Source organism: Paenibacillus sp. FSL R7-0333 (assembly GCF_038000365.1).
GTDB lineage: Bacteria > Bacillota > Bacilli > Paenibacillales > Paenibacillaceae > Paenibacillus_AQ > Paenibacillus_AQ silagei.
The window spans coordinates 1-51,962 of the sequence record NZ_JBBOBZ010000002.1 but is presented as its reverse complement, the minus strand read 5'-3'; the positions used below and the strand labels follow the sequence as shown (position 1 = coordinate 51,962).

81 protein-coding genes and 2 tRNA genes (1 of these 83 running past the window's edge) are annotated in these 51,962 nt (G+C 48.4%); 9 read left to right on the top strand and 74 right to left on the bottom strand.

Annotated elements, in window-relative coordinates; all coding sequences use genetic code 11:
- The 25 genes from MKY86_RS33960 to MKY86_RS33840 all read right to left on the bottom strand — a co-directional run.
- Positions 1–33: the beginning of a hypothetical protein gene (locus tag MKY86_RS33960; protein ID WP_340827973.1), read on the bottom strand. The gene continues 111 nt to the left of window position 1, outside the view; only the first 33 of its 144 coding nucleotides appear in the window; its start codon is at positions 31–33; its stop codon lies off the left edge, out of view.
- Positions 34–37: 4 nt separating this feature from the next.
- Positions 38–730: a hypothetical protein gene (locus MKY86_RS33955; protein ID WP_076079859.1), complete on the bottom strand. Its 693-nt coding sequence runs from the start codon at positions 728–730 to the stop codon at positions 38–40.
- A complete protein-coding gene (locus MKY86_RS33950; RefSeq protein ID WP_340827972.1) occupies positions 727–891 on the bottom strand; it encodes a hypothetical protein in 165 nt (54 codons plus the stop codon). The genes MKY86_RS33955 and MKY86_RS33950 overlap by 4 nt, the downstream gene beginning before the upstream one ends.
- 13 nt (positions 892–904) lie before the next feature.
- Positions 905–1,552, bottom strand: a complete 648-nt coding sequence (locus MKY86_RS33945) for a hypothetical protein (protein WP_076079858.1) — start codon at positions 1,550–1,552, stop codon at positions 905–907.
- Positions 1,553–1,763: 211 nt separating this feature from the next.
- Positions 1,764–2,012: a hypothetical protein gene (locus MKY86_RS33940; protein ID WP_076079856.1), complete on the bottom strand. Its 249-nt coding sequence runs from the start codon at positions 2,010–2,012 to the stop codon at positions 1,764–1,766.
- A complete protein-coding gene (locus MKY86_RS33935; protein WP_076079855.1) occupies positions 1,984–3,333 on the bottom strand; it encodes a replicative DNA helicase in 1,350 nt (449 codons plus the stop codon). The genes MKY86_RS33940 and MKY86_RS33935 overlap by 29 nt, the downstream gene beginning before the upstream one ends.
- Complete coding sequence (locus MKY86_RS33930) at positions 3,323–3,715, bottom strand: replicative helicase loader/inhibitor (protein WP_076079854.1); 393 nt, start codon at positions 3,713–3,715, stop codon at positions 3,323–3,325. Before MKY86_RS33930 ends, MKY86_RS33935 begins: the two co-directional genes overlap by 11 nt.
- Positions 3,648–4,562, bottom strand: coding sequence for a replication protein (locus MKY86_RS33925; protein ID WP_076079853.1), 915 nt, complete (start codon positions 4,560–4,562; stop codon positions 3,648–3,650). The genes MKY86_RS33930 and MKY86_RS33925 overlap by 68 nt, the downstream gene beginning before the upstream one ends.
- 18 nt (positions 4,563–4,580) lie before the next feature.
- On the bottom strand, positions 4,581–5,339 hold the full coding sequence (locus MKY86_RS33920; protein WP_076079852.1) for a hypothetical protein: 759 nt from the start codon (positions 5,337–5,339) through the stop codon (positions 4,581–4,583).
- A complete protein-coding gene (locus MKY86_RS33915) occupies positions 5,329–5,544 on the bottom strand; it encodes a hypothetical protein (protein WP_076079851.1) in 216 nt (71 codons plus the stop codon). The genes MKY86_RS33920 and MKY86_RS33915 overlap by 11 nt, the downstream gene beginning before the upstream one ends.
- Positions 5,534–5,863, bottom strand: coding sequence for a hypothetical protein (locus MKY86_RS33910; protein ID WP_076079850.1), 330 nt, complete (start codon positions 5,861–5,863; stop codon positions 5,534–5,536). The genes MKY86_RS33915 and MKY86_RS33910 overlap by 11 nt, the downstream gene beginning before the upstream one ends.
- A complete protein-coding gene (locus MKY86_RS33905) occupies positions 5,863–6,690 on the bottom strand; it encodes a PD-(D/E)XK nuclease-like domain-containing protein (RefSeq protein ID WP_340827970.1) in 828 nt (275 codons plus the stop codon). Before MKY86_RS33905 ends, MKY86_RS33910 begins: the two co-directional genes overlap by 1 nt.
- The gene (locus MKY86_RS33900; RefSeq protein WP_076079849.1) at positions 6,659–7,420 is read right to left on the bottom strand and encodes a RecT family recombinase; all 762 of its coding nucleotides are present in this window, start codon (positions 7,418–7,420) and stop codon (positions 6,659–6,661) included. The genes MKY86_RS33905 and MKY86_RS33900 overlap by 32 nt, the downstream gene beginning before the upstream one ends.
- Positions 7,421–7,423: 3 nt before the next feature.
- On the bottom strand, positions 7,424–9,055 hold the full coding sequence (locus MKY86_RS33895) for an AAA family ATPase (RefSeq protein WP_076079848.1): 1,632 nt from the start codon (positions 9,053–9,055) through the stop codon (positions 7,424–7,426).
- A gap of 57 nt (positions 9,056–9,112) precedes the next feature.
- On the bottom strand, positions 9,113–9,301 hold the full coding sequence (locus MKY86_RS33890; protein ID WP_076079847.1) for a hypothetical protein: 189 nt from the start codon (positions 9,299–9,301) through the stop codon (positions 9,113–9,115).
- Between the two features lie 13 nt (positions 9,302–9,314).
- Entirely contained in the window at positions 9,315–9,587 is a 273-nt protein-coding gene (locus tag MKY86_RS33885; protein ID WP_076079846.1) for a hypothetical protein, read from the bottom strand.
- A 21-nt stretch (positions 9,588–9,608) separates the two neighbouring features.
- On the bottom strand, positions 9,609–10,217 hold the full coding sequence (locus MKY86_RS33880; RefSeq protein WP_076079845.1) for a hypothetical protein: 609 nt from the start codon (positions 10,215–10,217) through the stop codon (positions 9,609–9,611).
- Between the two features lie 65 nt (positions 10,218–10,282).
- Positions 10,283–10,474: a hypothetical protein gene (locus MKY86_RS33875; protein WP_076079844.1), complete on the bottom strand. Its 192-nt coding sequence runs from the start codon at positions 10,472–10,474 to the stop codon at positions 10,283–10,285.
- Between the two features lie 243 nt (positions 10,475–10,717).
- Positions 10,718–10,930, bottom strand: coding sequence for a hypothetical protein (locus MKY86_RS33870; RefSeq protein ID WP_076079842.1), 213 nt, complete (start codon positions 10,928–10,930; stop codon positions 10,718–10,720).
- The gene (locus tag MKY86_RS33865) at positions 10,927–11,112 is read right to left on the bottom strand and encodes a hypothetical protein (RefSeq protein ID WP_143803746.1); all 186 of its coding nucleotides are present in this window, start codon (positions 11,110–11,112) and stop codon (positions 10,927–10,929) included. The genes MKY86_RS33870 and MKY86_RS33865 overlap by 4 nt, the downstream gene beginning before the upstream one ends.
- Positions 11,113–11,114: 2 nt before the next feature.
- Positions 11,115–11,369 (bottom strand): DUF7667 family protein, encoded by a 255-nt coding sequence (locus MKY86_RS33860; RefSeq protein WP_076079840.1) that lies wholly within the window; start codon positions 11,367–11,369, stop codon positions 11,115–11,117.
- A 30-nt stretch (positions 11,370–11,399) separates the two neighbouring features.
- The gene (locus MKY86_RS33855; RefSeq protein ID WP_076079839.1) at positions 11,400–11,918 is read right to left on the bottom strand and encodes a sigma-70 family RNA polymerase sigma factor; all 519 of its coding nucleotides are present in this window, start codon (positions 11,916–11,918) and stop codon (positions 11,400–11,402) included.
- Complete coding sequence (locus tag MKY86_RS33850) at positions 11,915–12,352, bottom strand: hypothetical protein (RefSeq protein ID WP_076079838.1); 438 nt, start codon at positions 12,350–12,352, stop codon at positions 11,915–11,917. Before MKY86_RS33850 ends, MKY86_RS33855 begins: the two co-directional genes overlap by 4 nt.
- A 1-nt stretch (position 12,353) precedes the next feature.
- Positions 12,354–13,304, bottom strand: coding sequence for a ParB N-terminal domain-containing protein (locus MKY86_RS33845; RefSeq protein ID WP_340827969.1), 951 nt, complete (start codon positions 13,302–13,304; stop codon positions 12,354–12,356).
- Positions 13,305–13,366: 62 nt separating this feature from the next.
- Entirely contained in the window at positions 13,367–13,615 is a 249-nt protein-coding gene (locus MKY86_RS33840) for a helix-turn-helix transcriptional regulator (protein WP_340827968.1), read from the bottom strand.
- 169 nt (positions 13,616–13,784) lie between these two features.
- Here MKY86_RS33840 and MKY86_RS33835 point away from each other — a divergent pair, with 169 nt between their 5' ends.
- Positions 13,785–14,432 (top strand): S24 family peptidase, encoded by a 648-nt coding sequence (locus MKY86_RS33835; RefSeq protein WP_083685241.1) that lies wholly within the window; start codon positions 13,785–13,787, stop codon positions 14,430–14,432.
- Positions 14,433–14,465: 33 nt separating this feature from the next.
- On the opposite strand, the gene MKY86_RS33830 is transcribed toward MKY86_RS33835, so the two are convergent.
- Positions 14,466–14,741, bottom strand: coding sequence for a LexA family protein (locus MKY86_RS33830; protein WP_076079836.1), 276 nt, complete (start codon positions 14,739–14,741; stop codon positions 14,466–14,468).
- A gap of 57 nt (positions 14,742–14,798) precedes the next feature.
- Here MKY86_RS33830 and MKY86_RS34270 point away from each other — a divergent pair, with 57 nt between their 5' ends.
- Positions 14,799–15,026 carry a helix-turn-helix transcriptional regulator gene (locus MKY86_RS34270; protein WP_076079835.1) on the top strand — a complete coding sequence of 76 codons (228 nt, stop codon included), beginning with the start codon at positions 14,799–14,801 and terminating at the stop codon, positions 15,024–15,026.
- Positions 15,027–15,309: 283 nt separating this feature from the next.
- Here MKY86_RS34270 and MKY86_RS34265 read toward each other — a convergent pair whose 3' ends face one another.
- The 7 genes from MKY86_RS34265 to MKY86_RS33800 form a co-directional block, all read right to left on the bottom strand.
- Positions 15,310–15,687, bottom strand: a complete 378-nt coding sequence (locus MKY86_RS34265; RefSeq protein WP_076079834.1) for a LytTR family transcriptional regulator DNA-binding domain-containing protein — start codon at positions 15,685–15,687, stop codon at positions 15,310–15,312.
- 15 nt (positions 15,688–15,702) lie between these two features.
- Positions 15,703–15,840: an AgrD family cyclic lactone autoinducer peptide gene (locus tag MKY86_RS33825; RefSeq protein ID WP_083685237.1), complete on the bottom strand. Its 138-nt coding sequence runs from the start codon at positions 15,838–15,840 to the stop codon at positions 15,703–15,705.
- A gap of 7 nt (positions 15,841–15,847) precedes the next feature.
- The gene (locus tag MKY86_RS33820; protein WP_076079833.1) at positions 15,848–16,366 is read right to left on the bottom strand and encodes an accessory gene regulator ArgB-like protein; all 519 of its coding nucleotides are present in this window, start codon (positions 16,364–16,366) and stop codon (positions 15,848–15,850) included.
- Complete coding sequence (locus MKY86_RS33815) at positions 16,363–16,989, bottom strand: hypothetical protein (RefSeq protein ID WP_076079832.1); 627 nt, start codon at positions 16,987–16,989, stop codon at positions 16,363–16,365. The genes MKY86_RS33820 and MKY86_RS33815 overlap by 4 nt, the downstream gene beginning before the upstream one ends.
- 144 nt (positions 16,990–17,133) lie before the next feature.
- Positions 17,134–17,331, bottom strand: a complete 198-nt coding sequence (locus tag MKY86_RS33810) for a hypothetical protein (protein WP_076079831.1) — start codon at positions 17,329–17,331, stop codon at positions 17,134–17,136.
- Positions 17,332–17,410: 79 nt separating this feature from the next.
- Entirely contained in the window at positions 17,411–17,689 is a 279-nt protein-coding gene (locus tag MKY86_RS33805; RefSeq protein WP_076079830.1) for a hypothetical protein, read from the bottom strand.
- Positions 17,690–17,728: 39 nt separating this feature from the next.
- Positions 17,729–18,175, bottom strand: coding sequence for a hypothetical protein (locus tag MKY86_RS33800; protein ID WP_076079829.1), 447 nt, complete (start codon positions 18,173–18,175; stop codon positions 17,729–17,731).
- A gap of 365 nt (positions 18,176–18,540) precedes the next feature.
- On the opposite strand from MKY86_RS33800, the gene MKY86_RS33795 reads away from it, so the two are divergent.
- The 4 genes from MKY86_RS33795 to MKY86_RS33780 all read left to right on the top strand — a co-directional run bounded on the left by MKY86_RS33795 (position 18,541) and on the right by MKY86_RS33780 (position 21,249).
- On the top strand, positions 18,541–18,774 hold the full coding sequence (locus MKY86_RS33795; RefSeq protein ID WP_076079828.1) for a helix-turn-helix domain-containing protein: 234 nt from the start codon (positions 18,541–18,543) through the stop codon (positions 18,772–18,774).
- A gap of 542 nt (positions 18,775–19,316) precedes the next feature.
- The gene (locus MKY86_RS33790; RefSeq protein WP_076079826.1) at positions 19,317–19,727 is read left to right on the top strand and encodes a hypothetical protein; all 411 of its coding nucleotides are present in this window, start codon (positions 19,317–19,319) and stop codon (positions 19,725–19,727) included.
- 13 nt (positions 19,728–19,740) lie between these two features.
- Positions 19,741–20,163 (top strand): hypothetical protein, encoded by a 423-nt coding sequence (locus tag MKY86_RS33785; protein WP_076079825.1) that lies wholly within the window; start codon positions 19,741–19,743, stop codon positions 20,161–20,163.
- Positions 20,164–20,640: 477 nt separating this feature from the next.
- Entirely contained in the window at positions 20,641–21,249 is a 609-nt protein-coding gene (locus MKY86_RS33780) for a hypothetical protein (protein WP_143803745.1), read from the top strand.
- Here the strand turns inward: MKY86_RS33780 and MKY86_RS33775 are convergent.
- A complete protein-coding gene (locus MKY86_RS33775; protein WP_076079824.1) occupies positions 21,246–21,479 on the bottom strand; it encodes a hypothetical protein in 234 nt (77 codons plus the stop codon). The genes MKY86_RS33780 and MKY86_RS33775 overlap by 4 nt on opposite strands.
- 167 nt (positions 21,480–21,646) lie before the next feature.
- Here MKY86_RS33775 and MKY86_RS33770 point away from each other — a divergent pair, with 167 nt between their 5' ends.
- Positions 21,647–22,189: a DUF2441 domain-containing protein gene (locus tag MKY86_RS33770; protein ID WP_076079823.1), complete on the top strand. Its 543-nt coding sequence runs from the start codon at positions 21,647–21,649 to the stop codon at positions 22,187–22,189.
- Here MKY86_RS33770 and MKY86_RS33765 read toward each other — a convergent pair.
- The gene (locus MKY86_RS33765) at positions 22,182–22,352 is read right to left on the bottom strand and encodes a hypothetical protein (RefSeq protein ID WP_340827966.1); all 171 of its coding nucleotides are present in this window, start codon (positions 22,350–22,352) and stop codon (positions 22,182–22,184) included. The two genes, MKY86_RS33770 and MKY86_RS33765, sit on opposite strands and share 8 nt — an antisense overlap.
- Before the next feature lie 76 nt (positions 22,353–22,428).
- Between MKY86_RS33765 and MKY86_RS33760 the strand changes: the two genes are divergently transcribed.
- Entirely contained in the window at positions 22,429–22,974 is a 546-nt protein-coding gene (locus MKY86_RS33760; RefSeq protein WP_076079822.1) for a stalk domain-containing protein, read from the top strand.
- Here MKY86_RS33760 and MKY86_RS33755 read toward each other — a convergent pair.
- The 39 genes from MKY86_RS33755 to MKY86_RS33565 all read right to left on the bottom strand — a co-directional run bounded on the left by MKY86_RS33755 (position 22,971) and on the right by MKY86_RS33565 (position 49,855).
- Positions 22,971–25,004, bottom strand: coding sequence for a phage tail spike protein (locus tag MKY86_RS33755; RefSeq protein WP_076079821.1), 2,034 nt, complete (start codon positions 25,002–25,004; stop codon positions 22,971–22,973). The two genes, MKY86_RS33760 and MKY86_RS33755, sit on opposite strands and share 4 nt — an antisense overlap.
- A complete protein-coding gene (locus MKY86_RS33750) occupies positions 24,997–25,608 on the bottom strand; it encodes a macro domain-containing protein (protein WP_076079820.1) in 612 nt (203 codons plus the stop codon). The genes MKY86_RS33755 and MKY86_RS33750 overlap by 8 nt, the downstream gene beginning before the upstream one ends.
- Before the next feature lie 10 nt (positions 25,609–25,618).
- Positions 25,619–26,137, bottom strand: a complete 519-nt coding sequence (locus tag MKY86_RS33745) for a phage distal tail protein (protein ID WP_076079819.1) — start codon at positions 26,135–26,137, stop codon at positions 25,619–25,621.
- 58 nt (positions 26,138–26,195) lie between these two features.
- The gene (locus MKY86_RS33740) at positions 26,196–26,411 is read right to left on the bottom strand and encodes a phage holin (protein WP_076079884.1); all 216 of its coding nucleotides are present in this window, start codon (positions 26,409–26,411) and stop codon (positions 26,196–26,198) included.
- A 2-nt stretch (positions 26,412–26,413) separates the two neighbouring features.
- Complete coding sequence (locus tag MKY86_RS33735; RefSeq protein WP_076079818.1) at positions 26,414–27,262, bottom strand: M15 family metallopeptidase; 849 nt, start codon at positions 27,260–27,262, stop codon at positions 26,414–26,416.
- The gene (locus tag MKY86_RS33730; RefSeq protein WP_143803744.1) at positions 27,249–27,611 is read right to left on the bottom strand and encodes a hypothetical protein; all 363 of its coding nucleotides are present in this window, start codon (positions 27,609–27,611) and stop codon (positions 27,249–27,251) included. Before MKY86_RS33730 ends, MKY86_RS33735 begins: the two co-directional genes overlap by 14 nt.
- A 204-nt stretch (positions 27,612–27,815) precedes the next feature.
- Positions 27,816–28,118 (bottom strand): hypothetical protein, encoded by a 303-nt coding sequence (locus MKY86_RS33725; protein ID WP_076079815.1) that lies wholly within the window; start codon positions 28,116–28,118, stop codon positions 27,816–27,818.
- 94 nt (positions 28,119–28,212) lie between these two features.
- Complete coding sequence (locus MKY86_RS33720; protein ID WP_340827965.1) at positions 28,213–28,317, bottom strand: CD1375 family protein; 105 nt, start codon at positions 28,315–28,317, stop codon at positions 28,213–28,215.
- On the bottom strand, positions 28,317–28,829 hold the full coding sequence (locus MKY86_RS33715; protein ID WP_076079814.1) for an XkdW family protein: 513 nt from the start codon (positions 28,827–28,829) through the stop codon (positions 28,317–28,319). Before MKY86_RS33715 ends, MKY86_RS33720 begins: the two co-directional genes overlap by 1 nt.
- Positions 28,830–28,843: 14 nt before the next feature.
- Positions 28,844–30,082: a hyaluronate lyase N-terminal domain-containing protein gene (locus MKY86_RS33710; RefSeq protein ID WP_076079813.1), complete on the bottom strand. Its 1,239-nt coding sequence runs from the start codon at positions 30,080–30,082 to the stop codon at positions 28,844–28,846.
- A 12-nt stretch (positions 30,083–30,094) separates the two neighbouring features.
- Positions 30,095–31,102: a hyaluronate lyase N-terminal domain-containing protein gene (locus tag MKY86_RS33705; protein ID WP_076079812.1), complete on the bottom strand. Its 1,008-nt coding sequence runs from the start codon at positions 31,100–31,102 to the stop codon at positions 30,095–30,097.
- Positions 31,103–31,116: 14 nt separating this feature from the next.
- Complete coding sequence (locus tag MKY86_RS33700) at positions 31,117–31,518, bottom strand: hypothetical protein (protein WP_143803743.1); 402 nt, start codon at positions 31,516–31,518, stop codon at positions 31,117–31,119.
- 13 nt (positions 31,519–31,531) lie between these two features.
- Complete coding sequence (locus MKY86_RS33695) at positions 31,532–31,927, bottom strand: phage tail fiber protein (RefSeq protein WP_083685233.1); 396 nt, start codon at positions 31,925–31,927, stop codon at positions 31,532–31,534.
- Positions 31,928–31,939: 12 nt separating this feature from the next.
- Positions 31,940–32,533, bottom strand: a complete 594-nt coding sequence (locus MKY86_RS33690; RefSeq protein ID WP_340827962.1) for a phage tail domain-containing protein — start codon at positions 32,531–32,533, stop codon at positions 31,940–31,942.
- The gene (locus MKY86_RS33685) at positions 32,530–36,981 is read right to left on the bottom strand and encodes a phage tail tape measure protein (protein ID WP_076079809.1); all 4,452 of its coding nucleotides are present in this window, start codon (positions 36,979–36,981) and stop codon (positions 32,530–32,532) included. Before MKY86_RS33685 ends, MKY86_RS33690 begins: the two co-directional genes overlap by 4 nt.
- A complete protein-coding gene (locus tag MKY86_RS33680; protein WP_340827961.1) occupies positions 36,978–37,217 on the bottom strand; it encodes a hypothetical protein in 240 nt (79 codons plus the stop codon). The genes MKY86_RS33685 and MKY86_RS33680 overlap by 4 nt, the downstream gene beginning before the upstream one ends.
- Before the next feature lie 59 nt (positions 37,218–37,276).
- On the bottom strand, positions 37,277–37,624 hold the full coding sequence (locus MKY86_RS33675; protein WP_076079807.1) for a hypothetical protein: 348 nt from the start codon (positions 37,622–37,624) through the stop codon (positions 37,277–37,279).
- A 6-nt stretch (positions 37,625–37,630) separates the two neighbouring features.
- The gene (locus MKY86_RS33670; protein ID WP_076079806.1) at positions 37,631–38,425 is read right to left on the bottom strand and encodes a hypothetical protein; all 795 of its coding nucleotides are present in this window, start codon (positions 38,423–38,425) and stop codon (positions 37,631–37,633) included.
- A gap of 5 nt (positions 38,426–38,430) precedes the next feature.
- On the bottom strand, positions 38,431–38,811 hold the full coding sequence (locus MKY86_RS33665) for a DUF3168 domain-containing protein (RefSeq protein WP_076079805.1): 381 nt from the start codon (positions 38,809–38,811) through the stop codon (positions 38,431–38,433).
- On the bottom strand, positions 38,811–39,236 hold the full coding sequence (locus MKY86_RS33660; RefSeq protein WP_076079804.1) for an HK97-gp10 family putative phage morphogenesis protein: 426 nt from the start codon (positions 39,234–39,236) through the stop codon (positions 38,811–38,813). Before MKY86_RS33660 ends, MKY86_RS33665 begins: the two co-directional genes overlap by 1 nt.
- Positions 39,236–39,568, bottom strand: a complete 333-nt coding sequence (locus MKY86_RS33655) for a phage head closure protein (protein ID WP_076079803.1) — start codon at positions 39,566–39,568, stop codon at positions 39,236–39,238. The genes MKY86_RS33660 and MKY86_RS33655 overlap by 1 nt, the downstream gene beginning before the upstream one ends.
- A complete protein-coding gene (locus MKY86_RS33650; RefSeq protein WP_076079802.1) occupies positions 39,565–39,765 on the bottom strand; it encodes a hypothetical protein in 201 nt (66 codons plus the stop codon). Before MKY86_RS33650 ends, MKY86_RS33655 begins: the two co-directional genes overlap by 4 nt.
- 7 nt (positions 39,766–39,772) lie before the next feature.
- Complete coding sequence (locus MKY86_RS33645; protein ID WP_076079801.1) at positions 39,773–40,036, bottom strand: head-tail connector protein; 264 nt, start codon at positions 40,034–40,036, stop codon at positions 39,773–39,775.
- A gap of 18 nt (positions 40,037–40,054) precedes the next feature.
- Positions 40,055–40,279 (bottom strand): hypothetical protein, encoded by a 225-nt coding sequence (locus MKY86_RS33640; RefSeq protein ID WP_076079800.1) that lies wholly within the window; start codon positions 40,277–40,279, stop codon positions 40,055–40,057.
- Between the two features lie 53 nt (positions 40,280–40,332).
- Positions 40,333–41,472, bottom strand: coding sequence for a phage major capsid protein (locus tag MKY86_RS33635; RefSeq protein WP_076079799.1), 1,140 nt, complete (start codon positions 41,470–41,472; stop codon positions 40,333–40,335).
- A complete protein-coding gene (locus MKY86_RS33630; protein ID WP_076079798.1) occupies positions 41,465–42,247 on the bottom strand; it encodes a head maturation protease, ClpP-related in 783 nt (260 codons plus the stop codon). Before MKY86_RS33630 ends, MKY86_RS33635 begins: the two co-directional genes overlap by 8 nt.
- Complete coding sequence (locus tag MKY86_RS33625; RefSeq protein WP_076079797.1) at positions 42,240–43,469, bottom strand: phage portal protein; 1,230 nt, start codon at positions 43,467–43,469, stop codon at positions 42,240–42,242. The genes MKY86_RS33630 and MKY86_RS33625 overlap by 8 nt, the downstream gene beginning before the upstream one ends.
- Before the next feature lie 9 nt (positions 43,470–43,478).
- Positions 43,479–45,185 (bottom strand): terminase large subunit, encoded by a 1,707-nt coding sequence (locus MKY86_RS33620; protein WP_340827960.1) that lies wholly within the window; start codon positions 45,183–45,185, stop codon positions 43,479–43,481.
- Positions 45,163–45,543: a P27 family phage terminase small subunit gene (locus MKY86_RS33615; RefSeq protein WP_076079795.1), complete on the bottom strand. Its 381-nt coding sequence runs from the start codon at positions 45,541–45,543 to the stop codon at positions 45,163–45,165. The genes MKY86_RS33620 and MKY86_RS33615 overlap by 23 nt, the downstream gene beginning before the upstream one ends.
- 241 nt (positions 45,544–45,784) lie before the next feature.
- Positions 45,785–46,150 carry an HNH endonuclease gene (locus tag MKY86_RS33610; protein WP_083685231.1) on the bottom strand — a complete coding sequence of 122 codons (366 nt, stop codon included), beginning with the start codon at positions 46,148–46,150 and terminating at the stop codon, positions 45,785–45,787.
- 108 nt (positions 46,151–46,258) lie between these two features.
- Positions 46,259–46,912, bottom strand: coding sequence for a hypothetical protein (locus MKY86_RS33605; protein ID WP_076079794.1), 654 nt, complete (start codon positions 46,910–46,912; stop codon positions 46,259–46,261).
- Positions 46,893–47,243, bottom strand: a complete 351-nt coding sequence (locus MKY86_RS33600; protein ID WP_076079793.1) for a hypothetical protein — start codon at positions 47,241–47,243, stop codon at positions 46,893–46,895. The genes MKY86_RS33605 and MKY86_RS33600 overlap by 20 nt, the downstream gene beginning before the upstream one ends.
- Positions 47,221–47,586, bottom strand: coding sequence for a hypothetical protein (locus MKY86_RS33595; protein WP_076079792.1), 366 nt, complete (start codon positions 47,584–47,586; stop codon positions 47,221–47,223). The genes MKY86_RS33600 and MKY86_RS33595 overlap by 23 nt, the downstream gene beginning before the upstream one ends.
- Positions 47,587–47,676: 90 nt before the next feature.
- Positions 47,677–48,018: a hypothetical protein gene (locus tag MKY86_RS33590; RefSeq protein ID WP_076079791.1), complete on the bottom strand. Its 342-nt coding sequence runs from the start codon at positions 48,016–48,018 to the stop codon at positions 47,677–47,679.
- Positions 48,019–48,379: 361 nt separating this feature from the next.
- Positions 48,380–48,607 carry a hypothetical protein gene (locus MKY86_RS33585; RefSeq protein WP_076079789.1) on the bottom strand — a complete coding sequence of 76 codons (228 nt, stop codon included), beginning with the start codon at positions 48,605–48,607 and terminating at the stop codon, positions 48,380–48,382.
- Positions 48,608–48,673: 66 nt separating this feature from the next.
- The gene (locus tag MKY86_RS33580) at positions 48,674–48,904 is read right to left on the bottom strand and encodes a hypothetical protein (protein ID WP_076079788.1); all 231 of its coding nucleotides are present in this window, start codon (positions 48,902–48,904) and stop codon (positions 48,674–48,676) included.
- 55 nt (positions 48,905–48,959) lie between these two features.
- The gene (locus MKY86_RS33575; RefSeq protein WP_076079787.1) at positions 48,960–49,157 is read right to left on the bottom strand and encodes a hypothetical protein; all 198 of its coding nucleotides are present in this window, start codon (positions 49,155–49,157) and stop codon (positions 48,960–48,962) included.
- Between the two features lie 26 nt (positions 49,158–49,183).
- Positions 49,184–49,254, bottom strand: a tRNA-Gly gene (locus tag MKY86_RS33570).
- 529 nt (positions 49,255–49,783) lie between these two features.
- Positions 49,784–49,855 (bottom strand) — tRNA-Trp (locus tag MKY86_RS33565).
- A 396-nt stretch (positions 49,856–50,251) separates the two neighbouring features.
- On the opposite strand from MKY86_RS33565, the gene MKY86_RS33560 reads away from it, so the two are divergent.
- The gene (locus MKY86_RS33560; RefSeq protein ID WP_340827958.1) at positions 50,252–51,907 is read left to right on the top strand and encodes a recombinase family protein; all 1,656 of its coding nucleotides are present in this window, start codon (positions 50,252–50,254) and stop codon (positions 51,905–51,907) included.
- Positions 51,908–51,962: the final 55 nt, after the last annotated feature.

The window sequence follows — 51,962 nt, the reverse complement described above, 5'->3', positions numbered from 1 at the left end:
GTTGTCGTCCCTGATGCGAATGACTGTTTTCATAGGATCAGCCCTCCTTCTTCTTGACGGCTTCCTGCTCGGTCAGCCAATTGCAGAATCGTTGGCAATCATCCTTGTCTTTAAAGAACGTGCTCCACTTGCTCAATTTCTCGTATTCCATCCCAGGAACATAAAGTTGATCTAGGTGGGTGCTGGATTCATAACTCGCGTAATCATCATCTGCATCTTTTTTGGGGATGGACTTATACCAGGCGGTCATCTTGTCACTTCCGCGCCGATCAATCCTGAATTCGCAGCAGATCATTTCTTTTGGAACATAAATGGTATTTGATACATCACATCCACACGGCTCATAAGCGTCTTTTCCAGATGGAGTCTTATAATAAATGCGCCGATGTTCATCGCATTTATTGCACTTCGGAACTTTCACATACTCATAACTTGCTCTGTAAAGGGAAACTCCGAATGATTCCAGAAGGGTTGATAATCTTATCCGGCGAGCTTCCGTCTGAGCCTCTTTCATTTTCCACTCAAGCTCCCGCTCCTTCACCCGATAATCCTGCTGGATCTTCTCGAAATCACGTTTGACCTCTTGAAGCTCTCCATTTTCTTTCCTCAGCCGTTCGATCTCCGCTTTTTGTTCATCCTTGATCGCGTTCATCAATGATTCCTTTAGAGCATTAATCTGCTCCTCAAACTCACTCGGCTCCTGGTAAAAGTCATCATCGTACCAGCTCATCGTGGATACACCTTCTTCATTTTGTAATTGACCTTCTCCCGCCGCTGCGGTTGTCTACGCTGGATCTCAGCAAGGGCAGAATGCTTATGCATGATGGGAGCCCCGCTGTCGTTGAAGGCAATCTCATAGAGTTGTGGGAGAGTGGCTTTCTTCCAATTCAATCCGTCCGCCTCCTTAAAATAAGAGCGTCTGTTCTGTATTTTGGGTGTGACTATCCGCCGCCGCAGGCTTCCCTCGGCGTTTTACGGTTTGGTTATTTGCGTTACTTCTTGTGGGGGCCTTCTCTTCCGGGTAGAGAATCGCATTGATAATTCTCTGTTGATAAGATGTGTATATGTCAGTTCTGCCGCTGTTCTTCACAAGATAGATCGCCTGAGCGATCCTTGCGATAATATAGGCATCCGTTACATTGTCACTCTTATGTTCATATCCGAAATGTTCCAGCACTCCAGCAGCTACATGTGCCTTCTTCTGTTTTTTAGGAACGCGCTGATTCCGGTTCACATAACCCTTCGTTCGCTGTGGGTTGACTTCAATACATTCGAGTCCCTTTCGGAAGATCATGGACCGCAGTCCACCGTGTATCATTCCAGTGGTTATGCCCTTTTGTGTGCCCTTTGCTGACTCCTCAATTGCGATGATGTCACCAGGCTTGAGCAATCCGTAGACCTTATTTTCCAAGGACACCAACATGCTTATGCTTATCCCCCCGGGTACAACCTTTCCTTCGCCTCTGACATCCGTTTCCACAAGGACATTGCCCTCTTCATCCAGTGCGACAAAACCGGTTGTCGTGGCGGGGTCAATCCCCACAAATCTCATGCCTTCACTCCTTCCGGCTCCATGGGATCAGATGTAAAATCCTCATGTAACGAGCCCGCTCATGATAGGTCATGGAGCCTTTGCTGTAATATAAAGCCGTTTCTGCTGAAATCTCTTGGCGGTGTCCTTCACACAGCGGCACAAGCGCCCATGTCTGTGATGCTGCTTCTTTACATCGTGGGTACATGCAGTCTCCCATCACTGCCCCTCCTCACTTAAATTCTTGATACTCAACCCCTGCCGCCTTGTATATCTTCTTGAGATATGGATGCAGCAATAGCATCTGACCGCGCCTATACTCATGGATGCGTTGCTCTGTCACGGCGTATATCTTCTTAATTTTCTCAATGTCGTACTTAGGATCTGGCAGCGGATCATCCAGGATAGGGGCATGTTCGGTCAAATAATCAATCGCTGTTTGGTAACCTTCCTCATCTACGATGCGTTTTTTGCTGCTCATGCTCCCTCACCTTCTCAGCGAGTTTGTATTTTTCGTCCTTAGTCAAATTAATGAACCTGCTGATACCTGGAGAGAATCCCATATCAAACGTGCCCGTTCCGATTTTCCGTCCTTTGGCAACAATGACCTCTGCAAACCCCTTCTTGGGGCTTTCAGGATAGTAGTAATCATCCCGGTAAATAAATGCCACGATATCTGCATCCGATTCGATGTCACCGGAGTCCCTCAGGTCTGACATTAAGGGCCTCTTGTCGGGACGCTGCTCGCAGTTCCGGCCGACTGCCGATAAGCAAACTACACTGACCTGCAGTTCCCTCGCCATACGTTTCAGGTACTTTGTGATGTACCCGATCCGCTCTTTTGTACTGTCGAAATTCTTCTCGGTCTGAATGAACTGCAAGAAGTCGATATGAATCACCCATCGTTTGCCCGGATGATTCTTTTTCAAGGTCTTCACTTGACGGCGGATATACTCCACTGTGGCCCCTGGCTTGTCATCAATGTACAGATGACGTCCTGCGATGATCTCCAGTGCGTCTCCGTACCGGTGCCAATCATTGTCGGACATTTGCCCTGAAGCAATCCGGTCCTTCTTGATCCCCCCAATACAGGAGGCCATCTGTTCGACAATCTCCAGCGCTCCCATTTCCAGCGAGAATACTGCGTCAGCCCAGCCGGAGCTTGTTACAGCGTCCATATCATTTACCATATAGAGCGTCTTCCCCATTGAAGGACGTCCGGCCAGTATCTCAAGATCGCCCTCCTGATGCCCTTTGCTTAACTGGGTGAAATCATCACTCGCTGCCTTCGCCCCTGTGATCCCGCCGCTGTTCGCACGCTTAGCAATGACCTGCTCATGGCCCTCCAGCAGCTCCGCCATATGAACAGGACCGCCGATGTTATCGCCCTGCTGGAGCTCTTCTAGTTGCTCCATTTTGGCTTTGAGCTCGGCTAGATCGCCGCCGCCATTCCTTGCAATCTTGCTGCCTAACTCTGCAAGTTCCTCTTGTATCCTATTGGAGCGCACAATCCTTTGATAAAAGACAAAGTTCTCTGTGCTCGGAACGGATTCTCTTATACGCATTAGGTAAGATGGTCCGCCAACCCTTTCAAGCTCATTTCCCCATTTACTTCCTAAAACTTTTGGATCAAACGGATCTGGCACATCAACGATATGATCCTTGGCATATAACAAAACCTTAAATATGGTCCCGTTCATGTCGTCTGCGGTGAAATCTTTCGGTGTAAGGAAGCAATCATCCATCAATCGGTGATCCTTCATCAACGATCCAAGCACAGTCCACTCCGCCTCAATGCGCATCTGGCTTCACCGCCTTGAACTTTTCGAACACGGAATTCAGTTTTTCACGTACATGGTCCGGCATCGGTCCGACATCTTCTGTTTCGTGGTACTCTTGCAGTTCCAACATCCGTTGTTGCTGCTCCTGCTGCTGAATCTGGTAAATAGTGAGTTGCGGTCCACTATCCATGCATGCCTGATATATCTCCCCAGGTGTCGGGGCGAAACTGGCATTCTCCCGGCAGAGCCTGCGGACGGCTTCCTGTGCAGCTTCAAATGAAACGCCTTGAAGGATATCCGTCCAGACGTTCACAACGCCGTCTGCTTCTTCTCTCTCAACCGTGAAACTCCGGTATGCTGCCGACAGGTAATTCAGGAGCCACAATATCTGTGCCCGAGTCATTTGATCTCAGCTCCTCCTTCAGCATTTGGTTGAACAGGCTGCCTGTCTTCTTGGTTTCTGGTATCACCGGCATCAACAGCCCTTCTGGATCAACGACAGGGTAATCTTTGTAGCGCTTCTGGTTTAAAAAGGTCGAAGGATGCGGAATATACTTTTTCTCCGTTTCAAGCAGCTTGCAAGTCTCCGCAAAATTGGCTGTGTTCTGAATAGCTTCATCAGGGTCAAAGTCCTCTGTTTTACACAGCTTATCCCATGCTTTTTTTGCTGCATCCTTCGATACCTTGCGAGGGTATTTTTGATACCACTCATCAAACATCGCTGTTTTTTCTTTAATACTTTTCTTTAAGATCTTTATTTCTTTATATGGGGGAGCAATTGCTCCCCTCCTAGAGGCTACTTGAGGGGAAGTATCGCTCCCCTCAGAGGGGAAGTATTGCTCCCCTCCCCCTTCATCATTAGGAGGGGAAGTATCGCTCCCCTCATCAGCAGTAAAGAGGTCCATTTGCTCTTCCACGAAATCACCGCTTTTCGTTATAGTCCAATCATCGTAATTCTTGTTGAAGGCGAGACGCCGGGCCGTGGTCTTCGTCTCGTTCTTCGTGACAAGCAGCACTTTAGACTTAATCAGGAAGGCAACCTCCTTCTTGACCGTCCTCCCTGATATGCCCGTGACCTGCTGTAAAAAGGTAATGGAAAAGTCATGGTCCTTCCGGTTATACCCATAGGTGAGACGCCATATCTTCAGTACAATTCTTAGCTGCGCCCCGTTGAAGGTGTACTGACATATCTCATCCAATATTTCATTTGCAATCGGCGCAAACCCGTTCTCCTTCTGGGGCTTTGCCATTACTTCACCTGCTTTACTTTAAAAGGGCAGTTTGCCATCCTCATTCTGTAGGAATTCGAAAATCTGATCAGTCAAGCGTTCGGGATCATGCTTACCGTCTGCTGGAGGAATCGTGTTCCACCACTTTTGAATAATGCGGGTGACTTCATTCCGGTGTTCAATAAGTCCATTCTTCTCGGGTGCAGCAGTATATCCATAGAGCATAGCTTTCAAAATCAAATTCGGATCGTTTGAGCCTTTGAAACAAAAATCTCGAATTTTATCCAGGGATTCTATTACAATGCGATCAAAGTCTCTGAATAATTGGTTTGTGACTGGAAGGTAAGAAATGAGCCTAACACCCTTCAACCCTGCTGTTGCACAGACTTGCAATGCTTCTACAATTTCTTTGGGCAGTTCTACCCTCTTCTTGCCGTTGCGCTCCATTTCAAGTTCATTACGCTGACTGACAAGTGACAATCCAGCGACTCTGAGTTCTTCTTCAAGTTGATGAGTGCGGTTATTGCATGCCGCAATCTTTCGTGCAGCTTCAGCCAACTGTTCAATCATCTTTGTGTTTTGTAGCATCACATCAGCTTCAGCAGGCAGTTCTCCGATTTGCATATAGTTTTCATAAGGGATGGCTTCGCCAGCGTGATCTCCACTGATTATCTGCGCCTGTGAAGGAAAAGAGCCTCCGAGTATTATGCTTGCTCTCCCAGGTGGGAGTATGCGGGCCTCATAGTTTCCGGGTTCAATGTCTCCTTGTTTCTTGAACACCTTTATTTCAATAGCCATCCACAACACCTCTGCTTGTTATTTTGTTAGGTCCATACTTACGGGCCATTCTATCTTTGCCGGATGTCAGACCGTCATAACAGCGACCGCATACCCGCTTGCGGCCTATATACTCCTCACGGTCTGGATTGATCTCGCTGCCGCATATCTGGCAGTCGAGCAGCCGGAGGTGGATTTCAACGGAAGGCGCCTTGTCAGCGTCCATACAACCGCTCCCGGTAGTCGATGCCCCACTGCTTCCCTTCAGCTGTATAGTCCACGAAATTATGACAGGTCCCAGTGTTGACGCTGGGTCCGCAAAGCATCGCCACATCGTTCACAGTGGTGCTCACTTCGATGTTCCAGCGCCGGACCAGATGAGCGCATTGCAACTGCCCAGACCTTCCGCACCGCTCACAGTATCCGCCTGACCGCTCCAGAGCAGCCTCATAGACCTCTGTTGTGATTTTGCCCCGCTGCTTGGCGGTTGGGCTGTTTCGCTTGTGCTTGGGCTTCTTCACTGGGTGGAAGCCGAAGGCGCTCATCAGTACAGGCTCAATTCGGAAAAGTGTTTAATGCGTTTAATCTGCTTAGTCACCCGGCAATACTCGCATGAATCGCACCGCACCGGCTCTACCTCTCCGGCCTTGACCTGCTTCACCCGCTCGATGTGGTTCCCCACAACCCGCAGGCTTGCTGCAATGGCGTCAAAATCAAAGTACAGAATTTCATGGTCCGGCGGGTCTTGCTTGGTTACGACCACCATATGAGGCAGCAGCCATTCCTCAGCGTTACGTCCCTTCGCCTTCCGTTCCACTTCGGCGTAAACCGCCATCTGGAGGCCGTAACCGTAATGTTCAATGAAATTCTCATAGGCCTGAGCTTCCTTGTTCCAGTGCTTACCGTCCATGTCCTTCATGGCTTTCAGGTCCGCGAATACAATCCCCGGCTGATAACTATCCAGCATGACCTTCCACTGGATACCGAACAGTTCCGCTGTCAGGATGACCTCTTTCTGTCCGGCCAGTACCTGCATAACCTTGGGATCATTCTCAAGCACTTCAATCATGGTTAGGCAACGCTTGAAATTGGCCTTCAACTCTCCCTTTGTCGCTCCCCGGCTGCTGAACATATCCGGGTTATCCGCCTTAAACTCTTCAAGGGTACCCTCGTTCCATGCGTGGACGAATTTCCCTTCCACCAGTGCATCCTTGTCGGCTTCTTCCCAGTCCCCGGCCAGCTTCGCAGCAGCCGCCGCCTCGCAGCCGCCGAAGGCAGGCACGAAGCTTTTGAACTGGCTGACGCTCATATATTGCCTGCTGGCTTCCAGCGAGAAGTAATTATCCTTGGTCAGTTTCAGCAACTCGGTCATCCTGGGTCACCTCGCTTTCCTCCGGTGGATTGAATGGGCTCTGTTGGCGGGAACGGGCCGGCTGTTTGGTGAATTCAAAGGCTCCGCCCGCATCATAGATCAGCCGCTGCTCTGCATCGAAGTCTGTTTCGATTGTCTTGCACAACCGGCGCAACACCGTCCGTTTATACATTTCACCCTGACTCTTATCCCAGGCATCCCCGAGCGATTTGCCGTAATTCTTGCGGATCTCCTCGATCTCTCCGGCCGGAATAGATTCGTACACCATCCCGCCGTCCTGGAAGAGAGCCACTGCAAAGCTACCGATGATACTACTGGCATTGAACGGTAGAGGAGCAAAGTGGATTACCGGGCGTCCTTCTATGACCTCTTCCCTGAACTCATCGCCTTCCCGAACATTCTTGGCATACACATCCAGCAGCGGGCGGACACTGTATTTCTTGGTGAGCTTCATTTCGCCCTTGTAGTCAGTCTGAAATTTGAGCTCGACGCCACCAGAGATCAGGTGGCACTCTTTAGCCAAGAAGTCCAGCCCCAGCACCGCGCCTTTAAACAGATTGGCTGCAATCTCCTCGGGACTGTATTTATGAAGGTCTTTTTCATCAGCCACATATGCCTTACAGTTCTCCGAGAAACGCTTCTTATTAAAGTCAGAGGGGAGGGCATCGTGCTTAGAATCAAGGATTCTATCCAGGGTCTCTTGTACTTGCAGTTCAATGGCTACGGTCACGGTTTATCCCTCCAGGGTTTCAATTTCAAGGTCTTTGCCCTCTACTGTGGAGAGCAAGAAGTACTGATAATCATCGTGCTGTGCGGCCTCCAGGATCTCCTGCTGCTTGCTGCCGAGATTCTGCCAGCCGTCCATGCAGATTACTTTCAGCTCGCCAGCCTGAGCCTTCGCGAGCTTGAACGCGAATTCGAAGGACTCCCCTTCGCTCAACCCGTCCAACAGGGTGCCATCAATGCGGATGCGGCCTTTGTCATCTACTGTCAAGCCGTCCACAGGCAGCGCGGCAGTCTTAAGCAGTTCCTTCGGCAGCTCGCGGGCCTTCTCAATCTTCGCGGTCAAGTCCGCAGCCCGCGCTTCCTTCGGAGCCAGCTTCTCCCGGATGATGTCATTCATCCGTTCCCACTCCCGGAGGTATTCTTTCATCTCAGCAGCCTTGTGGGCGGCGGCCTGCAACGGCTCAGGATCAATCCACTCAACATCTGCGATAACCTGCTGTGCATGGCCTGACTTCGCTTTCTCAGCTGCTATCTGGTTCGCCTCTTGATCCGCAATCTTCTCTTTGTCCTTGCGTTCATGCTCCGCGAGATTATCTAGTGAGGTTGTTTTCTCCGCAATCTGCTGCCGGTGTTCGCTGATATAGCCTTTGTTCAGCTCGACTTCGTGTTGAATATCTTCTTTGATGTTGAGCTTCTTCTGCTGGAATTGAATCTTCAGACGTTCAATCGCCTGCTCCAACTCATTGTCCAGTTGTTGCGAAGCTTCTGAGATACGGCGGTCTGCATCGTCGATTACCTTCTGATCCTGCTCGACACGTTCCTGCAGCCGATTGATACTGCCTGTCAGCGTGTCACGTTGTCTCCGATAATCAAGCTTACTTTCCTCTGCAGAGTTGGCAGAGCGCCGCTTGATGTCGTCGATACGCAGCGTCAGCCCATCGATCAAAGACCTGGCCTCTTCCAGCTTCTTGTTGGACTCCTGAGCCTCAGACAACCTGCGGTAGAGCTGCTGCAGGTCCACCCCTCGCCATTCCTCTCCGTCATAATTTGGCGGCAGGTCACGCTTGATGCCCTCGATGTTCGCCCGCAGCAGGTTAATCTCGCGGTTAATGCTGGCGCGCTCCTCAAAATAGGCTGATTCGATCTGCTTCAAAATCTGCAAGATGTGAAGCTGGTAATCCGCCTCCGGCAACTCGCCGAACCACGCCTTAATGCCCTCTGTAGTCCAATCAATCTGCAGCATGTTCAAGATGATTTCCGTCTGCTCCTTGGCATCCTTGTGCATAAATTCGATAGGGCGGAAGATCTCCCCATTGATAAACTTCCGAATGAATCCCTCTGTATTGCTCACAGCTTTGCTGTCGTGCTTAACCTTGAGGTAATCAGCCTTTTCAGTCCGTACCTTACGAGTGATCTGCAGACCGTCTGTCAACTCAACAAACAGTTCTGCCTCTTCATGACCGTGGCTGATGACCTCAGTTCGCCGGTTGGTATTGGTTAACGCCTTATCTAAAGCTTCAATGAGACTAGTCTTGCCCGCCCCAGAATCGCCATTAACCTTATTGATCTTGCCCGGGGAAATATTCAACTCTCTGATCCCCAGCCAATGCTTTGCTTCCAGCTTCTTAATATGCAGCATCTTTACGCCTCCTTGATTTCGTGGTATATTGACCGTGAATTTTGGTTTAAGCTTTGCTTAACGCTCCTGGTTGCAGCCAGGGGCGTTATTTGTTGTTGGCGGCTCCTTCTCCCATGGGTCCAGCGTGCGGACAGGGACCGCTATCGTTGTGTCCACTGCTTCCAGCATGCAAAGCAGGCATTTGGGTTGAGCATCTGCATAAACCGCATAGTCGGCAATATTGCCGCAATTGCATTTCTGGAGCATTTCCCTCCACTCCTTATTGATAGCTGTAGAATCTAGGCCGTGCTTCCCGCCGGGTCTTTGCAAGAAGCTTCCGGCCAGTGCGGTTAAGGACGCCGCCGTATTCCTTCTGGATGGCTGTAGCGACAACCGAGGGGCCAAGTTTGCCGGGTTTGTAAGCCACCTTATCGGATGCTTCGTGTTTGAACTGGCGGCGGGATTTGGCTTCAGCGAAGTCCTTAGCCCGCTGGGATTGAACTGCTGCAATGAAAGCATGACGTTTGTTGGTGATACGGAATTTTGTTTTCATGAATGATTCCTCCGATATGGGTTATTGGTTGGTGCTGGTCTGTTCGATTTCAGCAGCCTTTTCCTGCAAACTCTTCAGCATAGAAGGGATATTTAAGCGGCTAATCATGTCGGCAGATAATTGGTCCCGAAGGTTCTTTTCAAGGGAACTGATGACTGTATTCTCTGCCTTCTGTCTGGCTTCACTGATGAGATTAGAAACCTTCTTCTCCAACTCGCGGCCGAGAATGTCCTTTGCCAGGTATTCCATGAGCGTATATTTAGCATCGCGTTCATAGTCCACATGCTGACCGCTCTCCCCAAGCGTCTTTTTCTTCAGGAAGTCATCGAAGCGTTCCCCTGCAAATTCAGCGATAGAGTAATACTTCACTTCCGAACTCCAACCTCCGGTTTTGACTGGAATCCTCAGATTCTCCAAGCGCTCCTTATAGACCGTTACAAGGAACTCATCCGTGATTTTCTCCGCTGCTTCGACCACTTTTTGATCAATTGTGGCCTGGATTTCTTTCTCCACCTTCTGGATCAGGCGATCCTGCAAGCCCCGAACAACTTCATTTTTAATCTCATCCGAAACACTTCCAGATTCAGAATCAAACCAATCCAATTCAAGCTCAACTGTCAGTTTCGACATCACAAATGCTCCTTTTGGGGCTCAAAATCCCGTTTTTGGCAAAAAAATAATAGGCTATGCGAATTTTACACACGCGGAGGCCAGTTCCACTGACCGGGCTGGTCGCCCTGCTCCACGTTCTGAAGGAAGGTTATTTGCCCATCCGCATAAAACACCTGCAGGTCAGTTGCCTGCGCCCCCCTGACACCCACTACCAACGCTGCTGCTGGTCCGTGATAACTATTCAAGTGGACTATTCTTCCGATACTTGGTTGCATTGTCTTGTTCACCTCCCCTCACGCTTTCTCTCAGCTCGCCTATCCTTTGCATGATCCGTATTGCTCGGATAACCCACATTCAGCCTTGGAGCGATAATTTGCCCCTCCAGGTTCTTCTTGGCGGCATCCGGGCTAAACCTTACCGGCTCTGGCTGACCATACTTGCCATACAGTTCCTTGCGCTCCATGTTGTGCGCTGTCCGGCAGTGCAGAACGGTGATTACGTCACCTGTATGGCCGCAATTAGGAAATGGGCACTTGACTGTGCTGCTGATTCTGATGGACATCAGTTTCCTCAGCCCCTTCCATCGGGATTAAAAAATAAATACCTTGGAGCTGGCCTGCCATGTACTGATCCACGAATAGGTGAAACGGAATGCCTTGACGTTTCAACACTTCATAGTGCTCGAAGTATTCGCCCAGGTCCTCCAGTAAATCATCTGGAACCTTATTCACGCGATCACCGCCACCCGCTCCGCAGGCGAGGCCCACAACTCCAGCACAGCGTCTGTATGAGTCCGCCGCTCCCGCAATGCCTGCCGTTCCATATTCGTGTCACCGGCCTGTTTGGCTGCATGCAACACGCCCAGCCAGTAAGCCATCTGCTCACGATGAAAGCGAATTTGGATTGACTTCACATTCATTTCAATTGCTCCTCCCATTCTGTTAATTTATTTGTAAAATGCTGTTCCAGATCCATGTTGCCTGCGCGGTGTGCCGCGAAGGTCGCTTCTTTGATGCCGTCCACCTGCTGGACGATGTTCAGGTTATCCATAAGTAAGGGCATGATCAGTGCAAGTTCTGGTTCTCCGAGTATCAGCTCGCCTTTAATGTTGCTTGCCATATAAGTGATGCGAGCCAGAGCGCGATGAGTAGGATGGATGAATACTGCCATGTGCAGAGCCTCCATTCTCCTTCAAATTATTTAGAAGCCTGATGTATCCTCGTAATTGCTACGAGCCTTATTTAATATCCGTGAGATGTATGAAGCTGTATGCCCCATCTCAATTGCAGCTTCAGCCTGGGAGTAACCTTCGAAGAGAAGCATTAACAGCCGTTTCTGTTTAACGTTCATCCTTGCAAAGGCCGCCTGATCTATCTCCACATAAGATAAATCCGGTTCCCACTTACCAACTAACTCCCATCCGTTCGGCATTGCATCCAAGCTTTGATAGCGGCCGTTATTGCGTTGACATTTGCGGAGGTAGTCTCGCATTTTATTCTGAATACACTCTCGGGCGAATGTAGCGAATTTACATCCCTTGGTGTTGTTAAAAGTACGAGCAGCTTTAATGAGTCCAATCGAACCCTCTTGGAACAATTCCGAATAATCCTCTCCGGTAGTCCGATTCATCCGATTTGCGAAGAAACGAACTAAGCCCAAGTTATTAATTATTAGTTCGTCCGGCGTCAACTGCCGTTCAGTTGCTTCAACTGTGCTCATTGGGATGCTCCTTTCTCCAGGTCATCAAAGTCGAAGAAGCTAAACAGGTCAGTTTCATTCATGATCTTCTCTTTCCGAGCTCTGGCCTTTTGGATGAGCCTTTCGGAACCATCACGATTTTTGACCATATTCACAATTTGCCTATCCAGAATCTTTGGATCATTGCAGCTATCGATAACCCCGTACACCATCCGGCGCGGCTCGTTGTCTGCCGATTCGTCATATGCGGCAATCAGGCGAACGCCGTCACCATCCTTGAAGCTTCCAATCAGCTGACGCGCTTTGGCTCTTATTGCACCCCTGCGGATCTTCGCTTCATCCAGCACAATTTTTTCTTCCAGGAAAGCAACGACCTCATCAATGGTGAATGTCCGGCTCATGAATCCAAGAATGAACTCCGTTCGATCATCCCGATCAAGATTATGTTTATCCACCTCATTTCCCCACCCTTCGAGGGCCCTTCAGCGCCTCTTTCATTTTGTCCTTCAACCGCTGGAATTCGTCGATCCCGCCTTGAACCTGGCTCATACTCAGCTCAATCTCGCTGCGGTCCCGCCTTGTCTCCATCCAGTTCACCATTCGTTCATCCGTTACCATTCCGCGAATTCTAACTGCAGAATCGATCAGATTGTTGATGAGCTTCGCATCCCTGAATTGTTCGTCAATTAATTGCTGCTTGAGTGCTGATCTCTTTTCTTCAGCCGCAATATTATCCAGCGTCTTCTGAGCAACTTCTGGAGGAGCACTCCTCAGCTTTTCAGCTCCCTGAATGACCACATCTGCCGGAAGCTTTGATTCACCGAGAATCGGGAACTCCTCTACCGCCTTCTGGTACAACTCCGCTTTGTCTGGCTCCTTAGCGGTTCGGATGGCCTCTTTCTTCGGCAGGGATTCAAGTGCCGGGAACTGTTCGACTGCGGCCACGTGACGTTTTGCCTCGTTAATGGTTTGTTGAGGTACACCGATCCTTTCAGCCACTTTAGCTTCCGAGTCCGGTTTTTCAGGTCTTCCACCCTCGCCGGGGTTTTTACTGCCGGGCGGTGAAAACTCTTCCCTCAGTACTTCCTTGGCAGCTTCAGCCAATTCCGCGAGGTTCTTAGAAGCTTCAAACTCCGTCAGTGCCTTGCGCTTCGTGTTCTCTTCCAGCTCAATCAGCCGTTTCTCTTTCTCAGTCAGATCAGCCATGGTGCGGGTCTCAACCTCTACACGACCCAGCAGCTTATGAGCTTCTAACCGGCGGTGACCTGCGATCAAGTTGCCTGATTCATCGATGATGATTGGATGCAGCAGACCGCGTGCCTGGATGCTTTCGGCCAGCCCTGCGATGTCGCCCATGTCTTCCCGGATGCGGCTGCCGATGTTAATTGTGTGTATTGGTGTAAGCAAGAACATTCACCTTCCTTTCGTAAAGTGATAATGCTATGTGTGTGCTGGGATATCGTAATGGATTAAGAAAGCTTATTTTCTAGCGGAATGTCTATCTCGTTTCGTGTCTCTGGGAGACACCCCGCCTCATGAAAATTTTCAATTGGAACCTTAAAGAGTTGGCTTAGCTTCATTACCTCATCTACATAAAACCGAACATGACCGTTTTCTTTTCTGGAATATGCCGTAACTGAAAGCCCTAGATCCTTAGCAACCTCTTTTGCTTGCATACCTGAGTTCACTCTTGCGGCCTTAACACTAATCTTCAACATTCGCTCACCCCCTTGTTCATGGTGTCGTGTCTCCCGGAGACACCCATAGATTAGCACCAGTTTTAGACATCGTCAACCCCTTAAAAGACACGAACATAACTTATTGTTGTATTAAGTGTCTTTTTGAGGTTATACTATATTCAAACATTAGATGAAGGAGATTTTTAAAATGACTGGTCCTGAAGATAAAAAAATTATTTATAGTGTAGTGGGAAAAAATATTAAAAAGTACCGTGACATTAGAAATTATAGTCTTCAGGTATTGGCGGAAAAAGTGGGGATAACAAAGAAAACTGTCCAGCGTTACGAAAACGGCGAACATAAATTTGATATGGACAGACTTAGAGATCTTGCAAAAGCTCTTGATGTCACAGTTCCTCAATTAACGGAAGGTGCATACTCTTTTTCAGAAACTGAATCCTCAAATTCAGAATACATAAGCTTGCCTGTTGTCGGAAAAATTTCATGCGGAAATGGAAGATTAGCGTATGAGTTAATCGAAGGATATGAGACGACTCCACGTTCGTGGATTAATGGCGGGGAATATTTTTACTTAAGAGCTAAGGGCGACAGTATGATTGGGTCTCGCATATATGATGGGGATCTGTTACTCATTCGTACTCAAGAAGAGGTAGAAGACGGAGAAATAGCTGCTGTTCTGATTGATGACGAGGCTGTATTAAAAAAAGTGTACAAGCAAAATAATACTCTAATACTGCAATCAGCCAATCCCGACTATCCCCCAATCATCTTAACAGGCAAAGAAAATAACATACGAATTATTGGTAAACTCAAAAAAGTTGTGATTTCATTTTGATATATTTAAGCCCGCCATTAAGGCGGGCTTTATTTATACGCTTCTGTATGTCATCAATACCTTACCAATTACCTCGACCTCTTTTCGGATTTCACCTTTAAAATCAGAGTTAGAGGCAACTAGACGATAACTATCCCCTATTGGTTCTATCCTCCTAAATTCAAGGGTTGAAATGTCTGTTTGGTTTATAATTGCACAGATGTCATCTGGTAAATAAGACTGTGTTTCTTCGATAATCACTTCATCTCCTATGTATATCCGATCTCCAGACATGCTGTTGTCAGTCACTCTGTAAGAAAATTTGCCCATTTCTGACCTCCATGATGATATAATTTGATATAGAATTTTTAAAGAAAGGAGAATAGCATGGCGTTCCTGCTCGGGGACTGCCAACTGCTTGACCGTCTTAAGGAAAAGAACATTACACAGGCTGACTTTGCAAGGCACATGGGCTGCTCGCGTTCCTATGTCAACCAATTGATAAAGGGTAAGCCGAAAATGTCCCTTGAGTTTGCAATTAATGCAGCTCATTTCCTCAATTGTAGCGTGAATGATTTTTACACATTACAATGGTCAAGCAATCGGAATGAGTAGATTCTCTACTCTCCCCCCGATCAGATGTTAACCTATAACTTAACAACCTAAGTAAATTAAAGTATGGTAATAGTCTTCATTACCACTTCAACATGAAAATTGTCAACCCCATTTCATCGGGTGAATTCCCCTCCCTGTACTTCTATTAAATAGCAAAAATTCTGCATTGGCAATTTCAATTCCCCGATTGAATAATTCCAAGACCCTTCCTTATTTCGACATCATTCTACAATCGATATGTGCTATAATGCCAACTCATAAAAAAACCACCCGTAATGGGCGGTCATAGGAGTACATAAGGTGTATTTGTTTGTGATAGCAATTCCATGACCTCGCGTTTCCCAGTACTTGACATTGTACATTTCTTCGAGCGGTCATGTTTGTCGAAGAAGGCGATCTTATATCTTTCGTCAACTTCGACAATTTTAGATATGTTAATGCTGTTACTGCGGTCAGCGATATGAAAATGATAGCCGCTACGATTTAATACATGTGTCCAGTAATTCAAAGTGCCCGGCGTATAGTAAGTTCTCGATGGGGTTTCCAGTAGTATCATAGAGGATCTACTCTCCACCCCTAAGTAATACACTTCATCAACTAAGACATTAATAATACCGCTATTCCCTTTCTCATCCAGAGTTGCGCTTATCGTCTTAATCACTTGAATCACTCCAGACTATTTCAACAATTCCTCAGGAACTTCCGGTTGATTTACGTAAACAATACTTGCTGTCACTAGGACTAACAAAGCAGCCATTGCAGATAGTCCAGAAGCTAGCTTATATACGGCTTTACGCTGTAAGGATTTCATCATTGAGTTTTCACCCCCTTCTCGAAATAATCAAGCTTACGGATTGTGCCAGAAAGCTGGCCGCAATCACCGGGGACCCGATTGCAAAATTTGCGGCCACAAGCAATACTGCAATGAACTTCAGCTTGGGCCAATGATTTCGGGGAATCCGGGTCTGCCGTTCAATTCCAGTCGGTGCCAGCCATAATACAATCAGCAAGCTGGCTCCGTTAAAAAGCAGAACCACAGTGCTGTTCACATCAATGAAGGACAGGATTGTAAATAGAGCCGTTGTGAACAAGACGCAAGCTGTTCCAGATTTCATGTGTGCGCCGCCTGATACCTGTCGCAATAGCGCAAAGGAGACAAGTATCTGCACCACTTCATTTGTCCTTCCTGTCAATAAGGATATAGCAAGGGTGAGGGCAACAATGAATAGCACGTTAAGAATTACAGCAATAGCGAATTTAAGTACAGCAAAAGAAGCAGGGTGTTCAGGAACTTGATGTTTTATTCCAGTAGCCATTCTAGAAGCCAAAGATTCGATCATTCACCCTGTTCCTTCCGTATTGCATAGTATAGTAAAAATGCCATGACACAAATGAAAAACACGATATTAACAAACATGTCATTGTAGTAAAACACAATCGAAACGGAGATAAGAAAGAATATAATCATAGCGATCATAATAATATCTTCGAAACGAAACCTGAGCTTTTCAAAATTGAACTTGAACCCCATTCCGATTTTGTACAAGAACAATGATGCTATTATGGTCATTCCACCACTTGAGAATTGCAGTAGATAGCCGTTGAATTTACTATCTGCTATTGCTGCGATGGAACCGAACAGCATATTTGCAAGCCCGGTTTGAAGCAACGCATATATCACATATCCAAGGACTGTAACTATAATGGACCAAATCAACGGTATTTTTACAATCACTTTGAAAAGGGCAACGAAGATGAAGATAGTAATAATGGGCACCAGGTAAGCGAGGGAAAACTCGTTGCGCATTACGTAACTCTGCAGGTTGATTAATAAGCCAGTGATCAATGCCTCCCATATGTAATCTTGAAACTTGTACCTAAACAGCGTCATTATTAAGCAATACACCGCAAATGTCTCCACGGTCGAAAACAGCATATACCCTACTGGCTCCCACGACAACATACAACACCACCTGACATAATTTTCATTGACAAACCCATTATATAACCGGGCTTGTATGCCGTACACATCTTATTTATGCGGGTTCCCGCGACCATCCTGCGCCGTAGCGCAAAATGGTTTCGGTCAGTTCCCTTCCGACCATCATCAGGCGGGCGAGTCACTCTTCTCTATTCCTCCTGGTTCACAGATCACCGGCAGCCGCTCTCCAATATCCAGCAGCGCCCCGATACTTTGCGGACCTCCCTCAAATGTTCCTACTGCCAGCACACTGCCCGTCTTGCCTGTGTGTTCTCCCTCTGTAATCCGCACCGACAGGCCCGGCCGTAATTCCTCCAGCTTCATCAGCGCCGCCCCCGCGCCTTGATCAGTGCCGCCACAGACAGCACCAGCGCCACCCCGATAACCGTCCAGGTGATTATATTCAGCATGTCGTATCCTCCTTTTTTGCTTCTAATTCCCGCAATTTAAAGTACAATACTTCAGCGGAGTATGAGTATCCTTGAAGCAACAACGCATCAATTGCCAATTTCAGTTCGTCAATCTTCTTCATCGCATTCTCCTTTAAAGGGGCCGTAATCCCTAATTCTTCTTCCTCTTCGCGCGGCCCCTGGAACCTGCATGATTCCCTGTATGCCTCTTCCGCCTCAATATCACTCTCAACATCTGCTAGGTAACCCCAAGGTCCTGTATATTCGCTCATATGATCCCTCCTCAATAGTAGTGGGGCCGTAGCCCCGTGTTATTCTTCTTGCGACCAATCAGACGAGACACTGTCGATGTGCTCCCAATACTCTGATCCCCATGGCCGACGCTGAATGTGAAATTGGTCATCAATGTTGATTTCAGCATCTATCCGAACTTCGTGCTTTACTGGTGAATCTCCGATTGGAAACAGAGCAGAAAAGTAGTGGTATGCTTGGGTCGATTCTATATGTGTGACTTTCTCATAATCCAGCCCGTTCTCCAAAACGGCCAGAGCTCCCGCCACGCTCATTTTCTCAGTTATATCTTTTTTGCGAACCTCAACTCGATGCGTCCAATACTCATTCACTTTACCAGTCACATCCGCGATAAAAACACATTTGGTTGACTCCCTCTCGAAAATTCCGTCAATCCACTCTCCTTCTAGACCTTCCCACCCACCAACTTTACGGAATTGAACTTTATCCCCGCTTTTAAATTCCATCACTTATCCCTCCCGCGTATGCCCGCCGGCTTATTTATGAAGTGGCAACTGATTTGCCATTTATGTTAAGATTGGGTGGAGAGCAGGGGCCCTAACCCCTACTCTCCGGGAACCTATTTACGTTTGCCGCGGTGGCTGCGTTTTTTGGTTCCTTTCTTTTTGTCCTTTAGCAGCAGATAAGCTGTGTAACACTGGATGGCTGCTGTAAGGAGCTGTACCCAATCTTTCATGTATCATGTTCACCTCCTCTCTACATTTCCATTATACAACGTTAAACGTTATATGTCAACGTTTAGCGTTAAATATAATCGTTTAGAGTTGTTTTTTAACGCTAAGTGTTTTATATTAATGTAGAGGTGATGCAAATGCTCAGACTTAAGCTGAAAGAAATTATGTTTAAAAAGGACATTAATGCTCGGCAATTAAGTACAGCTACCGGCATACGTTGGAACAGCATTGACGATTTAATGGAGAACAAGACTAAACGCTGGCCCGTAGAAAACTTAGAAAAAATTATGGAAGTACTTGAGATTGAAAGAATTGAGGATTTAATTGAATATGAAAAAGAACCTCAGCAACAAGAAACCCCGCCAGTATAATCACTGACGGGGTCTTCTATTCTCATTTAATGCATTACCTAATTCCGTTGTATACTTTGTTAACCGTAGGCTGATCTCCGTGCGCATCACATCCCGGGTAAGTCCGAACCGCTGCTGATAGCCCCTGAAGTAAATCATGTTGTATGTAACAAAGTCTTCGTGTGAGTCCTCCACAATCTTAATATTCCGTTGCTTAAGCTGCTGTCGCAACTGGTAGGAGTCTTGGATGATCCGCTTTTGTATGTACCGGCCTGCGGTCATATAGGTTCTATTGAGGACGTTGCTGGACAACTCCACTTCCTTTAAGCTCTTGGCTACCATCGTATCGAGGTACGGGAGTAGGATAAGGTCCCGTACTATTTTCAACTCCTCGGGTGTTAGCATATTTCCGTTCATCAGTTACCACCTCATAAGAACGTTTGTTTGTATTATATGCCGATAATTAGTTTTTAATCAATGGAAAATTAATCTCTTAATTCACTTTACATATTATTATTAACATGTTATTATAAACATATAGAAATCGATCAGGAGGAATTGAAATGAACATTGTAGAAATGTACGATAAAGTCAAAGCTCTCCACTCCGAACTGAGTGAGAAATATTACTTCGTGGGCCTGCGTTTTGAGAATAAAGAGTATCAAGTTGGTGAAGAATGCGAGTGGTCAAAATCCAATGTTGACCGCGAAGACGAAAGAGAGTTCCCGGACTTCGGGACCGAAGAGTATGAAGAAATGGAAAGCATGGGCGGTACATCTGCATGGGATATGGCCGCAACTGCGATCTACAAGATCGGCTCAAGAGAAAACCTTGAAGACGATTGCAAAAATCACTTTGAAACTGAACATTGCTACATTATCGCTGGAAATCGCAAAGCTTCAGACATCGAAACGCCTTGGGATGACAACGAAATCGTTATCCAAGATGCGGTTGTAGTCGCTCAGATATTTTAAGGGGGGATGAACATTGAACGAACAGCAGATTAAAGAATGGATTGAACAGAACTTGGTCATGCGGGACGAGGCTCAGATCATTACGGGGCAATCTGCGACTGGCTTCGGCCAGTCCATTCAAAATGGAGGCGTTAAGGCCTTCGTGGAGTTCGGGGAATTGAGAAAGACCCGCCTCTATCTCCGGTCAGATCTGGAAGAGTATGCGAGGAATAAACGAATGCGTCCATCTTTCAAGGAGAAGCCAATGTTTGAAACCGCCGAAGGATTGCAATCGGCCGTCAAAGAAGGCGTCCATATTTCCGAAGAAAAAGGCATAATATATGCCGACTGGCTTGAAGATAATGGCGATGAATTTCGGCTTATGCAATCTGCCGATATTGCGAATGTAATAGAGTATTTGAAAGATCACGGATTTATAGTTTCGCCAGAGGAGTGATGCAGGTTGCTACAAGATCGCATCTGTCAAACTCCTTCTTGCGGGAAGAATTTCCGTGGTGGTCCACGTGCTTACTTCTGCCCGACATGCCGAATTGTTCGGCGGTGTCAACAAATGGCCGATTTCCAAAGTCGAAAGAGACAGGGGGAAGTTCGGGCGTTAGGCAGTAAAGACACATGTGACCGCTGCAAAAAAGGTTTCGTAGTGAAGTCTGGCCTTCAGCGCTTTTGTGAAGAGTGTCAGCCTGTTCATACAACGGAATACGACAAAAAAACATCTCTCGCCTTTTACAATATAAACAAAGACCGGATTAATTCGGTTCGGAAGATACGCCGAAGAAAGACAAGCAATTTGTGCGCATGGTGCAAAAACTTGTTTGACCCGGTGAACGGAACCACAACTTGTTCGGAAGAATGCCGCCGTCAAAATCGGAATCGATATATGCGTAACTGGTCTAAAAATAAGGGGGCGAAGTCGTTGGCTGTCGGAGACGCAGGCAGTTGCAAACGTTGTGGTAGTATATTTATTGCTAATTCGCCAAACCAACTCTACTGTTCAGACTGCACTGAAGAAGTGGTCAAAGGCTACTTCCATCCACAGAGGCGAATGAAAAACACACCCAGGGAGCTCCGCCGTACAATTCAACGGTGGCAAGAAGCTAACAACATCGTCTCGCCTCGATCTGCACCTCCACCACAAGGATATAATGTCACAGATGAAGATATACAACAAATCGGGATATTCTCAAGTCCCATAACAGCTAAAAAAAGGCTGATTTCCATAGCAAAGCGAGAACACTTTGTTGAGATTACACAAGGAGAGTTCGACTCGATATGCGCTTATTCTTTGTGCTTAAATCCTATAAATTCTGAAAACGGCCGCAGATACTGCTGCGATACATGCAAAACAAATGCTTATCGCGAACGGATAGTGGCCAAAGCAAAAGTGGAACTTTGTCCTCAGTGCCGCCAACCGTGGACTGAGCCCAAAGCCAACAAAAAAGGCAAAAAGCCTAATCACTGCGCAGAGTGTCAGGCTTACTTTAAAACAAGATATGAACAGAAAAAAAGCCCGCTGACCAGTTAAGGTTGACGGGCTTTTTCTATGTGTGCTCTGAATTCAAATCGCTCCCGGACAAACCGGGCACCAGCAATCTTAATAGATTCAGGTGTGTATCCTTCCACTATGCCTCCATAATCCATAAGGTGGCCTATAGGGTCCGGTTCTTCCCTGTACCAGACAGAGACTTTAGACTGCGCCAAAGCAGCCATAAGAAAGTCAGTGTCGCTTTCCAGCACTTTGTATGATGCACTCAAAAAACTTCCTCCTATACAACAAAATACCCCACCAATGCTGGCAGGGTACGGTGCTTCCGTTCGCTTACAGATGACATTATCACGCTTGGGACATTCTGTAAATGTATTTACAGGATAATTATATATGCTTGGCGAACTGTTACTGAAATACATAAGGAGGGCTCTGCGTGAAGGCATATCGTTTAGATAGACGTAACGAAATGAGTATCGGACAAACTATTGATTTATTACCTATAAAAATTGATGCCCCTGAAATATATACCTCTTTGATGCAACGAAACTATCCAGGAGGATTAACAAGCCATGGCATTACTCATTATATAAGTTCGATATCCGGAGACTCTGGAAGCTTTGTAAATGCGATTGTTGAAAGTATATGCGAACACACACGGCAGTTAAACTATCCTAGTATGACATCAAGATTTCAAGCGATATTCGCTGCCGAAACAATTGAAGATGCGAAGAAATGGCGTCTGACACTTAATAAAGAAATCGAACATCCATTATATGAGATTGAATTTGAAGCTTCTAATGCAGTAATACTTGATTCAACATGGTTAACCATTGGCGATACATTTACATTATTCCAAGGTGCCGTTAATGCCGAAAAATATTGGCAAGGAGTAGTTTCTGAAACGCCTGCCCTTGAATTAGTAATTAAGCCCCCTGCCAAGGTAGTTCGAAAAATGCCGGATGACTGGTTTAAATAGCCTTATTCATATCAACAACAATACTCCCGTCTTCTTGATAAATGATGTTGTTGGATATAGGAGATAATCCGAAGTTATGAGCACCATTAGTGGCCGACTTCTTCTCTGCTTCCCGTTTATCCAGTTCTTCACGAACAATTCGTCGAATTAATTCCTCTTCCATTTGCATTCCCTCCCTAAAACTATTGGCAGATTATGCCGTATAATATGGTACTATGAAATTAAAGGAGTTGACTCTTTTGAAGAAAGCAATCATAGGCCTTGTGGCCGGCATGTTGATCGGATCGGCGGGAATGGCCGCAGCTGCGACCACCCAAACCGTCCAGGCCGTTCTCGCAAAATTTACGATATCTGTCGATGGCCAGAAGCAAACGCTGAAGGCTGACCCCCTCGTCTATAAAGGAACAACATATCTCCCCGTCCGTGAAGTTGCGGCAATCACAGGCTATGAGTTGGAATTCGATAACACGAAAAAATCCATTGATCTTAAGTCAAAAGGAGGAACTGAATTGAGTACATCACAAGTCGAACCTACCCTTAATCAAAGTGAATGGATCTCTGCTAAAAAGTTGGTTGAGGACTACACCGTGGATGTGTCTGCAACTTCCGGGAAAATTAGAGATGTGATTTTTGAGTTGGGAAACAAAAAACTAGTATTCTCAATGGCAGGACAAATGGCAGATGCCGAGTATACAAGTGAAGACGGGCTGCACGTAGCAATGGTCAAAGATGGAACCATTTATCTCTCAAAAGAATCTGCCGCTTATTTGGGAGTTAATTTTTAGAAATTCCCTCCACCTCGGCTCATAATGAAAATTTGACTTGTTATAGTGGCAATAATTCTTCCAAGAGTATTAGGGGCAATTGCGACAGTGTGCCATTGCCCCCTGTTCACTCTCCCACTATCATCCTTGCTGAGATATGGAATTATATCAATATCCTCCCCGCTGACTCCGCTGTTCGGGACTAAATTCCCATCCACAGTTATCACCAATGTATTTGGTGTTGGCCCCGAGTAGATCCCATATTCAATCCCATGTGTATGTGCAGGAATCTGATGTGTGTGTTCCATGCTGTGAGTGTGCTCCATATTATGCGTATGTTCCATACTATGGGTATGATCCATGTTATGCACATGGGACTGAATTTCATGAGTATGATTCATGTCGTGTACATGATCGGGCAAATCTATCAGATGAGAATGCATTGCAGGATTATGAGTATGACCAGCATGAGAAACCCAGGTCACAAATCCTCCGCCTGGCGTAGCTAATTGGGTTCCATTTGCTACGCCGTGATTGTGTGCTCCTTCATATGTTGAGGGGTCGGGGGCGAAACCTGGATCTAATTTATACGCCCCCGTTCTCGTATTAACCACACCCCCACCTGATGCTGTAGTCAACCTACTACTAGGTCCCGATGTTGTTTGACCTCCCGCTGCGGTGGTCTGTTCGCTGCTTGGCCCTGCTGTATCACGAGTACTGGGCCCTGCTGTATCTCTACTGCTTGGCCCTGCGGTCTGGGTACTGCTTGGGCCTGATGAAACAGATGGTGCGGACTCAATGGCTTTACTGTAAGCCCGGAATGCCTCCACCTGAAATGACAGCATCACCTTATTGATCCGCGCCGTCTCCTCCGGCACATAGAATTTGAGCACAGCCGGGTGTGTAGGATCAGCATTGTCGGCAAAGTCTCGGGTATCAAGATTGGTTGCACCTTGCGCATAAGAGTCATTAATGTGCTGCCGGTTCTGAAGGTCTGCAATACTACCCGCAATATCCTCCGTGCGGTTGGCGATCTCTATCTGCACATCCCCCGGCGCGCCGAGCATATCCCCCTTGCCCACGTTGACCACCCGGGCTATGAAGTCCTCCCCCATCTCGTCATCCTGCACTCGTATGCGGGCACCGGTCTGGAATTTATATATCTGCTGCCCGGTCAGGCGGTGGATTTCCGAAGCCCCGACACTGTAGGATACCCGAGGCACTTTAAGCTCGTTGAGCAGAGTCTGGCAGCGTGCCAGCAGCGTCTCTGGGTATTCAAAGCGCCGGTCCACAAAGATAGAGGACAGGATGCCGTGCTGTCCCTGAGCTGCAACGTCCTCGATATACGGCAGACCGCCGTTCAGTTCCGCGAACGTCAGCTGATTGACCCCCTCCCCGAAGCCCAAGCCGTACAGCCGAGTGCATAGGTTTGTCGGGTCCACCACCTTCTCGATCTCGGTCATATTCACTCCATACCGGATATAGGCGGTCACCTCTTCAGCGGGCGGGACAAGATTCAATGTCCATGGATAGGATGTGGTGTCCCAGGTCCACTGATATTCTGAATCAAAGGGCTTCGGCACAGAGAACAGAGCCCCGAGCAGCGTGTCATTCTCCCAGTTGTATTCAAACTGCCGGGTAAACCCAACGGTGCCCAGTTTCCAGCGCGGCACAATCTGTTTGGATAGGATGTACTGGATTACTTGCGCTGTGTACACGCCCAGATTGCCGACTGTGTGGGCCTGGAACAGCACATCGTTCAGCAGGGTTGCCAGGACATGCTCACATTCATACTTAATGGTCGGCCCGCTTTGGCTCCGGTTCATGGTGTTGGGCACGATGCGAAAAAGCTCCACCCGCTCATTATCATCGTACAACTCGACAAAGTAGAACGGCCGGCACTCCGCATTCTTGGGATCATCCCCGGGCAGGCTGAAGGCTGCGGTCCAGAGTGAATTAAGAGGCATACTGTATTCGATGTTGAACGCATTCTCCAGCAGCGCCACACGCCGCATTTGAGCATCGTATATCGTGACTGGTGCTTTAGGCATTATATCCACCTCTGAGCTTTCCTTCGATCTCCCTGACGACATCCCAGTTCATTCGGCGTGGAGAATCAAATACCATATCATAGGCCGCTCTCATTTGATCAGCTGCCACATTAAAAGGGACGCCTCCCGTTGCCGTTCCAAGTCCCGGGCATACGACCTTATTAATAAACTGTCGGTGTTCTCCCCCGCCGTTATCATTATGATTAAGAATGGCTTGAAGCGCGGCTTTCATCGCTAAGAAGACATTGATTGTTCCCGCAATCTTCATGGGATACCTCATTGTCGGTGTATGCGCGACAAATGGATGTTCGGCGTTTTCCGTCTCAATGATCAATGATGTTCCAACGGCCTGCATTCTGGCATGATACACGAAAAGACTCGCCTGAACAGATCTCTGCAGGCTGGGCCCGAAAAACTCCGCCACTCTGAGATCAAAACTGCCGTCCATAATGCCGTAACTATTCGCAGGGGTGATAATACAATCCCATTTCTCAATCTCCTGGAACGGGCCACATATGACCTTTACGTCCTCCTGCCCTGCAAAGGCACGTTCAAATTCACGACATAGATCGGGGTTAATATCCGCTAATATCAGCTCGTACATAATTGACCTCCTAGATGAATTTATCCCGGTACGTAATTCGGATTAGCACTTCCCGGCCCGTTGCCGGGTCTGTGTAAACGATGTTGTTGCTGCCAAGATTCAGGTCAAAAAAATCGCCCTGCATCATGTGCAGAGCGTTCTGGCCGTTTTTGGTGAAGGTGAGATTTTTGCTGTCAATAACGATGCGGTCCCCCGGAGCAAACGATCCAGTGAACACAATCTCATCCAGGTGGTACCGGCTGCCGTTTGCCTTCAGGGTCCCAACTCCATGCATGACGGCCCGCTGCAACCTCTCCCGCACAAAAGCCGCTGTCAGCCCGCCCTCGCCGTGCATGGCCGCGCTGAACCTAACTTCCCGTACAAATGAAGCCTTCAGGTTGCCTTCGCCGTGCAGAGCCACTGAGCCCGTTGCAATGAGGTTAGCCCCTGCCTTTAACGTCCCTTCGCCCCGCAGGACAGCACTCCCAAATACAAATACCGAGAATTCCCGGTTGAAGGCGATCCGGTTAAATGATCCTCTATTAAACATGGACAGGTCTCCTATCCTTCAAAATAAAATAAGCCCCACCAGATGGCAGGGCGGATGGTTACTCTTTGTCGGTATAGCCTTTGCCTGATTCCGGGTTGCTCACAATCCCCAGAACCACTAGCACGCCCAGGACCGCATTGACGGCCGCTGTAACCTCGTCATACTTCTCGGGGGCTAACTGTAGGCCGAAGATCGCCCCGACCGCCTGAACGCCCAGCAGCACGGCTGCGGTCAAGGATACCCACATGCCATAGTTCCGCCATTTGCTCTTCATGATCATTTTGCTCCCTTCTGAATTCCGGCCAGTCCCAGACGGTGCAAGATGGTAATCAGCCGTGCCTCGGTGTATGTGGCCTTGTCCGGTGTATCAATGACCGGCTTGCCATTAAGCACTGATGGCGTATTAGCGAACGCCTTCAGCGCATCCTTGGCCCACGCTGGCGGGTTGGTATTGGTCAACTCCAGCAATAAGGCGCTCAGCTCCTTGATCTCACTTGCCTGCTGAAGTGCCTGGTCCTTCAGCACATCCTTGCTATTGGTCAATGCCTTAACCGCGGCCTCCAATGCTTCAATCCGTTTCTTATCCTCTGCTGACAATTCGTCCGCCTCCCCTTGTAATTTATCAATAACGGCATATGCCGCCTTAATTTGTGCTGCTGTCGGCTCTTTACCTGCGCGGAGCTGCGCCGTACTGAGTCCAAAGACCATCTGCAAATGTGGGTAATCCTTAAATGACGTCCAGTCTCCGCCCCACTCAAACCCCAACGCCTTAGCCTCCTGCGCCACTTCCAGCCAATCAGCAATCCCATCCTTATCTCCGTCTCGCTTCATATCCCAAGACACGCTCGATCCGTCCGGCAGCAGCAACGCGAAGTCAATAGCCAGCCCAAAATTGTGATTACTATAGCCACCCCGGGCGTTGGTGACGATGTTCCCCGGCTTGGTCCGGCCCTGTGCGTATAGGGCGTCTTGCTCCTTGATTGTCCGCAGCCCTTGAGTGATGAGGATGGGCACGCCCCGGGCATAGCAGCGCTCTATGAGCGCCACCGTGCCGGCCACAAGGACCGGGTGCAGGCCGGACATTCGGGGCATAGACTTGAGCTTTACCTGATCAAGCGTCAGCATCTCTGCCCGCCTCCTCTCTCTTAACCGCCGGGAATGAGAGGAACAGATCCTGTCGTTTGGTGTACATAAGCACGGTCAGAATCACCAGGCCCAATGTCGTGCCGGTCTGTGCTACGGCCCAGGCTGTAGACTTAAGCGCTGCATAGACGGCATCCCCTCCCGTGACGTTGGAAAACCGAATCCAAAAGGCCACAGCCATCTTAACGGTGTATGCCCCCAGGAACGCGAACGCCGCCAGCATAAACAAGCTGACCACCCGCGCCCGGAACCTTGTGCGGAAGTACAAAAAAAGCGCGGCTATAAGCAGCAGCGCACAGATGAATGAAATACCATATGCAATTAACAGCAAGATATCAGTGCCCCCCATGATTAACACCCCGATCATAAATTAAATATTCCGCGAAACCATTATTCCGGATCTCCTCTTGAATGTCCTTGGAGGTGTCCTTGTATCGCTTTATTGAGAATGAGACCCTGCGGGACGCCCGCGCCAGTTCTTGTTCTCTCTCTGTGTGGCGGGGCGATAATCGTTTGATCCATCGACTAAACACGGTTATCCTCCCCTGTCCTCATCACTACCGGCATTACTGGCGGCGTGATCAATTTTCAATCGCTGCAGCACTTGGAGTGTAGGTGCCATGAAGTCGGACCGCTCTTTATCCAGGATCGCCTGCAGCCGGTCCCTGTCCTCCTCAGCGCGGTCTAGCAGCTCCCGAGGCACCCATTTCCCGCGCCGGATATCTCGTACAAAGCCAAAGACGATAAACACCAGTACCAGCGCCACAATATAGGCCAGGCCGTATTTGTCTGCGAGCGGCAGCAGCTTCTCCAAGTTTGATAGGTTATTACTGTCCATTCCCCCGCTCCCCTCTATCTCTAATGTAAAAAAGCAGCCCCCGGATACAAGTCCAGAGGCAAAATAAAAACGCCTCAATGGGCGCCATCATTATCTATTTAGCTTCGAGCAGAGCAGCAACATCATCACGGATCACTGTCGGCACCTGCTCCAATGTCTTGAGTCCTTTACGGATTAGACTGGCATAAATGGCTGGCATCAGTTTACACCTCCCTTCAGGGCGGCAACATCGGACTGTAATGCCAACGTCAACTCGTACAGATCGGCAAGGGCAACCTGTGCGCTTGTAGCGTCTCCCTGCGCTGTCAGTAGTTGCTCATAGGTGTCTGCTAGGGCAAGTTGCAAAGTCTCTACCTCCGTCAGCTCCGGCGGCTTGTTGGCCTCTGCCTCCTGGTACGCCTCCCACGCTGCCTGAAGCTCAGCCTCTGTCGGCTGCGGTGCGTCCAGCTTCCAGACCGCGATATGCGGCCCGCGCTCTATCAGGTCGTAATCCTCGCCCTCGATCAGCAGGTTATAGTCGATCCCGTAGCGGTAGTGTACGCCCTCTACTGGTTCCTCGCCGTCTTCCGGCGGCTTGATATCGTACCGTACTCTTCCTTTCTCTTCGGCCCCGGGGCGTATCACAGGCTCAGGGCCAAGGTCTCTGACTTCAAAATCAATTAGCGGGTTAGCTCCGGGGAATAGGAAACTAATCGCGGCAGGTATATTCATCCTTTCCACTCCTTCTATGATATTCTAAATAGATTTAAGCCAGTTGCATCTGCCGCCGGGTTTATAGTCACAGAGGCGGTTGATGATACTTCAATGCTAATATCGTTACCTGCGTCCGCGAGTATTGGAAATGATGCTTGACAGTAATGATGCCCATTGCTCGCAATCATATCGGAGGTTAGGGTATAGTAAACGCTGCCCTGCTTAACTCGCATAACTATAACATTTCCGGCAGCGCCATCATTCACGTAAAGTCTGGCCGTGAGCAAATATACCCCCGTTTGTTTGACTGTGATGATAGATTGACTAATATCAAATTCGTTCAAAAAATCGTAATTCTCCCCGCTGAAAAGGATGCGTGTCCATGTATTAGGGGAAATGGTTTGCTGCGAAGTTTTAACCCCGAATACCCCTGTTCTAGTGCGGGTATTGTTATCTCCCCATGGGTTAATAACACCAAAATTATTGTTGTCAGTGACGATGCCGCCAGCGAATACACTAATTTGAGTAGTAGCGCCTACGTTAGAATCGTACATGCTTATTTTTCCGCCATACGCTGCTCTATACCCTACTGCATTTCCTGATCCAGAGCAGTTGTGTACCAGCATTAACCCATTAACATGAGTATAAAATGCGTATTCTTGTTTGGAATTAACAATAGCGCTTGCCACGTAAACAGAGCCGTTTTCTGCGTAAAAACCCGGGAAGGTTGAACTTGCCTCAGTCATACAGTGATGAAACAATACTTCAACACATCCTGTAGTATAAAAATTATTCTTCGTGGTTGTAGTGCTTTTAAAGCCTATCACTTCCACTCGGCAACTATTGCGCATTACTGCAACCTGGTCAGTTATAATGTGTGTACTACCCGCAGCAGAGGCGCCTTTAATCGTAATCACGCCGACTCCCGAAAACCCCGACACGTTTATCATTTCGTTATACGTACCCGCTGCCACGTTGACTACAGCAGCATGATCCACAACTGTCGGTATCATACTAATTGCCTTGCCTATCGTCTTAAACGCCCCTGCCGCCGTATTCGCAAGACCGGTATTCGCGTCATTCCCGTCTGTGCGGACGTAAAAAGTGATGTCCGCTGCTGTGGCCGAAACCAAAGGCGTATTGGCTCCTGTCCCGTTACCTATAAATAGTTCTTTGGTATCCGTGGTGTACCCCGGCTCGCCAGCATCCAATGGGCCATGGGCTGCAAGCAGCGCCTTGGTACCGCGCTGGAATTGTATCTTATTTGCCATGTCGCTCCCCCTTTAAAATGTCCCGCCGTCAATGACGGCCGTCTGTGCTGTAATCGCCTGCGCCACTCGCAATGGAGACATGTCTGTCGAACTATCTGTACCAGCCTCTGCCTGCGCCTGAGTCGCCTGACTACGGTTAACAGTTGCGTTTTGTGCAACGCCATTAAGTTTCAACACCATCGCCGCAGTCATAAAACCAGATGTGCTAGTTGTCGCATCGGGATGAGCGCCGCTACCACTTGCACCGACATGTGTCGCAGGAGCTTGGGCAACGTTCGTCACGTTTCCCAGTCCCACATCAGAGGAGGCCAAAGTAACGGCTCCAGTCTTCCCAGCCACACTGCTCACGGAGGAGGCAGGTGCTGCAAGCTCCAGCCAGTTTGCCAGTGTGGATGCTGGTTCGGCGCGCAAGATGAAGTTTTTAGCTACATCTGACCGGACAGCTATGTCCCCGATCTGCACATCCAGCGCCAGCATGGCGGCCTGAGACGCAACGGCATACGCTTGCGTAATCGCAATGGGAGGCATGATGCTGCCGTCCAGCTTGCCGTTGCTATCCAGGACAGGAACATTGCCTGCTGCGGTACCGGTGTTTTTACTGGCGGCCGTCCCGGCATCTGTAATCTTGGTCAGCGTGAGGTTAGGGATATCAGCCGCTGTCTGCTGCGCGGCGCTGAGTACCCGCCCCTTGGCATCAATAGTCAGTTTGGTGTATGTCCCCGCCGCAACACCGGTATTAGCCAGCACTACGGTGATAGGGGCATTGGCGGAGCCGTCAAAGGAGACAGAGCCGGTAGCATCCCCTGTGAGTGAGATTGTACGGGCTGTAGCCAGCTTGGCTGCTGTGTCTGCTGCTGCCGCAGCCGGGTTAAGCAATACGACATTACCTTCGCCGTCCCCGCTATAGAGCTTGCCAGTGTCCAGCGCGATTGCAAGCTCTCCCGCATCCAGGACGAGCTGCGGTACCTTGGATGATAGTCCCCGCTTAATCTGTATCTTTTTAATATCTGAATTTGCCATAAATGATTCCCCCCTTAGTATGTGCCGCCGTCAATGCCTGGCCCAGATGACACACTGTCAAAGGTGCCGCCATCAATCGACATGTATCCTAAATAATCTATCAGATCAAGAATATTTGCTCTGAATGTATTGTGATCGTATGCAGTAAAATACCGGGCCACCTTAGCGCCGGTCACCCACGCCTTGGCTGTCGTGCCGTCAAAGCCCCGGGTACATCCGGTGAGGGTGTTCCCTGTCTTCCCGGTAAAGAGAATAGTTTCACTACTCTCGTCTGTTCCGATTGTGCAGACGTTTGGGGCCGCTGGAAGCTTGGAGGCATCGGTCACCGCAACCGTAACTGCTGCGGCTGTCAGTGCTCCTGATAACTCTGTACCGGGCGAATTTGTTATGGCCGGGTACATTGGTTGTTGTGCCAAATGGTCCGCCCCCTTAACTTAGGTCAACCGAAATCTGACCAATCAGGAATTTGAAAATGTCATTGGCAAGAATACTTCGAGCATCACTCAGTGCTCCAAAGTACAGCAGATTCCCGCCGGTCGCCGCATCACGGAGCCCGACATGGGTTATCTGTCCCCACGAAGCTGTAGCTGTTGGGAAAGTGATGTCTGCGCTGTTTTTGCTGGTCACTATCCCACTTACCGCTGCCGGAGCAGCAAACGTCACTGTCTGCCGAACATAAGCACCTCCAGTAACCTCTTGCCCGGTATCCGCTGCTGTCGGGTTGCTGGTGTACAGAGCTGCATAAATGGTTGTGGGGCGTGTAAAGTTCGTATTTCTAAAAACTTGGTTAAGCAATGCCGTTGTCAAATAATTTGAAACGTTCAATTGAATCGCCTCCTATTCGAGTAAATATTGATTTGTGATGCGGAACTGGGTTAGTGAGGTCAATCCTGTATTGGTCAACACAATCACAGCCTCGGACCTGATATTTCCGTCTACTTGAATTTGCAATGTGGTCGGTGAAGAAGTAATTACCTGCTCCGTGATATGCTCTTGAACCGAATAGGCAAACGGATCAAAAGCCACCAGTTCCAACTCAAACATACCGATACTGTTATAGATCAGCCGCTCCAGCGATGCAGATCCGGCGTATCGGACCAGGTAGAATTTATCCGGTTCAAAAGCACGCCGCAGCTCCAGCGTCCGGGGACGGCCATATGAATCAGTCAGGTGTCTCGCCAGCGTCCTGACCCGCTGCTGTAAGCCCGCCGCGCTGGGCATATCGTAATTAGTTCCATCCGAGACAAAGGCACAGGAATAAGAAAAAGCGCGTTCCGTGAGGTCCGCGCCGAAATCATATTGCCCGTGTTTCCCAGGGAGAGAGACGCCAATATCCCGGGTGCTGGGGAGCAGAGGCTCCTTACTCTCTTCCAGCACCCGGAAGCCCAAATCAATATCCCGGATACCTCCGAGGGTTATACTGCTTGTCATGATAATCCCATCCCCCTTGTAGCTTTTGTCAGCGAGCTCCACTGCCTGCGGGAAACATTGGCTTCAATCTGCTTTCCATCCAGGAAGATATTCTGATTGAGGACTAATTCACCATCGCCGATAAGCCCCGCTGCCGCCCCGGATGTCCCTCTGCTATCGCTGGACAGTGGCTGCACTCTGCTATCAATAGAGCTTAACCCTGGAGTACTGAGCTCCACCGCTGCGGCATCCGCCATGTCCTGAGCCGCGCCCTCTACGGCTGTCAGCTGCCGCTCCATCCCAAGGGCAAGCCCCTTACCGATAAACTCCCCAATAGCGATCATCACCCGGCTTGGAGACTTAATCTTGAGGGTATCCTTGATGCCGTCCGTTGCCGCCTGCGCTGTCGCTGCAGCCGCAGCTTTAACGGCCGCGTTGCCCGCTTGCATGCCCTGGATCACGCCGTTGACGATGTTCAGTCCGTATGACTTTGCCTGAGCCTCCGCCCACTTCTTCTGAGCTGCCGTTCCATTTGCCAGAAGGCTGTTCAGATAGGCGATTTCGTTGTCCATATTGGTTTTTGATACGGCTGCTGTGGCCGTCTTACCAACCATGGATAGGATTTCGCTAACTGCCGCTTGGATACTGGTCTTGGTGCTATTTAGCCCCTTAAGGAGAGATTCACCGAAGGTCTGCCCCGCGTCTTGCCACTGCGGGTTGTACTGGGTCAGTAAGTCAATCAGTTCCTTGTTGTTACTATCCAGCGCCAGCCGCCGTACCTCGGCCTGTAAGGCCTCTTCGGTGTTGAGGGAGGTGTAATGTGCCTTGGTAGATTCCATCTGCGCCGTGAGGCTGTCAGCTGTCGCCTGGGCGCTTTTTTGCTCAATATCCTTCTTGCGCTCGTAGTCCAGCCTCAATTGCTCGGCCTTTTGTTCTGACTGGCTCTTGATCTGGGTCATTTCTGCTTTGAGCGCATCGATCCGAGTTTGGCGCTCAGCAAGCAGATACTTGCGCTGCCGCTCCGCGAGCATTTCGTCCAGTTCCTGCTGGATCTTGGCCCGAGACTCAGCGGTGTCGGCATCGGTCAGTTCCTTCTGCTTATCCGCCAGCTTCTTCTGATAGGCGGCTTCCTCCGCTGCGACATCCTCCGCTTTAGTCAACCCTTCAATGCCGTCAATCTGATCTTGCAGCCCGAGCAGTTTAGCCTGGGTCTCCGCATCCAACGTTTTAAGTGAAGCTTGGTATTCTGCATCGTATCCCGCAATGATGGCATCAGAAGCCGCCTTGTGCTGGTCTATGCGCTTTTGCAGGGCTTCTGTCGCCGCCTTCTCTTCGGCGGCGTAGCGAGCCTTCAGCGCTGTCGTGACGGCAGTGTTGAGCTTATCCAGCGATTTAATTTGAGCATCCAGTGCCTTTTCCGCCGCATCTGCTGCTTCCTTCGCGAGATCTGCCCGAATCTTATTGACCTGTTTGTCGATGGCAATACGTTCGGTAGTGCCCACCTTGTAACGGGCCTGCAACTTCTCGTAGGCCGCGAGTTCTTGCTGAAGCGAAATTTCGTTCGCCTGCTTCTTAGCCTCGATATAAGTCTTCGATGCATTGAATTGCTCTTTCGCCTTTGCTGCGGCTTCCTTTGCCGCATCGTCATTAGCCTTTTTTATAGCGAGGTTAACCTTTTGGATTTGCTCGGCAGTTTGGGCATATGACTGTTTCACCTTTTCAAGTGCGGCCACGTAGGCCTGATCGTCAAATTCGCCCATCTTAAATTTGTATTGCGCAGTGCTGAGTGCATCATTAAATGCCTTGTTCGCTGCGCTTGCCGCCTTTTTGGCTGCCGCAACTGCGGCCTTCTGTGCTTTTTCGGCAGCTTTCTGTGCTTTTTCAGCAGCTTTTGCAGCTGATTTTTCTGCATCTTTGACAGATTCCCCGGTTAAATTATCAATGGCCGCTTTTGCCTTTGCCTTGGAATTATTGATACCAACAGCAAGGCCCTCGGAGATATTTTCACCGTAACCGGTTGTTAGCTTGGATGGGGAATGGATGCCGAAGAAATTCTTGATTGTTTTGCCGATGCTTTCGGCAACGTCCTTGGCCTTTTCAACGGCTGAAGATGCCATGCTGCCGATACCATTGACAAGACCCTGTATGATTTGCTTCCCGATGTTCGCCAGGTTAATGCCTTTGAAGAAGGCCATCACCTTGCTCCAAATTCCCTCAATTACGCCCTGGATGGTGCTGAAGATATTTTTAATGCTAGAAAGCATGCTTTGGAAATTAGTTTTTACACTGGTCCAAATACCTTTGGCGACACCGACTACCGCTTGAGATAAAGATTCCCAAATGGATGCTCCAAAAGTGCGAAGGCGCGTGAATATCCCAATGCCATCTGTAAATAAATTTTTGAAGAAATTGAGCACGCCTCTTACCATGTTTGATATGAGAGTTACCCCGCCAGTCTGTAGTCCTTTAAAAGCTCCGATTATCCCTGAACCTAAATTACCCATCAGGCTGACACCGGATTTCAGCAAGTTGACAAAGAGCGTTTTTAATCCACCGAGGAAATTAAGCGTCATTATCCCCATTATGAAATCAATAGCTCCGCCGAGTAATTGCTTAATACCCTCCCACATTTTCCCCCAGTCTCCGGTAAAGAGCCCAGTGAATATTTTGATCAAGCCCATAATGATGTCAAGGGCTCCGCTGATCACGTTTTTAATGGCTGTCCAGGCCGTATCAATGATGAACTTGATCGCTGGCATAAGGAATTCTATTACCTTCTTGATGCCGTTAAAAACATTCGTTACTGCTTTCAGAATCTGGGCGCCGTTCTCATCCCAGAATTTTTTTATCTTATTGATCTGGCCCATGACGAATTCGGCGACAGTTCCCCATACAGCGAGAGCAACCGCCTTAATGGATTCCCAAGCGCTATTGAGTGATGCCCGCACCGAATCATTTGTTTTATACAAATAGACGAGCCCGGCCGCCAATCCAGCCACGGCAGCCACAATCAGACCGACTGGACCCGTTAGCGCGGCAAACACCGGCATTAGAGCTGATATTGCGCTGACGACTTGTCCCGCAACCACAAGCACCGGACCCAATGCGGCGGCGATTGCTGCACCCACGATGATCATTTTTTGTTTGGCCGGCTCCATTGCCCCGAAGCTATCTGCAAATGATTTGACCTTTTCAATCAACGGTTGCAATGCATCAACCGCCTGCAGCACAACTGGCATTATGGCATCACCGATGGTAATCCCGATGTCCGTCAGTTTATTCCTGAGAATCTGCATTTGACTGGCGAATGTCTTATACCGCTCTTCCGCTTCATGGGTTAGTGCGCTGTTCTCATTCCACGCATCATTTGACAGTTTTGTTGCATCGGTAACCAGATCTCCCGCGTTCCCCAAGCGGAGCAAAGAGTCACGCAATCTGATTTCCGTTATCCCCATTTCCTCCAGCATGTTGATCGCCGATGATCCGGCTGAATCCGCGTTGCCGAGCCCCTGGATAAAAGCCGTAAGAGCCCCCACGGCATCAGTCTGGAATGATTTTTGAAATTGCTCCGAGGTCATCCCTGCGATTTTGGCGAAGTTTTGCAGATCGACCCCACCGTCAACGATGTTGCCCATTTGGGTCTGAGTCATGCCCAGGGCATCCGCCAGCGCCTTGAAGTCCTTCCCGTTGTTGTCTGCAAGTAACTGCAGCTCCCGCAGTGACATGCCCGTTGCTTGAGTTAACTTATCCATCTTGTCAACACTCGTTGCTGCAACCTGCATGCGGACCATAACCCGGGAGATCGCCGAGCCCCCCATTTCCGCCTCAACACCTACCGATGAGAGAGCAGCTGCGAGGCCGAGTATATCTGCTTCTGACATGCCGACCTGATGCCCAGCACCAGCGAGCCGCAATGCCATGTCTGTGATCTCAGACTCCGTTGTCGCAAAATTGTTACCCAGTGCAACGATGGAGGACCCGAGCTTGTCAAATTCATCCTGCGGCATCTGGGTGATGTTTGCCATCCGCGCCAGTGAGCTTGCCGCTTCATCCGCCGTCATGTTGGTTGCGACCCCAAGGTTCACCATGGTCTTCGTGAATCCCAGGATAGCATCCGTATGAATACCCAGCTGCCCGGCAGCCTCCGCCACTCTCGCAATATCTGAGGCGGACTGAGGCATTTCCTTCGCCATGTCCCGGATACCCTGCCGCAGCTCCCCGAACTGAGCTTCTGTCGCATCAACGGTCTTCCTCACGCCCGCAAAGGCAGATTCAAAGTCTGAGGCGACCTTCAACGATACACCGCCAATCGCAGCAAGGGGAACCGTCACGAGTTGAGTGAGAGATTTCCCGACATTCGCCATGCCTTTGCCAAACTTATCAACCGACTTCTGGGCCTGCTGCATGGCATTGTCCAGGCCGGTGTTGTTTCCCAAGATATTAATGACAAGGTTGCCGAGTAAGCTCATGACTCCCCTCCTTCCGGTCGCTTGATGCGGTCACCATGCTGCTTGTAGAACGCTGCCCGGTCCGGGGCCTGATTGCCGTCCCCGTGGACTCGCCGCTTCTCCTTCTTAGGCGGTTCTTGAGCACCAAAAAGGCCGACCGCTATGCGGCCGACCAAGATGTTCGATATATTCTCTTCATGTTCCATTCCGTAGTCGTAGTACATCATGATCTGCGGAAATGACATGTGATTCAGCATGTATTCAGGTGTCGCCCAGGAGTACATTGCGCCCATTCGCGCAAAAATACGCCCCAACTCTATTGGCTGGGGCTTACCTCGTTTTTTTCGGTGTCGCCGCCTGCTCTATCCTTTACTGGCTCCAGTACAAATTCGATGAGCTTCAGTAATTGATTGAGATCGGTGTTATCAACAATCCAGTCCGCCGTAACCTCTGGGAAAGATGGCCGCAAGATGCTCGCAACCTGATCCAACAGCAACGGGAATGTATCCTGGCTGCCGGATTGCAGTTTATCTGAGTTCTTAGCGATATCCAGCGTTACGCGGGAAGGAATACGCGATACATCAATTCGTTTTTCTGCCAGGATGACAACCCGCTCTTCTGGAATGATCTGATCAAGGTCAAGGATTACTTGTTTTCTGGACATTTCTTGTTAAACCCCCTGTTCATCATAAATCTCGAATAGTTGCTCTCCGACAGCGCGGCTGGAATCCATGGTGCCGTTCATCCGGATAGGTGTCATCGCAGGGTCTTCCGCATCCGCTTCCGGGAACGTGATGTTTAGTCCGCTTTCAGGCGTTGCCTTGTATATGGTGATGCGGAACTCCTTACCGGCATCGTCATAGTTCGTAATCCGGGCAACACGCGGCTGAAACGTACCCAGACCGCCGGAAAGAAATCTTTGTGCAGACAACGGTGTATAAGTGTAGTTGACCATCACCGTGTCGCCAGAGGTGATTCCTCCGCTCGGGATACGTACGATTACAGTAAAGCCAGCACTGTCTACAGACAGATTGTAATCAGTACCTTCAACCAGTGTTGTTGCGCCTTTTTTGACAGTTACGGCCGTTACTACCGTTCCTGCTCCGTTCTTATTCAGCAGCCGCTTCTGAACCTGGTTGGATAGCGTCACAGCCTCATTTGAGACCGTCTTCGGTGTGCCTGCAATAAGCTCGAATTTGTCAATACCGCCCCGGATTGTCGCCAATGTCGCGAGGTTGATTTCCATTAGGTCGCCCTCGATGCCAGCTGCGTGATTATTGATCCCTGTCTTGATAACCCCAGCATTATCACTGGTCACAGTCATTTCGTCCCATGTTTCTTCAAAGACAATGCTATTCATTGCCCCCAGGTCGATCAGGCTGTTCACATCTTCCCCGACCTCAAATTTCGCTGAACCAAAACGGATAGAGCTCGCTTTCTGGACAGTAGTCATATTACGTCCCATATGGGTTATTCCTCCCTATAAATGATTTTAAAATCTGTTGCTATGTGATAGAGCTTTGTGTCACTCTCGTACATGTCTCTGCTGCCCTCCCAGACGCCTTGCAGCACCCGGACGCCACCCATGTTTCCCTTGTAGCGCTGAAGGGCATCACGCACCGCTTGGGCGACCTGCTTCGACTCTCCGTAGCGCGTGGAGAACACGGAGAACTGAAATCGAGGATAGGCAACCGGGATATTATGATGAGCCACCCCCGAAACCTCCAGATAGGCAAGGGCGGGATATACGGGCTTCTCCGGCAGCCAGCCCGGATAAATTCGATTGCCCACGATACTCTGAATCTCCGGTATGGACAACAGGTATTCCCGCAGCTTAACTTCAATTCCCATTACACACCTACTCTCTCAACCACGGCCTTCACACCTTCCATCAGCAGCTTGCGGACCTTCGACCGGCTCTTATCCATGGAAGGACGCATAAAGGGACGTGGCGGTTGATGCGATGAACCATATTCGTAGAAGGTAACGTAAAAAGGGGCGGTCGCAACGTTCTCGCCGCGCCTTGCCCCTACTGTTACATTTGCATAGAAGTTACCTTTTTTTGATGTCCCGATGTTGATTTCAAGAGAAAAACGGGTCTTTCCCGTTTCGCCGATCGGCACCCGGGAGTCGGCTTCCCGGAAAACAATTTCTGCTGCTTGGGATATCAGGTCCCGAATTTCTTTGGTAATTTCAGCATTGGCCCGCTTGATCTGACGAATAATCTCTTCAGCTCCATCCACCCGGATGTTTGTCCGGGTATTCCGCCTGGCCATTATTGACGCTCCTTACACATCAGCTGCAGTTCTCGCCTGCTGAATTCTGGATGGATAATATACAAAATCTCGAACTCTATTCCCTTATAAGACACGATCATAGAGCGATCTATCCCTTCCCGATACCTGATGCGAATACGTGTTGTGACATCAGCAGTGATTTGGGCTGCTGCAGCTCTGTCTTGACCTCGAAGTGGTTCGATGGCTGCCCAGAGCTTCACTACCTCAACCCAATCTTCTGTGGGTTGCCCCCATTGATCCACATCATCTGGACCCGGTGGCCGGAAGACTACAGCGCGTTTATCAAGCCGATTGATGAGAGGTGTCGTCATGAATCTTCATTCGCTTTGGCGGTTGGTACAGAATCTTTTTCAGATCGTTTGGCTGTTTTCTTCTCTTCCGCCTTATCAAGGAATCCACGATTCTGCAGCTCTTTGGCCCGCGCCGCATTTGCTTCATATTTAGAACCGATCTCATAAATTTCACCGGATTCTTTATCCCTGAATTTCTTCAATACGGGATATTCCATTTTTAAATCACCCCGTTTTCAGTTGTAAGATCAAGCTTTCCAGCGATACATTAAACTTCTCAATTTTCTCCGCCGAATCTCTGTGTTCGGAGTAAATTGAGCAATAAAGAAGCACGGCAAGTTTGTACCTCGCCGTGCCATTCTCTCCATCTGAAACTCCGCCTTTGCTTAAGTACTCTTTTGCAGACTCCACTAAAAGCTCAAGAAGCCAGTCTTCCGTGTCATCGTCTCTGAGGTAGGATCTCAGCTCAGTTAGCGGTAAATTGAGCATGCGCAGCTCCTCTCCGCCTTAAATCGTCGGCACCCAGTCCAGCACAGCGTTGTACACTGTACCAGCAGTTGTTTCCACTTCAAAAGTGTACTCTCCAGCATCGTTTTCATCGCTAAACCACAGTGTTTCTTGATCATCCGGAGTCAGGTTCACACCATTTTTCTTGATGTACACCACTGCTCCGGCCGCGAGGGAAATCCGCTCTCCTTCTCCATCCAACAGCTCGAACTCGGTATGGTTCACACCGTTATGTTCACCCTCTTGCCCCGTTGGACTTAACGTTGCCGGGGAAGGAGCTAGGACTTTTTTGCGATACGGAATGCAGACTTTAGCTTGATTTGATGATCCATCCATGCCGTCAGTACAAAATCCCAAATGCCTGTGCGGACGTTTTTATCACGGTCATAAATGATATCTGGATCGTAGTTGAAGTGAGAGTACCGGAAATCCCCGACCACAGGATTGACAGCAAGGTCACAGAATTCAACCTTTTTGCCCAGAATCTGCTCGGGCTGGGCTTGATACAGCGTTGCATTGCCGTTAGCCAAGGTTTCAACGATATCAGAGTAGTCTGCATATCGCATCACAATGGTTGCATTCTCGCGGAAGTCTTCTGGCAAATCTGCGATAGCAGCTTTGATTGCTGCATACATCGTTGCTCCGGTAACCTCTTTGATTACCGATACAGAACCGTTTTTAGCGTAGAATGACATGTGCTCTTCACCCGGCTTAGGCGTTACTGCAAAAGATACCTTCTTTTCTTTTGCAGCCAAACCTGAACGGAGAGCAGCATCAACCGTCTCAACCAGATTGGTATCAGTAGCAGCGAGAATGGTCTCAGAAACTGGCGCAAAGACCTTGAATTTATGACGGCCGAAGCTTACGACGTCTCCGGTTACTTCCAATTCCTTAGCCATTTCTGTATCAGCGATAAAGTCATCATCATCCAGATGGAACTCCACCTTAGGGATTTCAAGGTTTGTCACACTGGTGAAGGTAGAAACTTCACGCAGAGGGTTCTTCACAAAAGGTTCGTGCAGCAATTCGGTTGTCATCGTTGTAGGCAGAATTTTTTCTCCGCCCGTGGAGTTTCCATCGCCCAGAGCTGCCTTCACTTCTGGGCCAGCATCATGACCCTTAATTGTGGCTCTAATCAGAGCAGCTTTAGCCGATACAACTTGGTTTTTAGGGTCTGCATTGAACACAGGCTCCTTCTTTTGGAGAGATGCCTTCTGTTCAGCTTCCATCGCGTCATGTTCCTTTTGCAGGATATCGAACCGCATTTGCAGGCCGCCTGCTTTAGTTTCGAGCGCACGGATATCATCCAAAGACGCATTCGGCTCAGAAGCCTTTGCTAGAATTTCTTGCTTTGAAGCCGCCAATGCTGCACCGATAGTGATCAAATCATTTTTTACATCAAACAGTGTTTTAGCCATTAATGATACCTCCCAGGTATGAATGCAGATTTTGAATTTCAAGGCTTACATGTCTTGCGACTTCCAATCGATATTCTTCGCTCATGCCGTTTTCGGGCGCTGCCGGGTCTGTTTTGCAGGCTATAGCAGCAGGTACATTGCGATATTCGGCAAAAAGAGCTTCACTGATCGACGCTGCCATCTGGTTGGCCTCTTCGACTACATCGCATAAACCGTATCCGAGGGCTTCATCTGCCGAGAGCCAAGTTTCTGCATCCAGTAGATTTTTCAGTGTCTCATCGTCCAGCTTTTCTCCAGCTTTTTGCAAATAGCTCTGGATGGCCGATTGACCAATACGATCCAAGTCATCAGCAGCTTTGCGCAATTCAGTGGCATTGCCGATTGCGAATGTCCATGGGTTATGGATCATCATCATGGAGTTCTTAGGCATCCGGATCTCATCCGCAGCCATCGCAATAACCGATGCAATGGAGGCTGCCAGCGCGTCAATATGTGCGATAATCCTTGCCTTATGCCTCACAAGCATGTTGTGAATGGCAATTCCCTCGAATACAGAACCGCCCGGGCTGTTGATGTAGAGATGGATTGTCTCAACCTCATCGCCCAGCTTATCCAGCTCATTTTTGAATGACTTGGAAGAAACCTCGCCATACTCTTCCCATGCGTACCTGGTGATTTCACCGTAAATAAAAATATCCGCTGAACTTGGATCGTTCGCGGACATCTTCATTTCCCAAAATTTATTGGGCGCTGTTTTAGTTTTAGCTTTACTCATTTTTTGTGCTCACCCCCTTCCGGTGCTCAACTGGTGTATCAATGGGGTAAAGGTCCCCGCTGATGTGGAGTTTGTCACCGCCATCTTCTGGCGGTAACTCCTCCCAGGCTCTGACTTCATTCGGTTTGAACACTCCTGAACGGATCATCTTGAAGTAGAAATCCCCCCGGGTTGACATATCCCCACGCAAAAGAGCGCCAAGAGTGAACTTGAAGTACAATCCCTGCAGACGCTGCTGTGGTGTGAGCAGCTTCCGGTTAAATTCCTGTTCATACTGCCGAATAATCGGCAACAGCGTATAGGTCACAAACTCAAGACTCATTTGTTCCATGCTGTTGAAGCTTGCACCGTCCGTTTCGCCCACCATTGTTACCGGCATATTAAATACTGTGGCGACCCGCGACCGTGTAATCTTTTCGACCTCAAATACCTTGGAGTCAATGAAATTACGAGTAATCTCCTTAACCTCCACCCCTGGTTCCTGAATGATAACTCCGCCGTTTTCTTGGTAGAATTTTGCGAAATTCGCCCAAATCTCATCTTTTTTATCTTTCCCGACATGGGCCGCCAGCTTCAGGATGAATGATGCCTTTATTGAAGAGTCCAATTGATCAAGCGTAAACTTTCTTACGGCAGCATCGAAGTCAATTGTTCCTCGAAGGACATCAATAGGGCTGATTCCCTTATAGCCATTCTGGGAAGTCTGAACGTGATTGATATGCACCATATCCATGTTATGAACATAATAGGTTCCTTTGTCTCCTCGGACCATGTACCATAACTCATCAGTGTCTAATTCAATAACAGGTTCAACCTTTGTCGGATCAAGCACAATGAGCGATTCGATTTCGTAGAATCGGTTATACCGTTTCATCGCATACCCATTGCCGTATACGTTCCGATGGGTCTCCAATAGCCTCATAAATCCGAATGAGGTCATGTTCCGGTTCGGAGCATTAGCTATCAGGTCATTCAATTCAGAATAAATAGGGTTGTACTCCTTGTATAACTTGATAGGGAGTACCGCCATTGAATTGGAAAGTCGGGAAACTGCCGCGAAAATCGTTTCGTTACTCGCCAGTTCTCCTCCCGGCCTGCCTCTGAATATGGATAGTCCGCTGCGGAACCACTTTTCAAACCCTCTCATAGATTCGGACTTCATGGATGGAGTTTTATTCCGGACCACATCCCAAGCTATCTTAGATCTTTGCCAAAAGTTCATTTTTTATCATCACCCCCTCATCAGATCGCTGATGGATACGAATGAAACATCTCCGCTCACTTGTTGCACCGCCATGCGCTTCATAACCTCCACATGGGCATTCAAAAAGGCCGCAAAACCGTCAATTTTCCGGTAGCGACCTTGTTTTGTTGGTATTTTATTGCGATTCCTATCCTCAACCAGCTTCACGTTGTTGATGTACCAGCGCAGCAGCCTGTTGTTGTTGTAAATGACCTTGCCATCAATAAAGAGCTCCTTCAGATCATCCATAGCCGGTCCCAGCGTCAGATGGCCCTGCCGGACAACCTCACACTCGAACCCATAAGCTTTCAGCGACTCCACTAGGCCGTAAGCTTTCGCGGGGTCATACATGATCTTCTCGATGCCATATTTTTCTGCTTGCTCCACGAACCAGTCAAAAATATATTCTTTGCGGACATATTCACCCGGTACTATCGTAAGCAGACCTGCCTCGGCGTACTCGTTATAGGGGATTTTTTCGTTGTCTAATGCCACTTTCGCGGCTGGAATCCATGAATGGCTCAGAGTGAATACATCTCCAGTATCTTGCACCGGGAACTCTAGGCATGCGCTGGTGAAGTCCTCGCTGTCCGAGAGGTCAAATGATCCAATGCAACCCTTCCCCACGAATTGTTCGGCATCGAGGTTCTTGTTGTTACGCTTCAGTACCTCGAATGAGATGAATGGCTCTTCATCAGCCTTGACAAAGATGTTCAGTCGTTTGGTGATAAAGTCATTCCGTTCTGCCGGAATATGCTTACGGTCTTCCCATTCCTTGAGCATGTCCTCCATTTTTATGGTCACGCCCAAATTCGGGTTAGCCTTAATCCAGTTTGCCGGATTTTCGATATCATCCCCGTGATCCAGCTCAGCCATGAAGTAAAAGGCATGCTCAGCAGTAATGACACCCTCAAGCACATCAGCTGCTTTGTCGTAGTAATCCATCAACGGACCATCCAACTGATAGCCAGCTGTTGTGATGTACAAAATCATTGGCTGTGAACGGGCACCGGTAGAGTTCTTAATGACGTTGATCAGCTTGTATGTTTTATACTCGTGGATCTCATCAAAAGCACCCATGCTGCAGTTCTTACCGTCCAGTTTCTTACTGTCGGTTGCCAATGGCAGTATCTTCGACATCGTGCGCCGGAACCGAATCTCATGCAGGGTTTCATCAAAGTGCTTCCGGAGTAACGGGGAAGCTTTGATCATCGCCTTACATTCATCGAACATGTCCCTGGCCTGCTCCTTGGAGTTTGCCAACTGATACACCCTTGCGCCCTTTTCCCCATCCTTGGATGCTCCATAGAGTGACAGGCCAGAGACCAGTGCCGTTTTCCCATTCTTTCTGCCCATAAAAATAAGCCCCTCGCGGAAGCGACGGAGGCCCGTATTCTTATGCACCCACCCGTAGAGAGAGCCAACAATGAAATGCTGCCAGGGCTGCAATTCAAGGCGGTCAAAGTCCCCCATTGATGGCTTGCAGAATTTTTCAATGTATCCGACTGGCCGATAACCCTTCTCTTCATCGAAGATGAATGGGAAGCCCGGCGTGCCTTGCCGTTTCAAATCATTCAAATGCCGCTGACAAGCTTGGAACACTTTTTTGGAGGTGATGATGAGGTGCGCAACAACCGCTTCGGCGTATTGGGTGGTTTTCAGATTCGACGGTTTAGTATTGAGTAAATTCGTCACCCTTATCGCCACCTTCACCTTCCGGATCAACTACACCGGAAACCTTCCTGTCCGAGGCGGGGGTCAGCTTCAACTCGGCCTGCAGCTTCCGCTGAGCTTCGATGATTTTCAATACCGCATCCACCGACTTGTTCTGTCGGTACATCTCCTGTGTCCCGTTTTTAAACAATTCAACTGCTCCCCGCGTCTTGATGTCCTTGATATGCTGCTGTTTAAGCTGTTCCAGCAGCGCCATGTTGTCAGCGAGCATAATTGTTCGGTCCGACAGGTTCTCGTCGATCTCCAGTTCTCTGATAATGATTTCAAATAATTTCTTGGCGGCTTGCAGTGTAATCTCCGGTTTTGGCTTGTGCTCCATAGCACCCCCCCCTCATATATGAAATGTCATACGCCGAAAACGAAACTGGCAGCCCGGTCCCCTTCGCCTCCTGTCACTAACTAAAGGTGAGGGGGGGTATAAAGTAAAGCGGCGTTCTTTTGTACACCTATTTCCCTCAAAATCTCTTAAATTTGTGACATTCGACTATCTCCCTGCCGCGCTCTGCAGGGACGTCTATATAAAGCCTCATTGGGCGTAAGCTGAATGACTTTCTCTCCCCTTAGAAGACTGTCTCATTCCCCTTGGAGGTGATTACTCTCGCCCTACGGGCTAAGGGCACTACTCTATGTTGTTGCCCCTCAATACCGTGCTCTTTGTTATGGCAGCTATTGCAGAGGCTTAAGAGATTGTCCAGGACAAGGGCAAGGTCTGGGTAATCACTGATAGGCTTGATATGATGCACCATGTCTGCCAGTGTCAGGCGCTGGCGCTTGAAGCAGTGCTGGCATAGATGGTTGTCCCTGATGAGCGCCTGCTCTCTGGCCTTCTCCCATGCGGTAGACTTATAGAATGACCGTGAGGTCTTGTCTCTCTTATAGCGGTCATAGTAACGGTCCTGGTCCCGCCTGCTGCTTGTCATGTTCATCAACCCTCACCTTAAAGCGATTATAGGCACTGCTATACCAATGATTACGCCCATCCATGCGGCGCGGGAATGTAGTAATGAAGCATCTCTTTAATAGCTCTCGCCCTCCTATCGTTCCTTAAGGCCAAGGTCACCCTGGACACTATCAAGCACAGTTTGTACTCTTCCGCCCAACTCCAAGAGTGGGTTGTTCCCACCAAATGCATGAGTCAATGTAATGAGTCTGTCCAAGTACGCCAGCTTATCCTCTATACCGCCTTTTCCTTCAAGTTCGCACAGCCCATGAGTCAACAGTTCAACGTCCTTCAACGCCGCCTGTATCTCTGATGTATCAACCTCGATCTTGATCTTGATGTTGCCTACATCACTAGCCTCTTTGCTCTGAGGCTCACTCTTTTCTTGGTCAAACGCTTGGACATCCGGTCCAGTATCTTCATGGTCGTACTCCACCGGTGCAATAGCCCCATCAATGATGGCAGCTCGTTCATCCTCGGAGAGCGTACCGATGTCATCTACCTCCAGCACACGCTCAATATAGTGCTCTCCCATGCTTAATGTGGTTTGTACTCTAATCATTGACATCACCGTTCCTTTTGTAATATCGCTTTTATCGAGCGTGGTCAGATCTACCCATCCAAGCGGATCGAGTTTGCCCCCGCACTTACACGTAATACCGTCTTTCTTTCCCGTGTCGTAATGGATCAGCCTGCACTCAATGCACCTATACTTAATCACTCGCGGTTCATTGGTTTTGTCCGACACTCTCTGCGCCTCCCTCAACTGCTGCTCTCACCCGGTCCATGCCCGCCTTGATTTCGGCCTGCGTCTTCTTGATCTTCTTCAGCGTGGCAGCATAATTAGCCCGTGGGTTCTGGAGCTGGCTCTGTGTCCGCCGGATCTTATCCTGCAGCTGCCTAACCTCTGGGTCTGTGTAATAGGCGACATATTCATGCTGGCAGTGCGGGCATGAGAAGAACACCTTCTCAATGGCTCCCGGTAGTCGGGCTGTCTGGAAACCCTTGACCTCGAACTGTTTGCCGCAGCCCTCATTGCATATGGCTGGTGTGGCCTTACTGGCCTGTGCTGTGCTCATGTTGACCCACCTTTCTGATTACCGGATTACTCCTTAACCACTCCCTGTACATCTCTTCAAATTCGCGTTCATTAGCTTTGACCGTCTCAAGTATTTCTGTAGGCACACCAAGGGCGGAATAAATGTCACGCTTCAACCATCTGCACTCAAGCGATATGTCATCATCACTTTGCTGGATTGGCGGCACCTGAATAAAGTAGCCTCCTTGTTCCTGGCTCCACGCCGGAACTACATACCCCGGTCTCGGATGATCGTGATACTCGTCAATAATCGCAGGCGCCCTAGCCTCTACTCTGTGCAGCCCATGCACAAGAGCGTCTATCTGATCATCATGCTTGCCCACGAACACAACCTCCTTTATGTTTCTCCCATGTACCTTACTTCGCCGTCACCTCATGGGCCTTGGGGTTTAGATTATGGGATTGTCACGTAACTACGATATAACCCCCGTAATTTCGGAGACTACTCTGTCAGGAAATGTCGTTATTGCGGCAATTCCATTAGTCTCAGGATCACCGTTGAAGGCGAAAACCGCCCTATTGCGGTCATATGGATGCCTTGTTATGTCCACCCTATACGGCCCCTGGTCGCCTCCAGGGTATTTCCCAGCATCTATGCCTGTTGTACTGATGATCGTTTCGGGCGACCTGTATGGCTGTCCTGTGAGCGGCGTAATAGGCTCAATGACTTTGAAGGGCTGGAGTGTCTGTAGCTTTGCGTAAGCTGCCAGTTCCTCCGGGGTGCCTTCCAGTGTTCCGTCTTTATAGATCTTCATATGTTCTCTCCCTTCTGGGCATAGAAAAAGCCACCCGGGTTAATGGATGGCTTTATGTACTGCACTATTCTATTTATTCAACTGTGGACCTTAACAAATAATTCAGCCAGTTTCAAGAGAATCACCTTGTCCGAATGTGGCCGCACTGTTGGTTGTGACTGGCCTTGTAACACCCCGTCCGTCCACACTTCAAAAACACTGCATTGAAGTAATGACTCCAGTTCAAGCGTAGATATTCGGTAAAGAAATGATTGTGCACCTACGGCCACTATATCATTCTGAGAGACATCACCATCTGAACCAAGGTCATATGAGCGAAGCACAAATACTTTGGCACTATTGCTCACTATCATGCTCCCTTCTATTGCATCTGGCTAAGGTCTTCTAGTCCAAGCTCTTTCCAGACTTCACTAATCTCGGCATTCGCCTCAGATTCCGTATCGACCTCTTTAGTAACAATGCCGCCTTTTTCTTTGTTGTGTTCAGTGATCGAAGCCATATACTTCCCAGTGGGCAACTTGGTGATATGGGCCGAATACCCCTTGCCCTCCTTATGACCTTGTCGTACTAAAATGCCAGGAAGCTGCATTCATACTCCTCCTTAGATTTGGTTATTAACCTATTCGGCATATGGAAGATAACCCCTGCTTATTGATCAATGATTAATTGGTCTAAAGTGTTTAAACATCGCACCACAGTAAGGACAGTGCTTTATATAACCAATACTTTGTATGCCTATAATCTCGCCCGTCTTCAAATCATGTGTTGCTTGAATCATTTCAAATTCTCCTATACTCTCGTCAAATTCTATTCCAAGCTTCAGATCGATTTGAAATTCTTTGTGACGAGCAATGACGTCCTTCATCTGTTGGCAGTTATGGAACATAATCATCCTCCCTCACAACCATAATTCGGCGCACGGGAGATAAATCCTGCAAAGCTCAACGAGGATACAAACAGCCGTACACCAGCCCGCGCTCCGCAGCATCCGGGTTCTCGCTGGCCGTTGCTTCTGCCGGCCCTTTGCAGTATGGGCAAGCAAGCACCTGCTCCTTTACTTTCTCCGTATTAACCAGGAACTGCTCGCTGCACACTTCGGCTAAACATTCATACTTCACCAGCAATGGCTGCTCTTCCAAAGGGTTCGCCTCCTATGAATTTAATAAGCGGACAGCGAGACTCGAACTCGCATCAGCAGCTTGGAAGGCTGCGGCCCAACCTTTAGACCATGCCCGCAGATTCGATCCTGCTGCGTTCTCTGGGCCTGTGCTTAACGCCGCACATTTTGATACATCGGCCGGAGCTATCGCAGGATCATCGATGTGGGCAAGGATTTGCACCTTGCATAGTGATTTTCACGGTATCCCGTTTATGCCCGGTATTGCTGGAGTCTCAGCACTGCATCACCAGCAGTCATTGACTACACCGCTTCATTGCGTCTACCTATTCCGCCACCACATCAATTATTAATGTTTCATTCCGAATCAAGCATTAATAATTGGAATAGAATACCCTCGTCCATTGAAGGAATCACCTCAACCTGAACGCCAATAAAATCTCCTATTGAATCCCCTGCATGCAACCTATACCGGCAATTAATTTCCGCCAGTAACAAATCTCTTGTCTCGGCTCTCATTCTGATCAATTCGGGGTTGAAACCATATTCATCCTTGTAAAGGTGGATTTCTCCCCTGATCGTGTCAATCAAGTCGACTGGTCTTTTCAAAAATGGATTGTCGAATATATGGATCATCCTTTCTTAAAACACCGAGGGGAGGAATCGAACCTACCAGTCGCGGGTTTGGAGTCCGCAGGTTTACCATTAACCGACCTCGATAGATTGCCCCTGCCAGACGGCACGAACGCGCGTCGTACTGCCTGGACTCATAGGGCGAGTGGTTTACCCCTCATTTTCAGAGACGCGCTGAACGCGCCCCAGGAGGCTGTGAAACGATGTGTAGATTGACTACACAGGAACGTAAAAAGAACAGCCTGCCCGCCATTTATACCCTTGCGACTCATGGCCGTCAAACGGGTATTGGTTTGTGTCGGGTGCTGTTCTCTTTGTTTTCCATGCTATAAGATTATCACGTAAAATAGGAAATGGTTTCTTTTTGTCTTCTGAAATATTTCTTATTTTATTCTGAAATTTGTCGAACGAATTGTTTTGCATTATCTTTTTGCATTGGTATATAATCATCGCATAAACCAAAGAAGCAGGATGGTGAGATATTTGCTCAAGCGCGATTACTTAATTGAATTGGGAATAGAGTCTATATTGAATTATTTGCGTAAATCAAGACAGGATGAAGAAATGGAGAAGAGAACTGGTGAGGATACACTAACCGCACAAAAAGACCTTATGGATAGGGTTCTGGCTCCTTTAGAAATCCCGTACGATCAACGTTTTGAAATCGGCTCAGGTGATAAAATTGATTCACGCCCAGTTTTTCAAGGTGTTGTACGAGATTTGAGAGAAAAGAAGTATCAGGCAATTGCAGTAAAAGAAATTAGTCGGATGGGGCGCGGTAGTTACACTGATATGGGTATAATATATGACCTTATTCAAGACCATCGCATATTCATAATTACACCTTACAAAATATATGATCCACGTAATCCATCCGATCTGAAGCAAATTAGATTTGAATTGTTCATGTCACGTGAAGAGTTTGAGACTACCAAAGAACGTTTGAACGGCGGGAAGGTTAGCAAGGCTATGAGTGGATACTGGGTAGCTGGCCGCGCCCCCTTTGGATACACTTATAATAAGAAAACTCGTAAGCTTGAAATCAATGAAGAAGAAGCTGCTGTTGTTCGCATTGTCTTCGACTATTTTGTTAATGGAGTTCCCACAAAAGATGGAAAACGTAGAGAGGTCAGTTTTAGAGCCTTGTCAACCCACCTTCAAAAGCATACGATGTTAAAAACCCCTAATGCTAAGGGTGACTGGCATCCGAATGTTGTACGCCAATTACTTACCTATGAACGGTTTATTGGTATTTTACGATATCAAACTACCAAAAGAGTAAACGGCAAGCAAGTCGCTCGTCCTAAAGAGGAGCATGTTATTGTACACGATGCAATCCCTCCAATTATAGACAAATATATTTGGGACAAGGCTCAGGATAAAATTACAGAGTCTTCACACAAACCAAGAACAAAAATGGAATTTTCCGCATGCGAGTTGGCTGGCCTATGTGTCTGCATCAAATGCGGCAGAAGAATGGTTCGTCAATACAGTGTCCAAAACTATAAGACTACAAGCGGTGAAATTTCCCAGTATCACAAAGAGTTCTTGTGGTGTACCGCAACTGGATGTACATTTGTGAAATACAGAGCTATAGAGGAGGACCTTCTGTACTCTCTACGATTCTTACAGGGTTTAGATGAAGATTTGTTGAAAGATCAATTGAACGCTTCTGTTATTGCTGAAGAAAAGTCTTCTGAAACGGGGTTCAGTTCATCTGAGATGAGAGATCAAATTGAGCATAAAAGGAAGGTTTTGAAGGACCGGGAAAACTTCATTTGTGAGAAGTATGAATCTGGATTGTACACAGATGAGTTATTTGAATCGCGTATGAAGGAATTGCGTACAGAAAGAGAACGTCTCGATCTGATGGAAAAAGACATCTCTGACGATCCTACCGAACAACGGGAGAAGATCGATATCGAAGTTGTAAGGGCTAACCTTCATTCTATCCTGGAGTTGTATGAAAGAGCCGAGGATAAGACTGACCGCAACACTGTATTGAGAAGTGTCATTGATCATGTTGATGTAGAAGTATTGGAGAAAGGTCGGGGGAGAATTCCTGCTAAACATAGAATCCGTATTTACTACAAATACAACTTGCTAATGCCTTCATCTTTTGGTTTAATGAGTGTATAGCCTATTCATTGATTATTAACTGATACACCTAAATATATTATCAGTCTGTTCGTCA

What these genes read in the sequence shown, in the direction of transcription:
- MKY86_RS33955 (WP_076079859.1), bottom strand. Translation starts at nt 730, where the DNA reads ATGAGCTGGTACGATGATGACTTTTACCAGGAGCCGAGTGAGTTTGAG.
- MKY86_RS33945 (WP_076079858.1), bottom strand. Translation starts at nt 1,552, where the DNA reads ATGAGATTTGTGGGGATTGACCCCGCCACGACAACCGGTTTTGTCGCA.
- MKY86_RS33940 (WP_076079856.1), bottom strand. Translation starts at nt 2,012, where the DNA reads ATGAGCAGCAAAAAACGCATCGTAGATGAGGAAGGTTACCAAACAGCG.
- MKY86_RS33935 (WP_076079855.1), bottom strand. Translation starts at nt 3,333, where the DNA reads ATGCGCATTGAGGCGGAGTGGACTGTGCTTGGATCGTTGATGAAGGAT.
- MKY86_RS33930 (WP_076079854.1), bottom strand. Translation starts at nt 3,715, where the DNA reads ATGACTCGGGCACAGATATTGTGGCTCCTGAATTACCTGTCGGCAGCA.
- MKY86_RS33925 (WP_076079853.1), bottom strand. Translation starts at nt 4,562, where the DNA reads ATGGCAAAGCCCCAGAAGGAGAACGGGTTTGCGCCGATTGCAAATGAA.
- MKY86_RS33920 (WP_076079852.1), bottom strand. Translation starts at nt 5,339, where the DNA reads ATGGCTATTGAAATAAAGGTGTTCAAGAAACAAGGAGACATTGAACCC.
- MKY86_RS33915 (WP_076079851.1), bottom strand. Translation starts at nt 5,544, where the DNA reads ATGGACGCTGACAAGGCGCCTTCCGTTGAAATCCACCTCCGGCTGCTC.
- MKY86_RS33910 (WP_076079850.1), bottom strand. Translation starts at nt 5,863, where the DNA reads ATGAGCGCCTTCGGCTTCCACCCAGTGAAGAAGCCCAAGCACAAGCGA.
- MKY86_RS33905 (WP_340827970.1), bottom strand. Translation starts at nt 6,690, where the DNA reads ATGACCGAGTTGCTGAAACTGACCAAGGATAATTACTTCTCGCTGGAA.
- MKY86_RS33895 (WP_076079848.1), bottom strand. Translation starts at nt 9,055, where the DNA reads ATGCTGCATATTAAGAAGCTGGAAGCAAAGCATTGGCTGGGGATCAGA.
- MKY86_RS33890 (WP_076079847.1), bottom strand. Translation starts at nt 9,301, where the DNA reads ATGCTCCAGAAATGCAATTGCGGCAATATTGCCGACTATGCGGTTTAT.
- MKY86_RS33885 (WP_076079846.1), bottom strand. Translation starts at nt 9,587, where the DNA reads ATGAAAACAAAATTCCGTATCACCAACAAACGTCATGCTTTCATTGCA.
- MKY86_RS33880 (WP_076079845.1), bottom strand. Translation starts at nt 10,217, where the DNA reads ATGTCGAAACTGACAGTTGAGCTTGAATTGGATTGGTTTGATTCTGAA.
- MKY86_RS33875 (WP_076079844.1), bottom strand. Translation starts at nt 10,474, where the DNA reads ATGCAACCAAGTATCGGAAGAATAGTCCACTTGAATAGTTATCACGGA.
- MKY86_RS33860 (WP_076079840.1), bottom strand. Translation starts at nt 11,369, where the DNA reads ATGGCAGTATTCATCCATCCTACTCATCGCGCTCTGGCTCGCATCACT.
- MKY86_RS33855 (WP_076079839.1), bottom strand. Translation starts at nt 11,918, where the DNA reads ATGAGCACAGTTGAAGCAACTGAACGGCAGTTGACGCCGGACGAACTA.
- MKY86_RS33840 (WP_340827968.1), bottom strand. Translation starts at nt 13,615, where the DNA reads ATGTTGAAGATTAGTGTTAAGGCCGCAAGAGTGAACTCAGGTATGCAA.
- MKY86_RS33835 (WP_083685241.1), top strand. Translation starts at nt 13,785, where the DNA reads ATGACTGGTCCTGAAGATAAAAAAATTATTTATAGTGTAGTGGGAAAA.
- MKY86_RS33830 (WP_076079836.1), bottom strand. Translation starts at nt 14,741, where the DNA reads ATGGGCAAATTTTCTTACAGAGTGACTGACAACAGCATGTCTGGAGAT.
- MKY86_RS34270 (WP_076079835.1), top strand. Translation starts at nt 14,799, where the DNA reads ATGGCGTTCCTGCTCGGGGACTGCCAACTGCTTGACCGTCTTAAGGAA.
- MKY86_RS33825 (WP_083685237.1), bottom strand. Translation starts at nt 15,840, where the DNA reads ATGATGAAATCCTTACAGCGTAAAGCCGTATATAAGCTAGCTTCTGGA.
- MKY86_RS33820 (WP_076079833.1), bottom strand. Translation starts at nt 16,366, where the DNA reads ATGATCGAATCTTTGGCTTCTAGAATGGCTACTGGAATAAAACATCAA.
- MKY86_RS33815 (WP_076079832.1), bottom strand. Translation starts at nt 16,989, where the DNA reads ATGTTGTCGTGGGAGCCAGTAGGGTATATGCTGTTTTCGACCGTGGAG.
- MKY86_RS33810 (WP_076079831.1), bottom strand. Translation starts at nt 17,331, where the DNA reads ATGAAGCTGGAGGAATTACGGCCGGGCCTGTCGGTGCGGATTACAGAG.
- MKY86_RS33805 (WP_076079830.1), bottom strand. Translation starts at nt 17,689, where the DNA reads ATGAGCGAATATACAGGACCTTGGGGTTACCTAGCAGATGTTGAGAGT.
- MKY86_RS33800 (WP_076079829.1), bottom strand. Translation starts at nt 18,175, where the DNA reads ATGGAATTTAAAAGCGGGGATAAAGTTCAATTCCGTAAAGTTGGTGGG.
- MKY86_RS33795 (WP_076079828.1), top strand. Translation starts at nt 18,541, where the DNA reads ATGCTCAGACTTAAGCTGAAAGAAATTATGTTTAAAAAGGACATTAAT.
- MKY86_RS33790 (WP_076079826.1), top strand. Translation starts at nt 19,317, where the DNA reads ATGAACATTGTAGAAATGTACGATAAAGTCAAAGCTCTCCACTCCGAA.
- MKY86_RS33765 (WP_340827966.1), bottom strand. Translation starts at nt 22,352, where the DNA reads ATGGAAGAGGAATTAATTCGACGAATTGTTCGTGAAGAACTGGATAAA.
- MKY86_RS33755 (WP_076079821.1), bottom strand. Translation starts at nt 25,004, where the DNA reads ATGCCTAAAGCACCAGTCACGATATACGATGCTCAAATGCGGCGTGTG.
- MKY86_RS33750 (WP_076079820.1), bottom strand. Translation starts at nt 25,608, where the DNA reads ATGTACGAGCTGATATTAGCGGATATTAACCCCGATCTATGTCGTGAA.
- MKY86_RS33745 (WP_076079819.1), bottom strand. Translation starts at nt 26,137, where the DNA reads ATGTTTAATAGAGGATCATTTAACCGGATCGCCTTCAACCGGGAATTC.
- MKY86_RS33740 (WP_076079884.1), bottom strand. Translation starts at nt 26,411, where the DNA reads ATGAAGAGCAAATGGCGGAACTATGGCATGTGGGTATCCTTGACCGCA.
- MKY86_RS33735 (WP_076079818.1), bottom strand. Translation starts at nt 27,262, where the DNA reads ATGCTGACGCTTGATCAGGTAAAGCTCAAGTCTATGCCCCGAATGTCC.
- MKY86_RS33725 (WP_076079815.1), bottom strand. Translation starts at nt 28,118, where the DNA reads ATGGACAGTAATAACCTATCAAACTTGGAGAAGCTGCTGCCGCTCGCA.
- MKY86_RS33720 (WP_340827965.1), bottom strand. Translation starts at nt 28,317, where the DNA reads ATGCCAGCCATTTATGCCAGTCTAATCCGTAAAGGACTCAAGACATTG.
- MKY86_RS33715 (WP_076079814.1), bottom strand. Translation starts at nt 28,829, where the DNA reads ATGAATATACCTGCCGCGATTAGTTTCCTATTCCCCGGAGCTAACCCG.
- MKY86_RS33710 (WP_076079813.1), bottom strand. Translation starts at nt 30,082, where the DNA reads ATGGCAAATAAGATACAATTCCAGCGCGGTACCAAGGCGCTGCTTGCA.
- MKY86_RS33705 (WP_076079812.1), bottom strand. Translation starts at nt 31,102, where the DNA reads ATGGCAAATTCAGATATTAAAAAGATACAGATTAAGCGGGGACTATCA.
- MKY86_RS33690 (WP_340827962.1), bottom strand. Translation starts at nt 32,533, where the DNA reads ATGACAAGCAGTATAACCCTCGGAGGTATCCGGGATATTGATTTGGGC.
- MKY86_RS33685 (WP_076079809.1), bottom strand. Translation starts at nt 36,981, where the DNA reads ATGAGCTTACTCGGCAACCTTGTCATTAATATCTTGGGAAACAACACC.
- MKY86_RS33680 (WP_340827961.1), bottom strand. Translation starts at nt 37,217, where the DNA reads ATGCTGAATCACATGTCATTTCCGCAGATCATGATGTACTACGACTAC.
- MKY86_RS33675 (WP_076079807.1), bottom strand. Translation starts at nt 37,624, where the DNA reads ATGTCCAGAAAACAAGTAATCCTTGACCTTGATCAGATCATTCCAGAA.
- MKY86_RS33670 (WP_076079806.1), bottom strand. Translation starts at nt 38,425, where the DNA reads ATGGGACGTAATATGACTACTGTCCAGAAAGCGAGCTCTATCCGTTTT.
- MKY86_RS33665 (WP_076079805.1), bottom strand. Translation starts at nt 38,811, where the DNA reads ATGGGAATTGAAGTTAAGCTGCGGGAATACCTGTTGTCCATACCGGAG.
- MKY86_RS33660 (WP_076079804.1), bottom strand. Translation starts at nt 39,236, where the DNA reads ATGGCCAGGCGGAATACCCGGACAAACATCCGGGTGGATGGAGCTGAA.
- MKY86_RS33655 (WP_076079803.1), bottom strand. Translation starts at nt 39,568, where the DNA reads ATGACGACACCTCTCATCAATCGGCTTGATAAACGCGCTGTAGTCTTC.
- MKY86_RS33650 (WP_076079802.1), bottom strand. Translation starts at nt 39,765, where the DNA reads ATGGAATATCCCGTATTGAAGAAATTCAGGGATAAAGAATCCGGTGAA.
- MKY86_RS33645 (WP_076079801.1), bottom strand. Translation starts at nt 40,036, where the DNA reads ATGCTCAATTTACCGCTAACTGAGCTGAGATCCTACCTCAGAGACGAT.
- MKY86_RS33635 (WP_076079799.1), bottom strand. Translation starts at nt 41,472, where the DNA reads ATGGCTAAAACACTGTTTGATGTAAAAAATGATTTGATCACTATCGGT.
- MKY86_RS33630 (WP_076079798.1), bottom strand. Translation starts at nt 42,247, where the DNA reads ATGAGTAAAGCTAAAACTAAAACAGCGCCCAATAAATTTTGGGAAATG.
- MKY86_RS33625 (WP_076079797.1), bottom strand. Translation starts at nt 43,469, where the DNA reads ATGAACTTTTGGCAAAGATCTAAGATAGCTTGGGATGTGGTCCGGAAT.
- MKY86_RS33615 (WP_076079795.1), bottom strand. Translation starts at nt 45,543, where the DNA reads ATGGAGCACAAGCCAAAACCGGAGATTACACTGCAAGCCGCCAAGAAA.
- MKY86_RS33610 (WP_083685231.1), bottom strand. Translation starts at nt 46,150, where the DNA reads ATGAACATGACAAGCAGCAGGCGGGACCAGGACCGTTACTATGACCGC.
- MKY86_RS33600 (WP_076079793.1), bottom strand. Translation starts at nt 47,243, where the DNA reads ATGAGCACAGCACAGGCCAGTAAGGCCACACCAGCCATATGCAATGAG.
- MKY86_RS33590 (WP_076079791.1), bottom strand. Translation starts at nt 48,018, where the DNA reads ATGAAGATCTATAAAGACGGAACACTGGAAGGCACCCCGGAGGAACTG.
- MKY86_RS33585 (WP_076079789.1), bottom strand. Translation starts at nt 48,607, where the DNA reads ATGCAGCTTCCTGGCATTTTAGTACGACAAGGTCATAAGGAGGGCAAG.
- MKY86_RS33580 (WP_076079788.1), bottom strand. Translation starts at nt 48,904, where the DNA reads ATGTTCCATAACTGCCAACAGATGAAGGACGTCATTGCTCGTCACAAA.